Source organism: Actinospica sp. (assembly GCF_035552695.1).
Taxonomy (GTDB): Bacteria; Actinomycetota; Actinomycetes; order Streptomycetales; family Catenulisporaceae; genus Actinospica.
The window spans coordinates 1-56,915 of the sequence record NZ_DASZKT010000012.1; the positions used below are offsets into that span (position 1 = coordinate 1).

At 70.0% G+C, this 56,915-nt stretch carries 52 protein-coding genes and 1 pseudogene; 20 read left to right on the forward strand and 33 right to left on the reverse strand.

Annotation, left to right across the window (positions count from 1 at the left end; all coding sequences use genetic code 11):
• Positions 1–65: 65 nt before the first annotated feature.
• From VG296_RS02620 to VG296_RS02645, 6 genes are all read right to left on the reverse strand, one after another.
• Positions 66–1,052, reverse strand: a complete 987-nt coding sequence (locus tag VG296_RS02620; protein WP_325562635.1) for a TerC family protein — start codon at positions 1,050–1,052, stop codon at positions 66–68.
• Positions 1,053–1,231: 179 nt separating this feature from the next.
• On the reverse strand, positions 1,232–1,468 hold the full coding sequence (locus VG296_RS02625) for a hypothetical protein (protein ID WP_325562637.1): 237 nt from the start codon (positions 1,466–1,468) through the stop codon (positions 1,232–1,234).
• 6 nt (positions 1,469–1,474) lie between these two features.
• A complete protein-coding gene (locus VG296_RS02630; RefSeq protein ID WP_325562639.1) occupies positions 1,475–2,374 on the reverse strand; it encodes an SPFH domain-containing protein in 900 nt (299 codons plus the stop codon).
• 77 nt (positions 2,375–2,451) lie between these two features.
• Complete coding sequence (locus VG296_RS02635; protein ID WP_349259432.1) at positions 2,452–3,369, reverse strand: GlxA family transcriptional regulator; 918 nt, start codon at positions 3,367–3,369, stop codon at positions 2,452–2,454.
• A gap of 4 nt (positions 3,370–3,373) precedes the next feature.
• A complete protein-coding gene (locus VG296_RS02640) occupies positions 3,374–4,003 on the reverse strand; it encodes a cysteine hydrolase family protein (protein ID WP_325562643.1) in 630 nt (209 codons plus the stop codon).
• Positions 4,004–4,072: 69 nt separating this feature from the next.
• Positions 4,073–5,089 (reverse strand): aminoglycoside phosphotransferase family protein, encoded by a 1,017-nt coding sequence (locus tag VG296_RS02645; protein ID WP_325562645.1) that lies wholly within the window; start codon positions 5,087–5,089, stop codon positions 4,073–4,075.
• A 172-nt stretch (positions 5,090–5,261) separates the two neighbouring features.
• Between VG296_RS02645 and VG296_RS02650 the strand changes: the two genes are divergently transcribed.
• The 3 genes from VG296_RS02650 (at position 5,262) to VG296_RS02660 (ending at position 7,590) form a co-directional block, all read left to right on the forward strand.
• Positions 5,262–6,017 (forward strand): SDR family NAD(P)-dependent oxidoreductase, encoded by a 756-nt coding sequence (locus VG296_RS02650; RefSeq protein WP_325562647.1) that lies wholly within the window; start codon positions 5,262–5,264, stop codon positions 6,015–6,017.
• Between the two features lie 119 nt (positions 6,018–6,136).
• On the forward strand, positions 6,137–6,781 hold the full coding sequence (locus VG296_RS02655; protein WP_325562649.1) for a response regulator transcription factor: 645 nt from the start codon (positions 6,137–6,139) through the stop codon (positions 6,779–6,781).
• A gap of 104 nt (positions 6,782–6,885) precedes the next feature.
• Complete coding sequence (locus VG296_RS02660) at positions 6,886–7,590, forward strand: class F sortase (RefSeq protein WP_325562651.1); 705 nt, start codon at positions 6,886–6,888, stop codon at positions 7,588–7,590.
• A 35-nt stretch (positions 7,591–7,625) separates the two neighbouring features.
• Here VG296_RS02660 and VG296_RS02665 read toward each other — a convergent pair whose 3' ends face one another.
• The 3 genes from VG296_RS02665 to VG296_RS02675 all read right to left on the reverse strand — a co-directional run bounded on the left by VG296_RS02665 (position 7,626) and on the right by VG296_RS02675 (position 10,982).
• Positions 7,626–8,522: an oxidoreductase gene (locus VG296_RS02665; protein ID WP_325562653.1), complete on the reverse strand. Its 897-nt coding sequence runs from the start codon at positions 8,520–8,522 to the stop codon at positions 7,626–7,628.
• A complete protein-coding gene (locus tag VG296_RS02670) occupies positions 8,519–9,601 on the reverse strand; it encodes a Gfo/Idh/MocA family oxidoreductase (protein ID WP_325562655.1) in 1,083 nt (360 codons plus the stop codon). Before VG296_RS02670 ends, VG296_RS02665 begins: the two co-directional genes overlap by 4 nt.
• A gap of 97 nt (positions 9,602–9,698) precedes the next feature.
• A complete protein-coding gene (locus VG296_RS02675) occupies positions 9,699–10,982 on the reverse strand; it encodes a ricin-type beta-trefoil lectin domain protein (RefSeq protein ID WP_325562657.1) in 1,284 nt (427 codons plus the stop codon).
• A 270-nt stretch (positions 10,983–11,252) separates the two neighbouring features.
• Here VG296_RS02675 and VG296_RS02680 point away from each other — a divergent pair, with 270 nt between their 5' ends.
• The gene (locus VG296_RS02680; RefSeq protein ID WP_325562658.1) at positions 11,253–14,540 is read left to right on the forward strand and encodes a lectin; all 3,288 of its coding nucleotides are present in this window, start codon (positions 11,253–11,255) and stop codon (positions 14,538–14,540) included.
• 138 nt (positions 14,541–14,678) lie between these two features.
• Here the strand turns inward: VG296_RS02680 and VG296_RS02685 are convergent, their stop codons facing one another.
• The 4 genes from VG296_RS02685 to VG296_RS02700 form a co-directional block, all read right to left on the reverse strand.
• Positions 14,679–14,786, reverse strand: coding sequence for a class III lanthipeptide (locus VG296_RS02685; protein ID WP_325562659.1), 108 nt, complete (start codon positions 14,784–14,786; stop codon positions 14,679–14,681).
• Complete coding sequence (gene lanKC / locus VG296_RS02690) at positions 14,783–17,440, reverse strand: class III lanthionine synthetase LanKC (RefSeq protein WP_325562661.1); 2,658 nt, start codon at positions 17,438–17,440, stop codon at positions 14,783–14,785. Before lanKC ends, VG296_RS02685 begins: the two co-directional genes overlap by 4 nt.
• 79 nt (positions 17,441–17,519) lie before the next feature.
• Entirely contained in the window at positions 17,520–18,455 is a 936-nt protein-coding gene (locus VG296_RS02695; protein WP_325562663.1) for an alpha/beta fold hydrolase, read from the reverse strand.
• A 169-nt stretch (positions 18,456–18,624) separates the two neighbouring features.
• A complete protein-coding gene (locus tag VG296_RS02700) occupies positions 18,625–19,212 on the reverse strand; it encodes a TetR/AcrR family transcriptional regulator (protein WP_325562665.1) in 588 nt (195 codons plus the stop codon).
• A 115-nt stretch (positions 19,213–19,327) separates the two neighbouring features.
• Between VG296_RS02700 and VG296_RS02705 the strand changes: the two genes are divergently transcribed.
• From VG296_RS02705 to VG296_RS02720, 4 genes are all read left to right on the forward strand, one after another.
• Complete coding sequence (locus VG296_RS02705; RefSeq protein WP_325562667.1) at positions 19,328–19,972, forward strand: HAD family phosphatase; 645 nt, start codon at positions 19,328–19,330, stop codon at positions 19,970–19,972.
• Entirely contained in the window at positions 19,969–21,804 is a 1,836-nt protein-coding gene (locus VG296_RS02710; RefSeq protein WP_325562669.1) for an acyl-CoA dehydrogenase, read from the forward strand. The genes VG296_RS02705 and VG296_RS02710 overlap by 4 nt, the downstream gene beginning before the upstream one ends.
• Before the next feature lie 47 nt (positions 21,805–21,851).
• Complete coding sequence (locus tag VG296_RS02715) at positions 21,852–22,835, forward strand: NADPH:quinone oxidoreductase family protein (RefSeq protein ID WP_325562671.1); 984 nt, start codon at positions 21,852–21,854, stop codon at positions 22,833–22,835.
• Between the two features lie 325 nt (positions 22,836–23,160).
• Positions 23,161–23,667, forward strand: a complete 507-nt coding sequence (locus VG296_RS02720) for a hypothetical protein (protein WP_325562673.1) — start codon at positions 23,161–23,163, stop codon at positions 23,665–23,667.
• Positions 23,668–23,740: 73 nt separating this feature from the next.
• Here the strand turns inward: VG296_RS02720 and VG296_RS02725 are convergent, their stop codons facing one another.
• The 3 genes from VG296_RS02725 to VG296_RS02735 all read right to left on the reverse strand — a co-directional run bounded on the left by VG296_RS02725 (position 23,741) and on the right by VG296_RS02735 (position 25,858).
• Positions 23,741–24,502 (reverse strand): hypothetical protein, encoded by a 762-nt coding sequence (locus tag VG296_RS02725; RefSeq protein ID WP_325562675.1) that lies wholly within the window; start codon positions 24,500–24,502, stop codon positions 23,741–23,743.
• Positions 24,503–24,648: 146 nt separating this feature from the next.
• On the reverse strand, positions 24,649–25,029 hold the full coding sequence (locus VG296_RS02730; RefSeq protein ID WP_325562677.1) for a VOC family protein: 381 nt from the start codon (positions 25,027–25,029) through the stop codon (positions 24,649–24,651).
• 22 nt (positions 25,030–25,051) lie between these two features.
• Complete coding sequence (locus VG296_RS02735) at positions 25,052–25,858, reverse strand: aminoglycoside 3'-phosphotransferase (RefSeq protein ID WP_325562679.1); 807 nt, start codon at positions 25,856–25,858, stop codon at positions 25,052–25,054.
• 23 nt (positions 25,859–25,881) lie between these two features.
• On the opposite strand from VG296_RS02735, the gene VG296_RS02740 reads away from it, so the two are divergent.
• Entirely contained in the window at positions 25,882–26,592 is a 711-nt protein-coding gene (locus VG296_RS02740; protein WP_325562681.1) for a DsbA family protein, read from the forward strand.
• Here the strand turns inward: VG296_RS02740 and VG296_RS02745 are convergent.
• From VG296_RS02745 to VG296_RS02755, 3 genes are read right to left on the reverse strand one after another with little or no spacing between them, the layout of a single operon-like run.
• Positions 26,553–27,137, reverse strand: a complete 585-nt coding sequence (locus VG296_RS02745; RefSeq protein WP_325562683.1) for a phosphonate degradation HD-domain oxygenase — start codon at positions 27,135–27,137, stop codon at positions 26,553–26,555. The genes VG296_RS02740 and VG296_RS02745 overlap by 40 nt on opposite strands.
• A complete protein-coding gene (gene tmpA, locus VG296_RS02750) occupies positions 27,137–28,243 on the reverse strand; it encodes a 2-trimethylaminoethylphosphonate dioxygenase (protein WP_325562688.1) in 1,107 nt (368 codons plus the stop codon). The genes VG296_RS02745 and tmpA overlap by 1 nt, the downstream gene beginning before the upstream one ends.
• Positions 28,244–28,249: 6 nt before the next feature.
• The gene (locus tag VG296_RS02755; RefSeq protein ID WP_325562690.1) at positions 28,250–29,008 is read right to left on the reverse strand and encodes a GntR family transcriptional regulator; all 759 of its coding nucleotides are present in this window, start codon (positions 29,006–29,008) and stop codon (positions 28,250–28,252) included.
• Positions 29,009–29,131: 123 nt separating this feature from the next.
• Between VG296_RS02755 and mraY the strand changes: the two genes are divergently transcribed.
• Positions 29,132–30,196: a phospho-N-acetylmuramoyl-pentapeptide-transferase gene (mraY, locus tag VG296_RS02760; RefSeq protein WP_349259433.1), complete on the forward strand. Its 1,065-nt coding sequence runs from the start codon at positions 29,132–29,134 to the stop codon at positions 30,194–30,196.
• A 15-nt stretch (positions 30,197–30,211) separates the two neighbouring features.
• On the opposite strand, the gene VG296_RS02765 is transcribed toward mraY, so the two are convergent.
• Positions 30,212–30,847 (reverse strand): substrate-binding domain-containing protein, encoded by a 636-nt coding sequence (locus VG296_RS02765; protein ID WP_325562694.1) that lies wholly within the window; start codon positions 30,845–30,847, stop codon positions 30,212–30,214.
• A 44-nt stretch (positions 30,848–30,891) separates the two neighbouring features.
• Between VG296_RS02765 and VG296_RS02770 the strand changes: the two genes are divergently transcribed.
• Both VG296_RS02770 and VG296_RS02775 read left to right on the forward strand, forming a co-directional pair.
• Entirely contained in the window at positions 30,892–31,704 is an 813-nt protein-coding gene (locus VG296_RS02770; protein WP_325562696.1) for an NRDE family protein, read from the forward strand.
• Positions 31,701–32,936, forward strand: a complete 1,236-nt coding sequence (locus tag VG296_RS02775; RefSeq protein WP_325562698.1) for an amidohydrolase family protein — start codon at positions 31,701–31,703, stop codon at positions 32,934–32,936. The genes VG296_RS02770 and VG296_RS02775 overlap by 4 nt, the downstream gene beginning before the upstream one ends.
• Before the next feature lie 4 nt (positions 32,937–32,940).
• On the opposite strand, the gene VG296_RS02780 is transcribed toward VG296_RS02775, so the two are convergent.
• A complete protein-coding gene (locus VG296_RS02780; protein WP_325562700.1) occupies positions 32,941–34,149 on the reverse strand; it encodes a winged helix DNA-binding domain-containing protein in 1,209 nt (402 codons plus the stop codon).
• Positions 34,150–34,220: 71 nt separating this feature from the next.
• Entirely contained in the window at positions 34,221–34,481 is a 261-nt protein-coding gene (locus VG296_RS02785; protein ID WP_325562702.1) for a hypothetical protein, read from the reverse strand.
• 264 nt (positions 34,482–34,745) lie between these two features.
• Between VG296_RS02785 and VG296_RS02790 the strand changes: the two genes are divergently transcribed.
• From VG296_RS02790 to VG296_RS02800, 3 genes are all read left to right on the forward strand, one after another.
• Positions 34,746–35,582: a helix-turn-helix transcriptional regulator gene (locus tag VG296_RS02790; protein WP_325562703.1), complete on the forward strand. Its 837-nt coding sequence runs from the start codon at positions 34,746–34,748 to the stop codon at positions 35,580–35,582.
• Entirely contained in the window at positions 35,582–35,791 is a 210-nt protein-coding gene (locus VG296_RS02795; RefSeq protein WP_325562705.1) for a DUF397 domain-containing protein, read from the forward strand. The genes VG296_RS02790 and VG296_RS02795 overlap by 1 nt, the downstream gene beginning before the upstream one ends.
• 124 nt (positions 35,792–35,915) lie before the next feature.
• Complete coding sequence (locus VG296_RS02800) at positions 35,916–36,275, forward strand: hypothetical protein (RefSeq protein WP_325562707.1); 360 nt, start codon at positions 35,916–35,918, stop codon at positions 36,273–36,275.
• Here VG296_RS02800 and VG296_RS02805 read toward each other — a convergent pair.
• Genes VG296_RS02805 through VG296_RS02815 form a run of 3 tightly spaced genes read right to left on the reverse strand, consistent with a single transcriptional unit; the run spans position 36,272 to position 41,016 of the window.
• The gene (locus tag VG296_RS02805) at positions 36,272–37,420 is read right to left on the reverse strand and encodes a tetratricopeptide repeat protein (RefSeq protein WP_325562709.1); all 1,149 of its coding nucleotides are present in this window, start codon (positions 37,418–37,420) and stop codon (positions 36,272–36,274) included. The two genes, VG296_RS02800 and VG296_RS02805, sit on opposite strands and share 4 nt — an antisense overlap.
• Before the next feature lie 2 nt (positions 37,421–37,422).
• The gene (locus tag VG296_RS02810; RefSeq protein WP_325562711.1) at positions 37,423–40,047 is read right to left on the reverse strand and encodes an ATP-binding protein; all 2,625 of its coding nucleotides are present in this window, start codon (positions 40,045–40,047) and stop codon (positions 37,423–37,425) included.
• Positions 40,048–40,104: 57 nt separating this feature from the next.
• Complete coding sequence (locus tag VG296_RS02815; RefSeq protein WP_325562713.1) at positions 40,105–41,016, reverse strand: hypothetical protein; 912 nt, start codon at positions 41,014–41,016, stop codon at positions 40,105–40,107.
• A gap of 97 nt (positions 41,017–41,113) precedes the next feature.
• Between VG296_RS02815 and VG296_RS02820 the strand changes: the two genes are divergently transcribed.
• Positions 41,114–44,038: a glycoside hydrolase family 2 TIM barrel-domain containing protein gene (locus tag VG296_RS02820; protein ID WP_325562715.1), complete on the forward strand. Its 2,925-nt coding sequence runs from the start codon at positions 41,114–41,116 to the stop codon at positions 44,036–44,038.
• Between the two features lie 80 nt (positions 44,039–44,118).
• On the opposite strand, the gene VG296_RS02825 is transcribed toward VG296_RS02820, so the two are convergent.
• Positions 44,119–45,777: a beta-N-acetylhexosaminidase gene (locus tag VG296_RS02825; protein ID WP_325562717.1), complete on the reverse strand. Its 1,659-nt coding sequence runs from the start codon at positions 45,775–45,777 to the stop codon at positions 44,119–44,121.
• A gap of 107 nt (positions 45,778–45,884) precedes the next feature.
• Positions 45,885–47,495: an AMP-binding protein gene (locus tag VG296_RS02830; RefSeq protein ID WP_325562719.1), complete on the reverse strand. Its 1,611-nt coding sequence runs from the start codon at positions 47,493–47,495 to the stop codon at positions 45,885–45,887.
• A 133-nt stretch (positions 47,496–47,628) separates the two neighbouring features.
• Between VG296_RS02830 and VG296_RS02835 the strand changes: the two genes are divergently transcribed.
• The 3 genes and pseudogenes from VG296_RS02835 to VG296_RS02845 all read left to right on the forward strand — a co-directional run bounded on the left by VG296_RS02835 (position 47,629) and on the right by VG296_RS02845 (position 49,559).
• Positions 47,629–47,973, forward strand: a complete 345-nt coding sequence (locus VG296_RS02835) for a hypothetical protein (RefSeq protein WP_325562721.1) — start codon at positions 47,629–47,631, stop codon at positions 47,971–47,973.
• A gap of 67 nt (positions 47,974–48,040) precedes the next feature.
• Positions 48,041–48,421 (forward strand): annotated as a pseudogene (locus tag VG296_RS02840) (RNA ligase family protein); the annotation flags it as partial.
• Positions 48,422–48,929: 508 nt separating this feature from the next.
• Entirely contained in the window at positions 48,930–49,559 is a 630-nt protein-coding gene (locus tag VG296_RS02845) for a dihydrofolate reductase family protein (protein WP_325562725.1), read from the forward strand.
• A 55-nt stretch (positions 49,560–49,614) separates the two neighbouring features.
• Here VG296_RS02845 and VG296_RS02850 read toward each other — a convergent pair whose 3' ends face one another.
• The 5 genes from VG296_RS02850 to VG296_RS02870 form a co-directional block, all read right to left on the reverse strand.
• Positions 49,615–50,439 carry a metallophosphoesterase gene (locus tag VG296_RS02850; RefSeq protein ID WP_325562727.1) on the reverse strand — a complete coding sequence of 275 codons (825 nt, stop codon included), beginning with the start codon at positions 50,437–50,439 and terminating at the stop codon, positions 49,615–49,617.
• Between the two features lie 155 nt (positions 50,440–50,594).
• Positions 50,595–51,695 (reverse strand): Gfo/Idh/MocA family oxidoreductase, encoded by a 1,101-nt coding sequence (locus tag VG296_RS02855; RefSeq protein WP_325562729.1) that lies wholly within the window; start codon positions 51,693–51,695, stop codon positions 50,595–50,597.
• On the reverse strand, positions 51,692–52,444 hold the full coding sequence (locus tag VG296_RS02860) for a sugar phosphate isomerase/epimerase (RefSeq protein WP_325562731.1): 753 nt from the start codon (positions 52,442–52,444) through the stop codon (positions 51,692–51,694). Before VG296_RS02860 ends, VG296_RS02855 begins: the two co-directional genes overlap by 4 nt.
• Before the next feature lie 79 nt (positions 52,445–52,523).
• A complete protein-coding gene (locus tag VG296_RS02865; protein ID WP_325562732.1) occupies positions 52,524–53,444 on the reverse strand; it encodes a sugar phosphate isomerase/epimerase in 921 nt (306 codons plus the stop codon).
• A complete protein-coding gene (locus tag VG296_RS02870) occupies positions 53,441–54,541 on the reverse strand; it encodes a Gfo/Idh/MocA family oxidoreductase (protein ID WP_325562734.1) in 1,101 nt (366 codons plus the stop codon). The genes VG296_RS02865 and VG296_RS02870 overlap by 4 nt, the downstream gene beginning before the upstream one ends.
• Positions 54,542–54,670: 129 nt before the next feature.
• Between VG296_RS02870 and VG296_RS02875 the strand changes: the two genes are divergently transcribed.
• The gene (locus VG296_RS02875) at positions 54,671–55,873 is read left to right on the forward strand and encodes an ROK family protein (protein WP_325562736.1); all 1,203 of its coding nucleotides are present in this window, start codon (positions 54,671–54,673) and stop codon (positions 55,871–55,873) included.
• Here VG296_RS02875 and VG296_RS02880 read toward each other — a convergent pair whose 3' ends face one another.
• Positions 55,874–56,905, reverse strand: coding sequence for an NAD-dependent epimerase/dehydratase family protein (locus VG296_RS02880; RefSeq protein ID WP_325562738.1), 1,032 nt, complete (start codon positions 56,903–56,905; stop codon positions 55,874–55,876).
• Positions 56,906–56,915: the final 10 nt, after the last annotated feature.

Consider the following 56,915-nt stretch of genomic DNA (forward strand, 5'->3'; position numbering starts at 1 on the left):
GGAACGGAATGGTGGCGAAAGCGCAAGGAGCGCCTGGCCATCGCGAACGATGATCAGGGCTATGGTCACGATGAGCACGAGGGTGAGGGCTGAGGCTCTTCGACCTCGATCCGCGTCGACCGCCGCCGCGCCACGATGAGGCTCGCGGCGGCGGTCACGGCGAGGACGCCGCCGATGACGGCCAGGGACAGCGTCGTCGAGATGTGCGGCGGGCGCAGGCCCACCGAGGGGAGCGCCTCGAGGACCAGCTTCACTCCGATGAACCCCAGGATCGCCGCCAGCCCGTACGACAGATAGATCAAACGGTCGAGCAGCCCGCCGATGAGGAAGTACAGCTGCCGCAGTCCCATCAGGGCGAAGGCGTTGGCGGTGAAGACGATGTACGGGTCCTTCGTCAGGCCGAAGATCGCCGGGATCGAGTCCAGCGCGAACAGCAGGTCCGTGGTGCCGATCGCGACGATCACCACCAGCAGCGGCGTGACCAGGCGCCGACCGCCGGCCCGCACCCAGAGCCGCGTGCCGCGGTAGTCCGTCGTGCTCGGCAGCGTCCGGCGCACGCGGCGCAGCAGGGCGTTCTCGTGGTACTCCTCCTCGGCCGCGCCCCCGCCGCTGACCAGCTTCCAGGCCGTCCACACGAGCACGGCGCCGAAGATGAAGAAGACCCAGGTGAACGAGGCGACGACGGCGGCGCCGAGAGCGATGAACGCCGTCCGCAGCACGAGCGCGAGCAGCACGCCCACCAGCAGCACCCGCTGCCGTAGCTCGGCGGGCACCGCGAAGCGCGTCATGATCAGCACGAAGACGAAGAGGTTGTCGACCGAGAGGGACTTCTCGGTCACGTAGCCGGCGAGGAACTCGCCCGCCGCCCGCGAGCCGCCGAGCCACCACAGCCCCGCGCAGAACGCGCCGGCGGCCGCGACCCAGAAGACGCCCCAGAGCGCGGCCTCGCGCAGGCCGACGCGATGCGGCTTGCGTCCCACCAGGAAGTCGGCGGCGATCAGCACGAGCAGGCCGGCGACGGTGGCCGCCCAGACCCAGAAGGGGATGTGCATGGTATTCCTCCGGCGTTCGAGACATCGCCGGAGGTCTCTTCCACCCGCTGTCAGAGAGCGGGCCGACCGGCCGGGACCGGCCATGAGGCCGATCCGTGGTGACGACCGGATCGTCGGGGGAATACTCCCCTCCGCTCACTATTCTGGCAGCAGAGTGACCGGCTGTCGAACACCGCAGGTCATGCGGGTGTCGGGGGATCCTCGTCGGCCGCGGGCGGCTCCGCCGGCTTCGGCGGACGCCCGCGCCGCGGCATTCCGCCGACCTCCCGGGGCAGCCGCCCCGCCTGGGCCAGACCCTGCCGCAGCAGGAACTCGATCTGGGCGGTGGTGCTGCGCAGCTCGTCGGCGGCCCAGCGCGCGAGGGCGTCGTGGACCGCCGGGTCGAGCCGCAGCAGGATGTTCTTGCGCTCGGGCATAACAGCTCACTGATAAAGCGTGCCGGTGTTCACCACCGGAGCCACCGGTTGGTCGCTGCACAGCACCACCAGCAGGTTGCTCACCATCGAAGCCTTCCGCTCCTCGTCCAGCTCCACCAGGTGCTCCTCGTCGATCTGCCGCAGCGCGCTGCGCACCATGCCCACCGCGCCCTCCACCAGCCGCTCGCGCGCGGCGACGATCGCGTCGGCCTGCTGGCGGCGCAGCATCGCCTGGGCGATCTCCGTAGCGTAGGACAGCCGCGTGATGCGTGATTCGATGATGGCCACTCCGGCCGCCATGACCCGCTGCGAGAGCTCCGTCGACAGCTGCGAGGTGACCTCGTCGGCGCTGTCCCGCAAGGAGATCCGGTCCATGCCGCGCGAGTCGTACGGGTAGTGCCCGGCGATGTGCCGCACCGCGGTCTCGGCCTGTGTGGTCACGAAGTCGCGCGCGTCCTCGACCGAGTAGACGGACTTCGCGGTGTCCTCGACCTGCCAGACCACGACCGCGGCCATCTCGATCGGGTTGCCGTCCGCGTCGTTGACCTTCAGCGTCTGCGTCTCGTGGTTGCGGATCCGGGTGGACACGCGCTGGCGCGTCGTGAACGGGTTCACCCAGCGCAGCCCGGTGGTGCGGACGGTGCCGAGGTAGCGGCCGAACAGTGCGACCACCCGCGCCTGGCCCGGCGAGACCGGGGTCAGGCCCTTGAGGACGAGCACGGCGGCCACGAGCACGACGAGCCCGGGCGCGACCGTGGCCGTCTTGTGGAGGACCAGCAGCGCGATGCCGCCGCCGAGCAGCACGATGCCGAGGACCAGCATCGGGATGCCGGCGAGGCTGGACTGCTCGCGCTCGCTGACCGGGACCACCGGCACTCGGCCGGTCGTGGTGATGGGTGTGCTCATGGCAGCTCGCCGCCCTCGTTCGAGAACCCCGGGGCGTCCTGCACGTCCCGTAGATAGCTAGCATAGTGATATCACTTTTATGTGCGCAAGGGGGCGCGCGCCCGGAGCCGGCGGAGCATCCGGGCGTCCGCGAAGCCCACGGCGTGAGCCGCGGCTTCGACGGTCTCGCCGTGGCTGATCAGATGCTCGGCGCGTTCGACCCGGAGCGTCTGCTGGTACCGCAGCGGCGTGAGGCCGGTGCTCTCCGCGAACTGCCGGGTCAGGGTGCGCTCGCTCACGCCGGTCACCGCGGCCAGTTCGGTCAGCCGCAGCGGCTCGGCGTAATGGGCGTCGATCTGGTCCTGTGCGCGGTGCACGGCGTCGCGCAGGTGCCAGCGGTGCCTGAGCATCGCGCTGTTCTGCGACTCGTCGCCGGTACGCCGCGCGTAGACGACCATGTCGCGGGCCACGCGCGCGGCGGCGGCGGGTCCGTGCCGCGTCGCCAGCAGGTGCAGCGCGAGGTCGATGCCGCTCGCGATTCCGGCCGACGTGACGACGCGGTCTTCGAGCACGTACAGCACATCCCGTTCGACGCGGGCGCTCGGGTAGCGTCGGGCGAGTTCGTCCTGCAGTTCGTGGTGGGTCGTGCAGCGGCGGCCGTCGAGCAGACAGGCCTGGCCGAGGATGTCCGCGCCCGAACACACACTGGCGACGGAGCCCCCGGCGGCGTGGTGCGCGACGAGCCGATCCAGCGTCGCACGCTGCGGACGCGGTCCGGTGGCGAGCGTGGGCAGGCCGCTGCCCGGCACCAGGATCAGGTCCTCGGCGGTGAGCTCGGGCCAGGTGGTCTCGGCGCGCAGTCGGAGGCCCTGCGCGGTCGCGACCTCCTCCTGCTCGGCCACGTACAACAGTTCGTACGGATAGCCGAAATCGGCAGCCGTCGAGAACACCTGGGCCGGACCGGCGAGGTCCAGCAGGTGCAGCCGCGGCACGAGCAGGAAGACGACCTTCACGATCCGGTCAGCGTACTCCGGCCTCGGCGACTGCGCCGGACAGCACCTCGTCAACCGTCGCGATCCGGGCGAAGCGGCCCGCCAGCGCGTATTCGACCCGCTCGATCACGTCCTCGACGGACAGGGTGCGCGGATCGGCGGACAGCTGCTCGGCCGTCAGTTCGTCGGGGTCGTCGAGGGATTCGAGCAACTCACGATGCGGGATCGGATTCGTGGCCGTCGCGTCGGTGACGAAGGCGACCGCGTACCCGAGATCGGACGCGAGCCGGGCGGTGGTCTCGCAGCACTGCTCGGTCCGGATGCCGCAGATCGCGACCTCGCGCACGCCGTGCTCGGTCAGGATCTGCGCGAGATTCGTCGTGGTGAACGCGTTGTGCGAGGTCTTACGGATCTCCGGCTCACCGGGCTCGGGCGCGAGGCCGTCCTGGTAGCGCACGAACCCGGAAGCCGGGTCGAACACTCCGCCGCTGCCCGGCTCGGAGTGCAGCACCCACACGACCAGGTCTCCCGCCGCACGCGCGTGCGCCACGAGACGGTTCACGTCGTGCACGATGTCGGGGTTGGAGATCGTGGCCCAGATCGGCCGCTGCCGAAAGGACTCCTGGACGTCGATGACGATCAAAGCTTTGGAGGACATGCAGCGATTGTCTCCGTCGGCCCGCGCCGCGCGGTAGATCGAATCCGGTCCGAGAGCGGAACGATCCAGTCATCCCGCCGACTGCCCGACCGCCGAGACCAGGCTGTGCACCACACTCTGCACGGCCACCCACGCCTTCGCGGTGTTGGCGTCGTCGCCGTGCTCGCGGCGGAACTCCGCGGCGAAAAGTGCGAGGTCGGTGAGGTCCCAGCGCAGCGAATACAGCTCGATCAGCTCGTGCCGCGGCACGTAGCCGGTGGCCTCGGCGTATCGCCGCAGCACCGAGCCGTCGCCGGGGTCGAGGTTCCACAGGTCGCGCTCGGGCGGGGCGATCTCGGCCGTGTCCCAGTCGATGAGCCTCCAGCCGTCCGCGGTGAACATCGTGTTCCCGGCATGCGGCTCGCCGTGCGTGAGCACGCGGTGGGTCCCGGCCTCGACCTCGGAGACCAGATGATCGTATTTCCGCACGGCTGCGACCAGCGCCCGTTCGTGGTGCGTGATCAGGGCGCCGAGCGGGACCGAATACGGACCGTGATCCGTCACGTCGGTGCCCTCCGAGACGGCCTCGTCGAGCTCGCCGCGCATCCGGATCCCGAAATCGTCCACCGTCGCTCCGGAAACCAGCCCAGGCGGAGCGCTGTGCACATCGATCACCATCGCGACGACGGCGGGCAGCTGGTCCTCGTAGCGGAACCCGCCCCAGCGGAAGCTCTCGCCCTCGAGCAGCGGATAGACCGCGACGCAGAATCCCTCGCGTGCCGGAATCAGCACCGCGCCGTCCAACGACGGGATCGGCGCGACCACGAAGTCGTAGCGCTCACCGATGTTCCGCAGCGCCCGCGCGGCCCCGATCCCGGCCGCCAGCCGCGCCTGGACCTGCGCGTTCGTCTCATTCGGCGCGCCGCGCCGCCGCGCCAGCTCGTCCACCGTGACGAACCAGCGCGCCCCGCCGGCCTCCACGACCTCCCAGTGGTGGCTGCCGAATCCGACGGCCCGGTACTCGAGGCCGGCGACCTCGATCCCCCAACCGCGCGAGAGCGTCGCGGCCAGCGCGTCCTCAGTCAGGCCCTTAGGCGGAGCGAGCATGTCAGCACGATAACGCGCGATCCGCCGCTTCGCCTGCAATTGCGTCCCGGCCGAACCACGGTTCGGCGGAGCCCGGCCCGCCCTGGGAACGCGGAGTGCCGCTATGGTGACGGGACGGAACCCACTACTCATTCCGGTCCGGGGCGCGGTGCGGACCGGGGAGGACGAGTACATGCGCTTGAGCAACAGAGTTGCCGTGATCACCGGGGCGAAGGGCGGGATAGGGCTGGCGATGGCCGGACGGTTCGCGGCGGAGGGCGCCGGGGTCGTGCTGGCCGACGTGCACGATGCGTCGACGGAGGCGCGGATGCTGGTCGAGTCGGGCGCGTCGGCGCGGTACATCCACGCGGACGTGGCGGACGAGGCGGATGTGATGGCCCTGTTCGCGGAGGTCGAGGCCGAGTTCGGGCGGGTGGACGTGCTGGTGAACAACGCCACCTTCGCGTTCGCGGGCAGCGTCCTGGACGGCGGGGGAACCGTATGGGACGAACTGATGAGCGTGAATCTGCGCGGCGCGTTCCTGTGCGCGAAGGCCGCGATCCCGGCGATGGAGCGCGGCGGAGGCGGCTCGATCGTCAACATGTCCTCGGAACTCGCGCTCATCGGCTCGCCGGGTCCGGCCGCGTACAGCACGTCGAAGGCGGCGCTCGTGCAGCTCACACGGGTGCTCGCGGCGGACCACGCCAAGGCCGGGATACGCGTCAACGCCCTGTGCCCCGGGCCGATCTCGACGCAACTGCTGCAGGAAGTGATCACTTCGGCCTCCGACCCCGACCGGCTGCGCCGGACCTTCGAGGAGCGCACGCTGCTCGGCCGCCTCGGCCGGCCCGAGGAGGTGGCGTCGGCGTGCGCGTACCTGGCCTCTGACGACTCGTCTTATATGACCGGCGCGATGCTGGTGCTCGACGGCGGCTGGACCGCGCACTGACTCCATGTATTGACCCGTGCGCCGACTCCTGCGCTGACTCCCCGCGTGTCAGCTTGACGATATCCGTGTCCGTATTGCAGGGTCGAAGGCTGACGGCTGCGACGAGCACAGGAGGCGGCATGGCGATCGGTGTGTTCGTCGTCGACGACGAGGAGTTGCTCCGTCGCGGCGTCTCGGCGGTGCTCGAGCCGGAGGGCGATATGGAGCTCGTCGGCGAGGCGGCGCGCGCGGTCGACGCGCTCGCCAGGATCCAGGCGACGCGACCCGACGTCGTGCTCCTCGACACCCGTCTTCCGGACGGCGACGGCGTGACCCTGTGCCGCGAGATCCGCGCCGAGCCGAGGCCCGCCGCGTGCCTGATGCTCACGTCGTCCAACGACGATCCGGCACTGTTGTACGCGCTGGAAGCGGGCGCCGCCGGCTACGTCCTGAAGTCGGTGCACGGCACGGAGCTCGTGGACGCCGTGCGCAAGATCGCCGCCGGCGCGTCGTTGCTCGACGCCTCCGGACCCAACGGCCTGGTCGAGCGCATGCGCAGCGAGGCGGCCAAGGCCGATCCGCTCAAAGACCTCGGCGCGACCGACCGGGAGATCGTCCACCTGATCGGCGAGGGCCTGACGAACCGCCAGGTCGGCGACCGGCTAGGCCTGTCCGAGCGCACGATCAAGAACCACGTCTCGCACGTGCTCACCGTGCTCCGCATGGAGCGCCGCACCCAGATCGCCGTCCTCGCGGCCTCGCTCAAGGCCGCGGGAGCACACTGATGGCCGACGCGCTCGTCGAGATCTTGGCCCATGCGAGGGACGTGGAGTTCATCGAGCTCATCCGCCGGTGATAAGGCCCCTTGGCGAAGGCTTGAGGAGCGCACATGGCGAACGACGCCCAGAACGCACCGCGGGGCAACAGGCTGCTGATCCTGGCCGCGGTGGTGCTGGCGTCGGCCGGAGTCGCCGAGCTCTGCCGGGCGGACGGGCCGAGCGGGCCGCCGCGTCCCGCGGCGAACGTGCTCGGCAAGCTGCCGCCGACGACGGGGAGCAGCGCGAACAGCCCCGCCGCGAAGCACGCCGCACCCGCGCCGATGCCGTACTCCGTGCCGACGCACATCGCCATCCCGGCCGTGAACCTGGACGCGGACGTGATCGTCGTCGACCTCAACGACGACGGGTCGATCGCCACTCCCTCGCTCGCGAACGCCAAGGTCGCCGGCTGGTACGACCGTGGCCCGGCACCCGGACAGCCGGGTGCGGCGGTCCTCGACGCGCACGTGGACTCGTCGCTGATGTCCGACTACCGCGGCGCGTTCTTCTACCTCGGCCTCGCCAAGCCGGGCATGCGGATCGACGTCACCCGCGCCGACCACAGCGTCGCGCTGTTCACGATCGACGAGGTCCAGGTCGCGTCGAAATCGGACTTCCCGACCACCGAGGTCTACGCGCCCACGCCCTATCCGTCGCTGCGCCTGATCACCTGCGGCGGCGACTACGACAAGAAGGCGCACGAATATCTCGGCAACACGATCGTCTACGCGCACCTGACGGGGGAGAAGGCCGGACGCAAGGCCCTCGGCGAGTAGCCGGGCGTCCCTACCGGGTCAGGGGTTCCGCGAGGTCAGGGGTTCTGCGCGGTGAGCGGGAACGCGACGCCGGTGAGCTCCTCGGACAGGTCCCAGAGCCTCGCCGCGGTCTCAACGTTCTCCGCCGCGGCCGAGCGGTCGACCAGCTTCGGTGCGCCGCGCATCTCGCGGAGACCGTCCGGGCCGACGAAGCTGTCACCCGGCAGATCCTGCGTCGCCGCGTAGAGCGTCGGCAGCGCGCCCGACTCCGCGCTCTGCGCGAAGACCGCGTTGCCCACCTGCATCAGCGCCCCCATCACCCGGCTGCCGGAGTGCGACTGCAGCGAGGTGGCCGCGTAGCCGGGATGCGCGGCGTACGCACGCACCGGCGAGCCGGCTCGCGTCAGCCGACGCTGCAACTCGCTCGTGAACAGCAGGTTCGAGAGCTTCGACTGGGCATACGCTCGGGCCGGCGTGTACTGGCCGGTCAGGTTCGGGTTGTCGAGGTACATCCGGCCTTGATCCCACTTGTGCGCCTGCGACGAGACCGTGACCACGCGGTCGGTGATCCGCGGCAGCAGCAGATTGGTCAGGGCGAAGTGGCCCAGGTGGTTGGTGCCGAACTGCCGCTCGAAGCCGTCCGCGGTCCTGCCCTCGGGGACGATCATGATCCCGGCGTTGTTGATCAGGATGCTGACCTCGTCGCCCCAGCCCGCGGCGAACTCGCGCACGCTCGACAGGTCGGCCAGATCCAGTCGGCGCACTTCACTGCTGCCGGGTACGGTCACGGCGGCGGCGCGCCCGCGGTCGAGATCGCGTACCGCCAGCACGACGTGCGCGCCGACCCCGGCCAGCGCGCGGCAGGTGGCCAGGCCGATTCCGCTGTTGGCGCCGGTGACGATCACCGTGCGGCCGGTCAGGTCCGGAAGATCGTTCGCAGTCCATTTGCTCATGAGAGTTTCACCACCTGATCCTCTGAAAGTTTCACCACCCGAGCCTCGTCAGCCGAGATCCGGGCGGCCTCGATGACCTCCAACGCGGCGACTGCGTCGTTCGGATTCACGGGCACCGGGCCTTCGCCGCGCAGTGCACTCTCGATCCCCGCGTAGTAGTCGGTGTACCGACCGTCCAGCGTCGGGCACGTCTCGAACGCACCCTCCGCACCGAGCTTGCCGTAACGCTCGGGCGGCGTCACGCCGAAGCCCTCGTCACGCGGCGTCCGCCCGGCCCGCAGTTCGTCCTCCTGGCCGTCGAGGCCGTACGTCACGTACGCACCCTGCGATCCCAGCACACGGAAGCGCGGGCCGAGCGAGGCGGCGGTGGCGCTGGCCCACAGATGCGAGCGCACCCCGGAAGCGTGCGTGAGCGCGATGAACGTGTCGTCGTCCGCCTGCGCGCCCTCTCGACGCACGTCGGCCTGCGCGTAGACGCTGACCGCCGGGCCGAAGAGCGTGAGCGCCTGGTCGACGAGGTGGCTGCCGAGGTCGTACAGCAGACCGCTGCCCTCGGAGCGTCCGCCGAGCTCGCGCCAGCCGCCCTTGAGCTTGGGCCGCCAGCGCTCGAACCGCGACTCGAAGCGCTGGACCTCGCCGAGTCGGCCGTCCGCGACCAGTCGCGCGACCGTGCGGAAATCCCCGTCCCAGCGGCGGTTCTGAAACACGCTCAGCTGCCGTCCCCGCGCCTGCGCGGCCTCCACCAGCGCACGCCCGTCCGCCGAGGTGATGGCGAGCGGCTTGTCGACGACCACCGCGGAACCCGCGTCGAGCGCGGCGGTGGCGAGCGGGACGTGCGTCTTGTTGGGCGAGGCGACCACGACCAGATCCAGCTCAAGCGGCCACAGTTCCTCGGCCTTCGCGACGACCTGGACGTCCGGATACGTGGCCAGGATGTCGTCGCGGCGTGCCGGGTCTGAGGTGACGATCGCGGCGAGCCGGAGGCCGGGCGTGCTGGAGAGCAGCGGGGCGTGGAAGAAGCGGCCCGCCGTGCCGAATCCGATGAGCCCGACGCGCAGCGGGGCGCGGGAGGTGGACATGGAAACAGTCAATCACGAGGCTGGTGCCCCGGCGGGGAGCCGGGGCACCAGGGTGTTCGGGACGAGCGTGTTCAGGGACGACCCTGTTCAGGGACGGCTAGGGGACCTTCCAGACCTGGGCGGCGTCGTTGGCCGTGCAGTCCCAGATCTGCGACTGCGTGCCCGAGCCTCCGTAGTTCGTATCGTCAAGGCATTTATTCGATTGTGGATTGTAGAGCTGCCCGTTCGATTGTGGTTCCCAGACCTGCGCTCCGGTGCCGTTGCACGTGTAGAGATCCACGGTCGTGCCGTCGGCAGTGCCGCCTCCGTTGATGTCGAGGCACAATCCGTAGACGCGGAGCGTGCTGCCCGACGAGACCACCGTCCACTGCTGGGCGGCGGTGCCGTTGCAGGTGTAGACCTGGACCGGGTTGAACAGCGCGGTGCTCGCGCCACGGTCGTCCAGGCACAGGCCGTTGTAGCCGGTGATCTGGCCGGTGCCCTGGCCGCCGCCACCGCCGCTGGAGGAGCCGGTGGTCGTGTACGCCGCGACGTACTGGACGCTCATCGTGCCGCCGGAGGCCGTGCTGCCGGACGGCGAGGTGCAACCGCACACGCCGTTCGGGAAGGCGCCGCCCATCGCCAGGTCCATGATGATCGACAGGTTGTGGTCGAACGCCGCCTGCCACGTGCTCGTGCCGACCTGGCCCTCGGTGACGGTGAAGTACGCGTTGCCGTCGAGGTAGAAGGTGATCGACTCGGCCGAGGTGTTCGTCCGGTTCAGGATCATCGTGTACGTGTGGTAGCCCGACTGACAGCCGCCGCAGCCGGTCAGGCCGCTGCCGATGCCGTTCGGCTCGTTGCACGCGCCGCCCGGGTCGACGCCGCAGTGCACGGTCCCGGCGACCTCCGACAGGGAGTTGACGTCCTCCATGATGTCGATATCGCCGTTCTCGGGCCACTGGCCGGGGCCGAGCATCCAGAACGCGGGCCAGTAGCCGAGGCCGCCGCTGGGCTGCTGGATGGACGCGGTGACCTCGAGCTGTCCGCCGGCCGGGGCGCCGACGTTCGCGCTGGTGGTCTGGACGCGGCCGGAGGTCCAGTTGCTGCCGCTGCCGAGCGCGGTGATGTCCAGGTTGCCGTTGCCGTCCTGGTGCACGTTCGAGGTCGAGTTCGTCATGTTCTCGATCTCGCCGGTGCCCCAGTTGCCCTGGCCGGTGTCGTACATCCACTGCGAGTCGATGCCGCTGCCCGCCGAGCCGGAGAAGTCGTCGCTGAAGACGGTCGACCAGCCGGACGGCGGGCCGGGCACCGCGGCCGACGCGGAGGAGACGACGACCGCGTCGGTCAGCGCGACGATCATGGCGGGGATCGCTATCCAGGCCAGAACGCGGCGCAGCATGGGTGTTCGGGTACTTCTGTCGCGCGATATGCGCATGCGCACTCTCGCCTTCTCGATGGATTGTGGGTAACGCGCGGGGTCTCGGATCCCGAGGCTCCGTAAGCGTTTACGGCGCATGGTGCGGCGCAAAATTGGTCTAGTCAACTAGTTCGGCAGGTTCCGGAACCGGGCGCGCGCCGAACCTTAAGAATCCCTTGACAGGCGCTCGGTTCTGCGGGATCGTCACACGCGAGCATGACAACGTTGTCAGATCCCTGAGGAGACACCCTCGTGTCAACGCTGCGACCCACGCATCAGTCGACCCTCAACCGCAGGACCCGAATACGCGCCGCGCTGCCCGTCGTGGCCGCGCTCACCCTCGGCCTCGGCACCCTCGCCCCGGCCGCCTCGGCCGTCACCCGGGCCCCGATATCCAAGAGCGCCCTCGTCACCGACCCCGCCTCGTATGTCAATCCCCTCATCGGGACGACGAACTCGGCGGACGACTTCCCGGGCGCGGACATGCCGTACGGCATGGTCCAGTGGAGCCCGGACACCCCGAGCCGCCCCGACGGCGGCGGCTACGAGTACACCGATTCCTCGATCACCGGATTCAGCCTGACGCACATGTCCGGGCCGGGCTGCCCGGCCGAGGGCGACGTGCCGATCCTGCCGACCGTCGGCGCCGTGGACACCGGTGCGACGGACGCCTTCTCGCACACCGGCGAGAGCGCGTCGCCCGGCTACTACTCGGCGCAGACGTCGAACGGCGTCACCACCGAGCTGACCACCACGACCCGCACCGGCATGGCCCGCTTCACCTTCCCGGCCACGACGCAGGCCAACCTGATCTTCAAGCTCAACGGCAGCGCCAACGGCGACGCGAACACCCAGTTCAACGTCGTCAGCGACACCGAGGTCACCGGACAGGTCACCAGCGGCGCCTTCTGCGGCGCGGCGAACACGTACACGGTCTACTTCGACATGGTCTTCGACCACCCGTTCACCACGGACGGGACCGACGCCGTCGCCGCGACCCTCAAGGCGCCCGCGACCGGCGGGGCGTCGAAGAACTCCGCGGAGCCGAAGAACAAGCCGACGCTGCACGGCGCCGTTCCCAAGACAACGCTGTCAAAGGCGGCCACGAGCTCCACGGTCAACGACGGCTACGTCACCTTCGACACCTCGAACAGCCAGGTGGTCCAGGCGAAGGTCGGCGTGTCCTACGTCTCCACGTCGAACGCGACCGCCAACCTCAAGGCCGAGAACTCTGCCTGGAACTTCAACTCGACGAAGGCCGCGGCGGCGAGCGCGTGGAACAAGCAGCTCGACCAGATCCGGATCGAGGGCGGCACGGCGGATCAGGACACGGTGTTCTACACCGCGCTCTACCACGCCTCGCTGCACCCGAACGTGGTCAGCGACGTCAACGGCCAGTACCCCGGCTTCGACGGCAAGCTGCAAACCGTCGACTCGGGCCATTCAGCCGAATACGGCAACTACTCGGGCTGGGACATCTACCGATCCCAGGCGCAGCTCGAAGCGCTGATCGATCCGCAGATCGCTTCCGACACGGCCCAGTCCATGCTCGACGACTACGCGCAGACCGGCCTGTTCCCCAAGTGGTCCAACAACAGCGGCGAGACCTACGTCATGGTCGGCGACCCGTCCGATGAGATCCTCGCGGACTACTACGCCTTCGGCGCACGCAACTGGAGCACGTCGACCGCGCTCAAGGACATGGTCGCCGAGGCCACGGCCAAGAACAACGACCGGCCGGGCCTGAACTACATCAGCGGTTCCGGCGCGCCGGGCTATCTGCCGGCTGACGGAACGTACGCCTGCTGCAACTTCTACGGACCGGTGTCCACGCAGCTGGAGTACGACTCGGCCGACTACGCCATCGCCTCGCTCGCCAAGGCGACCGGTGACACCGGCGACTACACGACCTTCGCGAGCCGCGCGAACAACTGGACGAACGTCTACAACCCGGCGTCCGGCTTCATGGAGCCGCGGATGGCCAACGGCGCCTGGCTGACGGGCTTCAACCCGTCCAGCGGCACCGACTTCGTCGAGGGCTCGTCCTGGCAGTACACCGGCATGGTGAACTTCAACATCGCCGGGCTCGCCGCGGCGGCCGGCGGAGCGGCCAACTATTCGAGCACGTACCTCGACAAGACGCTCTCGTCCCTCGACGGCTCCAACGGCTACGCCGACTTCAGCAACGAGCCGAGCCTCGAACTGCCGTGGGAGTACGACTACACCGGCCAGCCGTACAAGACACAGGCGATCATTCGCCAGGTCCAGGACCAGATCTGGACCAACTCGCCCGCGGGCCTCGCCGGCAACGACGACCTCGGCGAGATGAGCGCCTGGTACGTCTGGTCCGCGCTGGGCATGTACCCGGAGACCCCGGGGACCTCGACCCTCGCGCTGGGCAGCCCGCTGTTCCCGAAGGCGGTCATCAAGCTGCCGAGCGGCAAGAGCCTGACGATAAACGGCACCGGCGCCGCGGCCGCGGCCCCGTACGTGCAGTCGGCGACCTGGAACAGCGGATCGTGGACTGACGCGTACACGCCGACCGCCGCGCTCACCAAGGGCGGCACGCTCTCGTTCACGCTGGGCACCACCCCGAACACCAGCTGGGCGAGCCTGCCGACCGACGCGCCGCCGTCCGACTCCACGGGTGAGGCCTCCGTCGTCGCCGCGGCCGCGCCGGGTTCCGGGCTGATCCTGGCCCCGGGCGCCGGTGGCAGCGCGAAGCTGGTCGCGTCCAACCTGACCGGGACCGCTGCCTCGGTGAAGTGGTCGGAGAGCGGGAGCGGAGTCACGGTCAGCCCGTCGTCCGGCACGCTGAGCATCGCCGCGCACTCGACGGCGAGCGTCGCGCTCACCGTGACGGCCGGTCAGACCGAGGGCGCGTATCCGGTGACGTTCGCGTTGTCGTCCGGCAGCACCAGCCTGCTGCCGAGCACTCTCAACGTTGACGTCGCCACGCCGGGCGAGCTCTGGCCGTACTACACCAACATCGGCATCTCGACCGACGGCGGTTCCAGCGCGGCCGACTACGACGGCGACGGCTACAGCTACTCGGCCAACGCCCTCGCCGCCCAGGGCGTGACACCCGGCGGGACGATCACCTCGGACGGCGTCACGTATCCGTGGCCGAACGTCCAGGCCGGACAACTCGACAACATCGAGGCGAACGGCCAGACGATCCCGCTCGCGCCGACCACCGCGACGAAGATCGGCCTGGTGGGCAGCGCGACCAACGCCCCGAGCACCGGCACCACCGGCACGCTCACGGTGAACTACACCGACGGCAGCACGCAGCAGATCCCGGTCAACTTCGGCGACTGGACGCTGGGCGCGGGCAGCGAGAAGCCCCCGACCGGCGACCAGACGGTCGCGCAGACCACGTATCGCAACGCCAACGGCGGGTCGTCGAACCAGACGGTCGACACGTATCTGTTCGCCTTCGACGGCACGCTCACGGCGGGCAAGACGGTCGCGAGCGTGACCCTGCCGAGCCCGAGCAACGGAGACTTCCACGTCTTCGCGATCGGCTTCGCGCAGTAGGAACGCGGTAGGAACGCAGTGGGAACACAGCGGTAGGAACAAACGAAAGCACTTCGGCTCCGGTCCGATCCCTCGCGGGAACGGCCGGAGCCGAAGCTTTCCGAGCCCCGTCGTATTAGGGCCGAGAACGGCGGGTGCTCAGCACTCCAGACCGCTGAGCTGGCTAAACACCGTGGTGGTGGGCTCCGCTTCCGGGCTCTCCACGTCGGTGGGCGTCAGGGTCTGCAGCTTGAGGATGGTCTTCAAGGCGCAGCACCTCCTTTCTCATTTCGGGTGTGGGGTAACCCGGCGTGGCCCCGTGGCCGCCGGGAGTCGAGGAGCGGCAGTGCGCCGCGTTCTGTGCTGGCGGCCGTGACGGCGAGCAGTACGCCCGCTGCGCCGGTGCCGAGGTCCATGGACAGCCGCAGCAGTTGGCGGCCCGGCACGGCGAGGCGGCCGCGATAGGGGAGCAACTGCCAGCCGAGGCGTTCCATGTGTCGGGTGACCCGGATTCGATTGTCAACGCCCGTGTCGGCCAGCGCGCTGATCAGGCCGGCGCGTCCGTCCAGCAGCCCCGGCAGCACCACGAACGGCGCCGCAGAGGCCCGGTCGATCATCGCGAGATCGCGTGCGAGCTCGTCGCTCGGCCGGTGTCGGGCCAGCGCGCGCATCGCATAGCCGATGCCCGCGCTTCCAGTCTCAAGGTACAACGAGATGCGACTTGTGCGCCGATAATAAAGTCCGCCGTCCCTGACCTGCGCCTGCGTCGCCTCGCGGGCCAGCGCCAGCTCGGCCAGGTCCAGCCAGCGCTGCTCGCCGCTCAGCTCGAAGAGCTCGACGAAGTAGACGGCCATGCCGGCCGGGCCGTTGAACAGCCCGCCTCGGCTGACGGGAGCCGGAGGAGTCAGACCGGGCCGCGCGCACAGCGCCGGATCGAGCACCAGCGCCAGGCGCTCACCGGTCGTGCGGGCCTGCTCGATCAGCGAGTCCTCGCCCCACGCGCGTCCGAAATGCAGCTGCGTCAGGCCCATCCCGGCGAGCCCGTCCGCGTATCCGGCGGTCGTCTGGCCGCGCTCGTCCTGGACCAGCGCGCGTTCCTGCGCCGCCGCGAAGACCGTGCGCGCCTGAGCGTCGTGGCCGAGCCGATCGAACGCGAGCGCGGTTCCGTGCAGGCCGGACCAGAGGCCCGGCTGCGGGTCGTGAGCTTGCGCGACGGCTTTCTCCAGCCATTCCACGTGCTGGTCGGGCACGTCGTACCCGCACTCGGCCAGCGCCCAGAGAACTCCGGCCGCGCCGTGCGCCAGGTCGATTCCGCCGGTCTGGAACTGCCGCGGATCGCCCGGGTAGAGGCGGTCCGCGCGGTCCGGTGTCGCGGATTCGAGGATCAGCTCGGCGAGATCGTCCGTGACCCGCCGCCAGCCGTCCGAGTCTCCGGGACCCGGCAGCGCGGGCTGGAAGGCCTTGGGCACCTGTTCGCCCAGCGCCTCCTCGAACAGGTCGACGACGTGCGCGGCGTAATCCGAGGGCAGCGCCGGGAACTGCGCGGCGGCCGCGTCGGCCAACTGCCGTATCTTCCCGCCGTTCAGCGCGGCGAGCTGGGTCAACGGCAGGAACAGGAACAGCCAGACGCAGGCCAGGCCGTAGATGTCCGGCGCCGTGCCGACGCGCGCCTTTGCGTGCACGTAGCCCGCTGCGCCGCCGCGACCAGCGTGCGCGGGCTTCTCGCTCAAGTCGTAGGAGAACTCGAAGTCGACCAGGCAGAGCCGATCGTCCGGCCGCACGATGATGTTCGACGGATGGACGTCGCCGAACACGACTCCGCGTGTATGCAGGGTCCTGACGATCCGCTCCAGCTCACGAGCGTGCCCCAACGCGCGCTCGACATGCGCGGCGAGTTCCTCGTCGGTCGGATCCTCGTGCGCGAGCGGATAGTTGCCCTCGTCCTCACCCTCGCCGAACAGCCAGCGATGCATCGGTGTGCCGGAGACGTACTCCTCGACGAGGAAGTGGTGCTCCCATACCTCAAGGTGCTCATACACCTCGGGCACGAAATCGCAGCCGGCGAGCTTCGCGAGCACACGCTCCTCGTCGCGCAGCCGGTCGACCGCGTCACGTCCGTCCGGATCGACCCCGGCGTACGGCCGGGCCTCGCGCAGGATGACGGTCTGTCCGTCGCGGCGGTCCGTGGCCAGGTATACGCCGCCGCCGTTCGAGTAGTGCAGGCTGCGTTCGACGTCGAAGGGGAACGCGTCCGGGTCATCGTCCTGGTCGGCGGCCTCGATCTGGCGCGCGACGAACGGCGGTGGAGTGACCCAGGCCGGAAGTTCGAAGCCGGGCCGGCGGCGGTCCGGCGCGAGCGCGCCGTCCGGCGACCGCAGCGCCGCGACGCGGTTCTCCTTCTCGTCCAGGCAGGTCAGCCGCACGAACGAGCCGTAACGCAGGTACAGCGGCCCTTCCTGCCAACGAAGATCGCTCAGGATGTACGGCCCGCGACGGCCCTTCAGCATCTCGCCGAGACCGTCCAGGATCGCGGCGAGTTCGGCCTCGTCCACCGGATAGACCGTCAGGAGTTTGCCGCTTGATCCGCGAGACGCGTACTTCGCGTTCTGCTGCGCCGCCGTCGCCGGGCCGCGCAGGAACTTGAAGTGCACGTCGTTCGCGAAGCAGTACTCCGCGACCATGCCCACGGTCTCGTCGTACTCGCCGTACGCGGCCGAGACGTGAATCTTCCAGCCCTGCTCGGGAAGCAGCTTGTCCGCGGGCAGGCACTGCACCCAGATGCCCGACTCGTGGCGCCGCCAGCCGATCGGCAGCTCCGCGTCGGCCGGCGGAAAGCGGTCCCGCGCATCCGGCGCATGACCCGGATCCTCGAAAAAGGCGCGGTCGAGCACGCAATACCGCGCATAGTCCGGTGCCCGCAAGACGCACATCCCCGATCCCCTGGCTCCCCGTCGAAACCATTCGCGAGTCTTGCCGCGAGATCGGCCACCGAACCAGGGACTAGGGCTGGCAAGAAGCTGTCTGGCAGGGAACTGACAGTGATGCGGCGTGTGTTTCCGTCGTGCCCGCAATGAACTCGGTGACCAGTGTGACCACATCCTCGTCACGCAGGATCTTGTTGTGCCCGAGCCGCGTGGTCTCGACGATGCGCGCGTCCGGCCAGGCCTCGGCGAGGATCCGTCCGCTGACGACAGGCACCACCGGGTCGTCCGTGTCGTGCACGACGAGCGCGGGCGGCAGGTCGGTGCGGCGGTTGGCGAGCCCGGTCGGCAGCACGAAATCGGCGAGCCTGGTCCCGGTGCGCCGCTCGCCGATGCCGACCATCCGGGTCCTGATCCGCTCGCCGAAGCCCAGCATCCCGGCCAGCATCCTGGTGAACGCGACGGGGTCGACCGGCGGCGCGATGAACGCGGCCTTCTCCGCCGGCACGCCGTCGAGCAGCACGGTCGCCGAGCACGCTGCGCCGAGCGAGTGACCGACCACCGCGTACGCGGGTCCGAACCGGTGAATCACCTCGGCGAGCACCCGGCTGAAGTCCGGCAGCAGGCTCTGCTTGCCGCCCAGCGCGCCGGAGCCGGAGTCGCCGTGGTTCGGCGCGTCGATCAGCACGACGCGGAATCCGCGGTCCGCGAGCCCGCGGCCGAGCGGCGCGAACTGCCCGCGCCAACCGCCCCAGCCGTGCAGCAGGTAGACGACCGGTCCGTCCTGCGGGCCGAGGAGTTCGACCGCGATATCGGAGATCCGCGGGGGCTTCGGCGCGCCGTCGCGCGTCGGACGACGTCCGCTCCAGTCCGGCAGTCGAACGCGGATCCGCCGCACCTCGCCCATCCCGCCCTCCCGCGAGCGGGCCACGGCCTGCGGGTTCGGCCGCGTCGGCGTGGCCCACAGCTTCCAGGCGACGCGAGCGCCGAGCCACGGCGCCGTGCGCTCCAACACGCCGAACACGGGACGCAGCCGGCCGACCCGGCCGCTCGCCCCGCGCGACGCGCGGCCGGGGTCCGCCGGACCGCGGTTCCCATCGGGGTTCGCTGAACCGTGGCTATCCGCACGAACGATCGTGCTTTTTTCCCTCGGCAAGACCACCGTGTGCTCCAAGTCTCTGCGGTCAGTTCCGGCGGGCGGCCGCGAGCAGCGCCTCGAAGGAGCGCCTGGCCCGCTCCGGGGCGCGCGGGTCGCCGAGCAGCCGATGCGAATGGAAGAAGCCGAGCATGATGCTGTGCAGGTCGTAGCCGAACTGCTCGGGGTCCGCGTCCTCGCGGAAATCACCCTCGGAGATGCCGGTCCTGAACATCTGCATGATGGAGTCGTTGCAGTCCCGGTGGTCGCGCACCAGCTGGTCGCGCACGGGTCCCGGCTGGTCGTCGAATTCCGCGGAGGCGGAGACGAACAGGCACTCGGCGTTCGAGTGCTGACTCACCTCGAGCCAGTGCTCGAACAGGGCGCGCACCCGGGTCTCGCCGCGCGGGGTCCGGGTCGCCGGGCGCAGCACCTCGTCGGTGAACTTGTCCCGCGCGTACGCGAGCACCGCGAGCTGCAGCGCCTCCTTCGACTGGAAGTGCGCGAACAGCCCGCTCTTCGACAGCCGGGTGCGGGCGGCGAGGTCCCCGATGGTCAGCGTGGACAGACCCTGCCGGGCGGCCACGTCCGCGGCCTGCTCCAGCACCGCCAGTCTGGTCTGCTCGCCCTTGCCCATGCTCGCCATTAAAGCACGGCCGTGCTATTTTTTCCACGCCGCCCGCGCGTCACCCTTGACGCGCCCCGCGCGGGCCGGAAATACTAAGCGGGCGCTTAGCTGAGGGAGTCTGCCAGTGTCGCACGAGGAACGCGGGCGCCCCGGCCTGCTGGTCGACTGGGGCGGGGTCATGACGAGTGACGTCTTCACGTCCTTCGCGGCCTTCTGTGCCCGCGAAGGACTGGCCGAGGACGCCGTGGCGCAGCTCTTCCGCTCCGATCTCACCGCGCGAGGCCTGCTCGCCGGGCTCGAGACCGGCTCCGTCACGGAGGACGAGTTCGAGCAGGGCATCGCGGAACTGCTGCATGTGCCCGCGGCCGGCTTCATCGGTCGGCTGATGCGCGACGTACGCGTCGAGCCCCGGATGACCGAGGCCGTGCGCATGGCCCGCCGCGCCGGCGTCGTCACCGGCCTGGTCTCGAACTCCTGGGGTTCCGGCGGATATCCGCGCGAGCAGTTCGCCGAACTGTTCGCCGGCGTCGTCATCTCCGGCGAGGCCAAGGTGCGCAAGCCCTCTCGCGAGATCTACGAACTCGGCGCCCGGGCCATCGGGCTGCCGCCGGGCCGATGCGTTTTCGTCGACGATCTGCGCGGCAATCTCAAGCCCGCGCTGGAACTCGGTATGGCCGTCGTGCACCACACCTCGGTGCATTCGACGCTCAGCCAGCTCAGCGACCTGCTCGCCGTTGACCTGTCCGTCCTGTCGAAGGGAATCCGATGAGCCACTACCGCAGCAATCTGCGCGACCTCCAGTTCAATCTCTTCGAGGTCTTCGACACCGCGAAAGCGCTGGGCCGCGGACCGTTCGCCGACCACGACGTCGAGGGCGCCCGCGACATCCTCGCGCAGGTCGAGAAGCTGGCCGTCGGGCCGATCGCCGAGTCCTACACCGATTCGGACCGCACGCCGCCGGTATACGACCGCGAGGCCAGGACCGTCGCCATGCCCGAGGGCTTCAAACGCTCGTACCGCGCGTACATGGACTCGGAGTTCTGGCGCCTCGAAGTGCCGAGCGAGCTCGGCGGCAGCCCGGCGCCGCGCGCGCTGTGGTGGTCGCTGATCGAGATGGTGCAGGGCGCGCAGGCGCCGGTGTTCATGTACGGCGGCGGCCCCGCGTTCGCCGGACTGCTCTACCGCTTCGGCACGCGCGAGCAGCAGCGCGAGGCCGAGCTGATGGTCGAGCGCGGCTGGTCGGCCACCATGGTGCTCACCGAGCCGGACGCCGGCTCCGACGTGGGCGCGGGCGTGACCCGGGCGATCCCGCAGCCGGACGGCAGCTGGCACATCGAGGGGGTCAAGCGGTTCATCACCTCCGCCGAGCACGACCTCGAGGACAACATCATCCATTTCGTGCTCGCCAGGCCGGAGGGCGCCGGCCCCGGCACGAAGGGCCTGTCGCTGTTCGTCGTCCCGAAGTACCACTTCGACCCGGCCACCGGCGAACTCGGCGAGCGCAACGGCGTCTACGCGACGAACGTCGAGAAGAAGATGGGCCTGAAGGTCTCCACCACCTGCGAGCTGACCTTCGGTCAGGACAAGCCCGCGATCGGCTGGCTGTTCGGCGGCGTGCACGACGGCATCGCGCAGATGTTCCGGGTCATCGAGTCGGCACGCATGCAGGTCGGCGTCAAGGCGATCGCGGCCCTGTCGACCGGCTATCTCAACGCGCTGGACTACGCCCGCACCCGCGTCCAGGGCCCCGACCTGACGCGCGCGTCCGACAAGAGCGCGCCGCGGGTGACGATCAATCAGCACCCTGACGTGCGCGCGATGCTGATGCAGCAGAAGGCGTACGCCGAGGGCCTGCGCTCGCTCTACATCTACACGGCCGGGTGGCTGGACCGTGCGATGCTCGCCGAGGACGCGGGCGACGCCGAGGCGGCTGCACTCGCGCACAGCGTCAACGACCTGCTGCTGCCAGTGGTGAAGGGCTTCGGCTCCGAGCGCTCGTACGCGCTGCTCGCCACCAGCCTCCAGGTCTTCGGCGGCTCCGGCTTCCTGCAGGATTACCCGATCGAGCAGTACATCCGCGACACGAAGATCGACACCCTGTATGAAGGTACGACCGGCATCCAGGGCCAGGACTTCTTCTTCCGCAAGATCGCGCGGGACCGGCAGGTCGCGTGGACGGCGCTGAGCGGCGAGGTCGAGGCCTTCCTCACCGAGATCGAGGGCGAGGACCGCCTCGAGCCCGAGCGTGCCAGGCTCGCCGCCGCCCTCGCCGACGTGCGCGCGATGGTCGCGACGCTGCTCGACTGGAGCAAGGCCTCGCGGGACCAGGCCGAGGAGGTGTACAAGGTCGGGCAGAACACGACGCGGCTGCTGATGAGCGTCGGCGACCTGCTGATCGGCTGGCTGCTCACCCGGCAGGCCGCCGTCGCGCTCAAGGCCCTCGACGCGGGCGCCGCCCCCGCCGACACGGACTTCTACCGCGGCAAGCTGGCGGTGGCGAAGTTCTTCAACGGCACCGTCCTGCCCGAGCTGAGCGCGCGTCGCGCGGTGCTGGAGCGGACCGACAACGCGCTGATGGACGTCGCCGACGGCTCGTTCTGAGATACGACCAGGACTCGTTCTGAGGCATCACCAGGAAAGGGATCATCGTGTACGCATGGCAGGCCACCGTCCTCGGCGAGCCGGAGCAGGCCCTCAGCCTGACCGACGTGCCGACGCCCGAGCCGGGTCCGGGCCAGGCGCTGGTCCGGGTGAAGGCGACGGCGCTGAACTTCCCGGACGTGCTGCTCTGCCGCGGCCAGTACCAGATCCGGCTCGAACCGCCGTTCATCCCCGGCGTGGAGCTGTGCGGCGAGGTCGTCGGCCTCGGCGAGGGAGTGGCGGAGGGGCTGCTGGGCACCCGCGTCGTCGGCAACCCGCTGCTGCCGCAGGGCGGCCTGGCCGAGTACACGCTGATGGCCGCGGCCGACGCGTACCCCGCACCCGAATCCCTCGACGACGCCGAGGCCTCCGCGCTGCACATCGCGTACCAGACCGGATGGTTCGCCCTGCACCGCCGCGCCCACCTGCAGGCAGGCGAGACAGTGCTCGTACACGCGGCGGCCGGCGGTGTCGGCAGCGCGGCCGTGCAACTCGCGAAGGCGGCCGGCGCCAAGGTGATCGGCGTAGTCGGCGGAGCGGCGAAGGCCGAGGTCGCCCGCGAGCTCGGCGCCGACCTCGTGATCGACCGCAAGTCCGGGGACTTCATCGCGGCGGTCAAGCAGTACACCCAGGGTCGCGGCGCCGACGTCATCTTCGACCCCGTCGGCGGCGACGCCTACACCGGCTCGGCCAAGTGCGTAGCCTTCGAGGGCCGCATCGTCGTCGTCGGATTCGCCAGCGGCACCGTCCCGTCCCCCGGCCTCAACCACGCGCTCATCAAGAACTACTCGATCCTCGGCCTGCACTGGGGCCTCTACAAGCAGAAGGACCCCGCCTCCGTCCGGGCCGCCCACGAGGCCCTCGTGCAGCTCGCCGACGAGGGCGCGATCAAGCCCCTGATCAGCCAGCGTCTCCCGGTCAAGCAGGCCGTCGAGGGACTCACCGCACTAGGCCGCGGCGAGACGACGGGCCGGGTCGTGGTGCTGCCGTAGCGTTCTCCGGCTGCGGTTGGTGTTCGGCCCTGCCTACGGCCCGATTACTTATCCCGCCCGCCCGTCCCTTCTCACGCGTTGCCCTACGTCGCTTCGCTCCTCGGGCGGCCGCTACGCTTCGGGCCTGCGGCGTTACGCGCGGCGTGACAGGGGGCTGGCTTCGCGTCGGCGGATTGCGGGGGAGGGTGCAACGGCACATATACCGACGTTGCCTGGAGCGTCGAAAACAGCGCGACCGGGGGCTACACCGCGACGCCGGCACAGGCCGAAACCCTCGAGGGGATCGCCGCGCTGCGGTCGTAAATGCGCTCGAACGCTCGCGTGTATGTTACTGATCGTGAACAACCAGGCCAATCCCGAGCGGTTGGCAGCCATGCCGGTCACGGCGTCGGACCAGGATCGCGTCCTGGTCCGACACCGTGACGTCGGCGTTGCGGTTGTGGGCGTTCGCGCCTTCCCGCAGGCGGTCATGTTCCAGCTCTTAGTCAAGGCCTGGTTCGCCGGTGACGAGCAGCCCAACCTCGCGTTCGGAATGCCGCACCTGCTCCGGCCGGGCAACTTCGAGTTCGGAGCTGAACACCGCGACGCCACTGGGCAATGGCAGCCGACCGTGGCGCACTTCGCCGGTGGAGGAGGCGGCGGGGGCGCGGAACCGGAAGGCATCTGGAGCTACGAGTTCAAGTGGTGGGTGGCACTCGCCGGAGACGACCTAGGCCTGAGGCTCTGGTGCGTCTGGGAAGAGCGAGGCGTCGTACCCAGGAGCATCGCAGAGTTCGACATGGATCGCCTCCTGGCCGCATCACGCGCATCCCAACCGATGTGGACGGTGTAGCTTCGTCGCCGCCGGGGCGTAGGCAGGGCCGGACGCGTACTGCGGCCCGGAAGCGTACTGTGGCCCGCAAGCCCTAAGCCTGCTCGGCCTTGGTGTCGGGCTCAGCCTCAGTTGCAGCCTCGGGCTCTGCCTTGGTCTCAGCTTCAGCTTCAGCAGTCTCAGCCTCGGCCTTAGTCTCGGCCCCGGCCTCGGTCTCAGCTGCGGCCTCGGGCTCGGGCGTGACCTCGGCCTCGGTCTCAGCCTCGGTGGCGGTCTGGGCTTCCGCGGCCTCTGCCGTGGTCTCGCCCTCAGCTTCTGCGCCAGCCGCGGTCTCGGCGGCCTCGGCTTCTGTCCCAGCCGCGGCCTTCTCGCCGAAGAGTGCGAAGAGGTTCCAGGCGTAGCAGGCCACTGCGACCATGGTGAGCAGTGCCATGGCGAAGGACGCGTCGTTGGCGGAGCTCGAGGAAGCGGTGGCGTTGACGAACGAGGCGCCGGACACGGCTGCGCCGGCGATTGCCAGCCAGCCGAGGACGGAGGCCAGCTTGATCGAGATGCCTCGCACGGTGAGGGAGAAGACGACGAGCAGGCACGCGTTGATGAACACGAGCAGTCCGAAGCCCGAGTGGGCGGCGATTTCGGCGGGGCCCTTGCTCATCGCGTTGCCGAATGAGGACAGCAGTCCCTTGCCTTGGTCGCCGGCGGGAACCTGGACGAACAGGTTCACGCGCATGCCGAGCACGGTCTGCAGGACGAGCAGGATCACCTGCGCGAAGCTGAAGTCCCGCAGCCGCCGCGCGGCCAGCGCCTGATCGTCGTCCTTGGCGGCGACAGAGGCAGCGGGGGTGGATTCACTCAAGGTCTTGCCTCTCGGTGAGTGGGGAGTGGGGAGTAGAGAGTCGGGAGTGGGATGTCGGGCACTCGGAGTCGGGAGTCGGGAGTCGGGAGTCGGGCTTGCGGCGCGGCCGCCTGCGGCTCGAAGGCATGCGGCTGACGGATCGCGGCTCAAAGACAGGTGCTGATCTCGATCAGGTTCAGGTCGGGGTCGCGCAGGTAGACGCTGCGGATCGGGCCGGTGGCGCCGGTGCGCTCGATCGGCCCCTCCTCGATGGGGACGCCGTGCGCGGCGAGTTCGTCGACCACCTGGTCCAGCGGGTCGGTCGTGATCAGGCACAGGTCGGCGCTGCCCGGCGTCGGGCGATGGGACTTGGGTTCGAACTCGTGGCCCGTCAGGTGCAGATTGATCTTGCTGGTGCCGAAGGTGAGCGCCTTGCGGCCGGCTCCGAACGTCACCTGGTCCATGCCGAGGACGCGGGTGTAGAAGTCCACGGTCGTCGCGATATCGGCGACGGTGAGCACCAGATGGTCGAGCCGGTCGATGCGCATGGCCCATATCCTAGGGGCCGCCCTAGTAACACAAATCCCACAGGAGCCGGTAGTAGGCGATCCGCTCCCAGTCGGGTTCGATGCCGTACGCGGCGAGCAGCGGTTCGGTCCAGCCGGGGCCGTAGTTCCACTCGGTGGCCAGCGTGGCGACGGCGAGGTCGGCCCAGCGGTCGGCGACGCCGAGGGTGTCGAGGTCGACGTGCGCGCACCAGTCGCCGTTGTCGTCCAGCAGCGTGTTGGGGGAGCAGGCGTCGCCGTGGCAGACGACGAGCTTGTCCACGGGCGGGATGTCGGCGAGCAGGTCGAGGCCGCGCTCGACGGTGAGGTGCCGGTGGCTTTCGTCCCACTTGCTCGGGTCCAGCGTCCCGGCCGCCGCGTGCTCCTTCGTGCGCGCGACGCGGTCCTCGGCCGACCACTCGAAGGGGCATTCGGCGACGGGCAGCGTGTCGTGCAGCGCCCGCAGGCCGACGCCGATCGCGCGTACGGCCTTTGCCGGCTCCCGCCTCCAGCGCTCGTCGACGGCCGACGTACCCGCCAGCCCGGCGGTGACGAACCAGGATCCTTCGTCGTCCGCGCCCTGCTTGATCACGCGCGGTACGACGATGTACTCGACCGCCCATCGCAGCCGCTTGATCTCCCGACTCAAGTCCACGCCGTTGCCGTGCGGCGTCCACTTGAGGAACTCGCGCGTCTCGCCCTCGCCCTCGCCGAGTTGGAACACGACGCCGCCGATCTCGTTGCACCAGACGGCGTGCGCCGCGCGTCCGGCGCCCAGTTCGGACACGATGCGGGGAGTCGCGTGGCCTCCCTCGAAGTCTGCGGGGAACATGCCGCCAGACTAATGTGATCGCCGTGACGACCGGCAGTGATTTTCCCGCGACCGAGCAGGCTGCCCCGGCAACCGCGACAGCAACCGCGACCGGGACCGCAACCGCGCCCGCGTCTCCGTTCGCGTACGGCGCCGATGACGTACCGCATGTCCTCGACGTATACGAGGACATGCGCTGCTCGTACTGCGCGACGGTCGAGCACGAGCTGGGCGGCACGATCACGGGCTTGGCCGACCGTGGCACGTACCGGATCGGCTACCACGTGGCCAACTTCCTCGACCGCGGCAACGTGCGAGGCGGCTCGACGAACTCACTGGCGGCGCTGGCCGCGGCGGCTGAGCAGGGCGTGGATCAGTTCATGGCGCTGCGTGCGGCGCTCTTCAGCTACCGGCGCACGTACGGTAGCGAGGGCCTGGCGGACCTCGACGTGATCCGCGGAGTCGTCGCACAGACCTCGGGCATCGACTTCCTGGCCGTGAGCAAGACGATCAACGAGGACCGCTTCCGCCTCTGGGCGCTGGAGGCGGGACCGGCGGCGCTCGCGTCCCTGCATGCGGCGTGGGAGGCGGCCGGTCTGCCCGGACCCGCGGGAACTCCGGCCGCGTTCCTGGACGGCAAGGCGGTGGAGGTACTCACCGAGGACGGCGTCCCGATCAGCCCTGACGAGTTCGAGGCGAACGTGCTCGCCGCTCTTCAGTCGGACTCGGCCAGCCGTTCGAGCAGCACCCGGTAGTGTTCGAACCCTGGCACGTCTGCGTCAGGGTCCTTGGCCGCCTCGTCCCAGCGCCGCAGCGTCACCGCGTCGGCCGCGTATCCGCCGCGCTCGAACTCGGCGACCTCCTCGCGGCTCATCGGCCCGCCCTGCACGCCGAGCGTGTGGACGGACGCCTCGGAGAGCTTGTCGTAGTAGCCCGGCTCGACGGCGCACAGGTAGCGCTTCGCCGCGACGTGCAGCCGAACCGGCTCCGCCACCGCCTCGGGAAACCAGGCCGCCAGCCAGTCCGCGCCCGTATGGCTGTGCCGGTTGTCGGTGCTCGCCGACATAAGCTCGTGGCCGCTGATCTCGCCACTGCTGCTCTGCCGGGTGAAGTGGCCGACGTCGTGCAGCAGAGCGGCCGCGATCAGTGCGTCAGGAGCGCCGGCCGCCTCCGCGCACGCCGCCGCCCGCAGCATGTGCTCAGCCTGTGTCACCGCCTCGCCGAGGTACTCGTTGCCGCCCTGCTCCGCGAAGAGCGTGGCCAGCTCATCGACAACATAGACAATATCTTGATTAGTCATCACAGGTCCCCGGGGTACGTACGGCGCAGAACGGCGAGCGCGCTGGCGGCGGAGTCGAGGTCGGCGTAGCAGCCCTGCAGGTGGCGACGGCCGCTCGCGGTGAACCCGGTGCGTGCGTGCAGGGTACGGGTGTTGTCGAATACGACGCAGTCGCCGGGCTCCAGCCGGAAGTCGAGGCGCGCCTCGTCGCGGTAGAGCAATTCGGCGAACGCACGGTACGCCGCGTAGAAGGGCACGATCTCGTCCGGCGGCAGCGCTACCGGGCGCATCGAGCGGTTGTTGAACCGGATCTGCGTAATCCGTCCGAGGGCGTCCAGGCCGATCAGCGAGTCTGTCGCGGTGAGCTCGGCCTCGGCGTCTAGGTAGCGGAAGGCGACCGGCGTGCGGGTGATCAGGTCAAAGGCGTCCGGCTGCTCGCGACGCAGCGTGGCTGCCGCGTGGAAGCCGTCCACGAGCCCTGAGTCGCCACCCTCGGCCGCGTTCGTCAGGCAGTGCAGAAGCTGGATCGTCGGCACCGGGTCGCGGTACGGGTTGTCCGTGTGCGGTGTGATCGGCAGCGAACTGAACGCGAGGTTCGCCGGATTCTCTTCGACCCGCACCTCGAACAGTTCGCCGTAGTTCGTCCTGCGCACGAAGCCGAAGGCCTGCGCGACCGAAAGCACCGCGCGGTCCTCGACGGCAACACCGTGTAGCAGGAAGAACCCCTTGACCAGGAGGGATTCCAGGCAGTCGGCACGTGTGGCCGGATCTTGGGCGAACGCGTCCCTCGTCGCGGATGGAAGCCCGTCGGCGAAGTCAGCGGCCTGCCACAGAATCTTCGCGTCCTCGGCGCGATCGGAATACGGCGGCGAACGGCCGGGCCGGTGCTCCGCAAGCCAGGCCGCGTCGAAGCGCGACTTGTGCCCGTCCGGCGCGAAGACGACCTCGACGCAGCCGTCAGGGGTCTGATCAAAGCGCTCGATCCGCACCTCATCCGGCAGTGGAATATCCGTGATGCCGAACAGCTTCTGGCCGCTTCCGGGCAACGCGCAGTCGCCGCACGGGCAGTTGTCGCGCAGCCAGACGGCCGGATAGCGCTCACCGTCCCCGAGTATGAGCTCCCGCACCCGTCGTCAGCTCCCTGTCTTCATCATCGGTACGGCCCGGTCACGCACGAGCGGCGAGAGGGCGATGGAATTGCGGATGGTGAACGCGACCGCGTCGCCGACGTAGCGGTCCTCGGACCACTCGAGGGCCAGCCCGCGCGGATCGGTGGCCCGCCGCCGCTCGCGCAGCAGTGCGATCCCCGGCTCGATACTCAGCAGGCGCGCGTCGTCCGGCGTGGCGTTGACGGCGTCGATCGTGTGCTCGGCCTGCGCGAAGACGATGCCGCGCTCCTCCAGCCGCTCGCTGATGGACTCGCGCTCGAGGTCGACGAACGAAAGCGGCAACCCCGCCCGCTCCACGTACGCTGTGCGCTCGATCATCACCGGCGTGCCGTCGAGCAGCCGCACCCGCACGACGTAGACCACCGGATCGCCCGGCGCCAGGCCCAACTCCTGCGCCTGGATCTCCGTCGCCGCACGCCGTTCCATCAGGTCGACCCGTCCGCTCGGCTCCGCGCCGATCGAGCGTGCCCAGCGGGAGAACGACCGCAGTTCGCCGAAGTTCTGCAACCGCGGCTCGGCCAGCACCGTCCGCCGCGCTCCCTGGTGCGAGGCCACGACCCCGTCCTCGCCGAGCACGGCCAGCGCGTGCCGGATCGTGCTCCGCGCGACGCCGAACTGCTGCGCGAGTTCGTGCTCTGACGGGAGCCGCGACCCCGGCGGATACGTGCCGTCGCTGATCGCCCGGCGCAGCCGCAGCGCCACATCCTGATACCGCGTCGTCATCCTCACCCCTGCCTACTTGTAGGCACAAGCTACAAGTTGTTCCTACAAGTTGTCCAGGCACAGTCGCGCGGCCGTCCGTACGATGACGCAGACCCGCCGAGCCGCAGGAGGACCCACACCATGATGCGAGCGGTCTTATTCGCCGCCATCTTCGCCCTGATCCTTTCCCTGGTCGGCACGCCGATCGCGATCCGCTTCTTCACGCGGCGCGGCTACGGGCAGGAGATCCGCGAGGACGGACCGAAGAGCCACCTGGTCAAGCGCGGCACGCCCACGATGGGCGGCATGGTGATCGTGCTGTCCACGATCGTCGCGTACTTCCTGGCGAAGCTGGTGACCCTGAAGGCGCCGACGCCCTCCGCGCTGCTGGTGCTGCTGCTGATGGCGGGCATGGGGGCGGTCGGCTTCGTCGACGACTACATCAAGATCCGCAATCGCCGGTCGCTCGGGCTGCGCGCCAAGGCGAAGCTCATCGGCCAGTGGACCGTGACGATCGTGTTCGCGCTGCTGGCCCTGCATTTCCGCAACGCCATGGGCCTGGCGCCGGCGAGTGATCACATCTCGTTCCTGCACGACATCAGCTGGCTCAGCCTCGGCCCGATCGTGTTCGTGCTCTGGAGCTACCTGCTCACGGCCGGATGGTCCAACGCGGTCAACCTCACCGACGGCCAGGACGGCCTGGCCAGCGGGGCCTCCGCGATGGCCTTCGCCGCGTATGTCGTGATCGGCGTCTGGCAGTACGGCCAGACCTGCGGCACGTCCGCGGCCGCCGGCTGCTATCAGGTCCGCGACCCGCTCGACCTCGCGATCGTCGCCGCGTCCGTGATGGGCGCGTGCTTCGGCTTCCTCTGGTACAACGCCGCACCCGCGAAGATCATCATGGGCGACACGGGTTCCCTCGCCCTCGGCGGTGCCTTCGCCGGTCTGTCCATCTGCACCCGCACCGAGGCGCTCGCCGCCATCATCGGCGGCCTGTTCCTGATGGAGCTTTTCTCCGTCGTGATCCAGGTGGGCTCATTCAAGCTGCGCAAGGGCAAGCGCGTGTTCAAGATGGCCCCGATCCACCACACCTTCGAGCTGATGGACTGGCCGGAGGTCAACATCACCATCCGGTTCTGGATCATCGCAGGCCTCTGCGTCATGACCGGCATCGGCCTGTTCTACGGCGGCTTCGAAGCGCATTGGTGACTTGGTGACGGCTCCTCACGCCATCCGCACCCGGCAGTTGCGGCTCACGGTGTCGGCGAACGAGCGGGCGGCGGGCGGGAGCGCGTCCCAGGAGGGGGCGGCCCAGCCGACGGGGAGCGGCGGCAGGCCTCGCAGGGGCACGAGGCGGACGGCGCCGTCGGCGGTGTGTGGCTGGTCGGGGAGCCGGGGGACGATCGTGTGGCCGAGGCCGAGTTCCGCGAGCAGAAGTGCCGTGTCCCAGTCGGCCGCGCCCGAGTCTTCGGCGAGGGTGACATTCGTCAGGGACTCCGCGAGCCGAGCGCCGGAGCTCGAATCCTCGGGCAGCCTGATCAGCCGCAGGCCGGACAGCTCCGGCACCTCGACCCACGCGCGGTCCGAATAGATCTCGCCGGCGCGCATCGCGAGCGCCCACGGCAGTAGCATGACCGGCCGCTGCTCGATGCCGTCCACCGGGTCCGACATCGTGACCCAGGCCAGGTCCGCGTCGTCCTCGAGTAGTGCGGCGAGGCAGTCTCCGCTTGACGGCGCGGTCCGGAACTCGAGGCTCACCTGCGGGTTGCGGAAGCGGAACTCGACGATGGCTTCGGACATGAAGTGCCGTATCGTCGCCGCCCCGGTCATGATCCGGATCGAGCCCTTGGCGGATGACATGGGCCTAAGGTAGGGCTTAGGACCGACGGAAGGGCGAGGCTCGCGTGTGTACCGCATTGATCAGCGTGGATCCCGGCGGCCGCGTTCCCGTGCTGCTGCTCTTCGCCCGCGATGAGCTCGTCGAACGCACCTGGAAGCTCCCCGGTCGGTACTGGCCGGACCGTCCGCGGCTGGTCGGGGGCATGGACCTGCGCGAGGGCGGCACGTGGCTCGCGGTGCGGCCGGGTGACGACGCCGCGGGGCCGCGCGTCGCGTGCCTGCTGAACGGGTTCGGCACGTTCGCGAGCCCGGACCGGCGGCTCACCCGCGGACAGCTCCCGCTCATCGCGGCGTCCGGCGAGTTCATCAGCGACCTGGACCTGACCCGCTACGACCCGTTCCACCTGCTCGTCGGCGACGTGACCGGTATGAGCATGCTGACGTGGGACGGCAGCACCCTTGCGGACCGCAAGCTCGCCCCCGGCACCCACCTCGTCTCGAACCGCGGGCTCGAGGTCGAGGACGACCAGTTGCCGACAGCGCCGGACCGCGCCGTCACGCTGATCGAGGCGCGGATCAAGCATTTCAGGCCTCTGTTGCAGTCCGCGCCGCGACCAGAACCCGAGCCCGGCCACGGCCGCTCCACGCAGCAGGCGTGGGGCGCGTGGATGCGGCTCGCGGACGGCGACGGCCTGGACACCGGCGACGTTCGAGCCCTGATCGGCAAGCACGACTGGGGCGAGGGCCAGGCGTGGATGACGTCGTCCGTGGCGCTGGTCGCGCTGGGATCCGGTGGCGTACGGTACGACATGAACCCGGCACCGGGCGAAGGCAGCGAGGCCGACGAAGGCAACTGGTACGAGGTGGTGACCGCGTGACCCGCACCGTGTTCGCCGGTGGAATGGTCTTCGACGGAACCGGCGCGCCGCCCGCGAGGGCCGACGTGCTGGTCGAGGGCGACCGTATCCTCGACGTCGGCATCGGCCTGGACGGCGACGAGTCGGTCGACTGCACCGGGACCGTGCTGCTGCCCGGCCTGTTCGACTGCCACGTGCACGTCGCGTTCTCCGGCCCCGTCGGGAGCATCACGGATCGCGTCCAGAAGCCCTTCTCGTATCAGTTCTATGAGGCCGCGCAGAACCTCCGGCGCACCCTCGAACTCGGCATCACCACGGCCCGGGACGCGGGCGGCGCCGACCTGGGCATCAAGCGCGCCGTGCAGGACGGGCTGATCCCGGGACCGCGCCTGCAGATCTCGGTCGCGGCGATCTCGCAGACCGGCGGCCACGGCGACGGCTGGATGCCGTCGAGCCACTGCCTGCCGCTGTTCGTCGAGCACCCGGGCCGTCCGGCGACCATCGCGGACGGCAACGACGAGGTGCGCAAGATCTCCCGGCAGTTGCTACGCGCGGGCGCCGAGGTGCTGAAGGTCTGCGCGACCGGCGGCGTGCTCTCGCCGGCCGACGACCCGCGGCACAGCCAGTTCACCGAGGAAGAGCTGCGGGTCATCGTCACCGAGGCGGCGATGCAGGGCCGGTACGTGATGGCGCACGCGCAGGGCACCGAGGGCATCAAGAACGCGCTGCGTGCCGGAGTGCGGTCGATCGAGCACGGCATCTACCTCGACGACGAAGCCATCGAACTGATGCTGGCGAAGGACGCGTGGCTCGTGCCGACGCTCATCGCGCCGGTGGCGGTGCTGCGGCAGATCGAGGCCGGGACTGACATGCCGGAGTTCATCGTGCGCAAGGTCAACGAGGTGGCCGCGGCGCACGTGGAATCGATGCGCCGCGCCGTAGACGCCGGCGTGCGGATCGCGATGGGCACCGACTCGGGCGTGGGCGCGCACGGCACGAACCTCGAGGAGCTGCCGCTTATGGAGGCCACCGGCATGACCCCGAGCCAGGTTCTCGCGGCGACCACCTCGTCCGCGGCCGAACTGCTCGGCTACGGCGACGCGCTCGGCAAGCTCGCGCCGGGCTATCGGGCGGACGTCGTCGTCGTGGACGGAGATCCGCTCGGTCAGCTGTCCGAGCTGCCGAAGCTCGTGCGCGAGGTCTGGCAGGACGGCCGCCGCGTCTCCACACCCCAGCAGGCCTCAGTCGCCTGACGACTCAGCTGCCCAAGCTGATCTCGACCGACGCCTCCAGGCCCTCCCCGGCGATGAAGCGCGCCAGATCAGAGCCCTCACGCTCGATCGCCTCGCGCTCGGCGGCGTTGACCTTATGGAACAGCGAGATCGCCAGGACCGTGCGTTCGGAGCTGCCGGAGCTGCCGGAGCTGCCGGGGCTGCCGGAGCTGCCGGAGCCGCCGGGCTTGCCCGAGCCGCCGGAGCCCGCGCTCGACTTCGTCTTGCGCGGCAGGGCGATCTTCCAGGTCCCGCGCCATTCTCCGTCCACGAACAGCGTCCCGGTGCGTGCGCCGTTGCCCGGCGGGATCGGCGGCTTGCGCAGGTCCGGAATGAAGCGGGTGCGGTCCGCATATCCGAAGAACACGTTGTCGTATTCGGGTAGGAAGCGCACCGGCGCGGACACGAACTCGGAGGGCCGCGGCGCGTCCCGCAGATCGTAGAGCAGCCGGCCGTCCGGGTCGCGGAACGTGGTCAGCTTCGGCGAGAGACGGTCCGCGACCTCCGACAGGCGCGTCAGGCCCGACCATGCCTGGGCGTCCTGGACGGACGCGGGCCCGAAGGCCGCGAGGTAGCGCAGGAGAATCCCGTCGGGCGACGGCGCGGCCTCCGGTTCGCGCCCGAGGAACGCGGCGAACGTCGTCTGCCGTGTGGGCGCGCTCGCGTTCCACTTTCCGCGCGGCGGCACGTGAATCAGCGCGAGCCGCCCGCGTGCGCCGTACGCCAGGGCGTCCGCGTCGTAGCCGGGAAACCGCTGAGCGAGCTGCTGACCGAGCTCGGCCGTGCTCAGTTCCGCTGCGACGAGCAGATCGAGGGCCGTCGACGTCAGAGCATCGAGGTCGATGCCGGTCAGGCGTCTGCCGAATGCGGACTGCACGGTCCGCGCGCTGATCGGGCCGGTGAGGCCCTGCCAGGCCAGAGCGTCATCGGTGGTGACGAGATGGACCGTGGCGCGCATCAGATTCGAGCGCACGACGCGGCGCGCGTCGTAGAGCTCGTCGAGCGCCGCGGGGGAGTAGTGGGCGAGGCGTGTCCACAGGCCTACGTGTGGGGCCAGCGGAGCCTGCGCCTGCATCCCGGCGAGCGCGTGGATCGCGTCGTACGGGCGGCAGGAGCCGCGCTCGAGCAGCAGTTGGCGGGAGAGGGTCGCCCGGTTGAGCGCTCTCCGGCTCAGGGTCGGTGGCGTGGTCGGCACGCCTCGATTATCGGCCCCGCCCCTGACGAACCCGTGTCGGCGACCCCGTGGTCTGTCGACCGGGTGGGGCACTAGGGGGATACGCGCCGGTAATCGTCGTCGCCCGGCCCCTTGATCCAGGCGGCGACGGCACGCGGGTCGGCCGACTCGGTCGCGTTGCGCAACAGCATCTGCGCTGTTCGGAGTGCGTTCGACTCCGTCTCGGCGCGACCGGTCGAATAGGCGGGATAGGGCGTCTCGCCCCGGCGCGCCCACTCGACGCGGTATTCCCAGGGCAGCTCGCGGGAGCGCGCGGCGAAGATCTCGCGGCGCACTTCCGCGACGAGTTGCACTGAGGTGAGTCTCTCGTTCACTGCTATCAGCCCTTGATGCGTATACCTATGCATGGGTTTCGTGATGCATCCGGTGAGGTGCTAACGTGGCGTCAGATCCGATACACATCCTCACGGAGGGTAGCGGATCCAGCATGCTTAGTTACATGGAACGTTACAAGTGACGTTCCGTTAATTTACCCGAGCTTTGCTTGATCACACACCTCGGCGCGCGATCGGGCAGGCAGACTTTCCGGGAGCCGGACGGGAAGGGAGTGATGCGCGGTGCCGTTCACGGCCAGTTGGACGCAGAAGGCCCTCGCCGAAGAACTCTCCCGGCTGCGCAAGGAGCGCGGCTACTCGGTGCGCGACGTGGCCGAGCACACCGGCTGGAGCATCGCCAAGATCTCCCGCGGCGAGAACGGGGTGAGCAAGCTGAACCCGCTCGACGTGCGGCGGCTGGCCGCGCTCTACGAGCTGGCCGACGCGGACGCGGACCGGCTGTGCGAGATGGCGAGGGACAGCATCGCGGACGCCTGGTGGCGGCGCTACGAGCGCTGGCTGAGCCCCACCTTCCTGGAGTTCCTCGGCTACGAGGCCGACGCCGCGCGCGCCTGGTCGGTGCAGACGATGTTCGTCCCCGGGCTGCTGCAGACCAGCGACTACGTCAAGGCGATCCTCGGCATCGGCCCGGTGCGCGACCCGGACCGCAACGACGCCGACTACGAGGTCAGGCTGCGTCGCCAGCGCCGCCTCGAGGAGCCGGAACCGATCGAGCTGACCGCCCTGATGGCCGAGTCCGTGCTGCACTGGCAGTTCGGCGGCGCCGAGGTGATGCGCGGCCAGCTCACCCACCTGTGCACGATGGCCGAGCGGCCGAACGTGAGCGTCCGGGTGATCCCGTTCGCCCACCCGATCCCGATCTACCCGATCGACCTGTTCGAGTCGGGCGGCTCCGCTCCCGCCGTCGTGTTCTCCGAGACCCAGTGGGGCACCCCGTTCACCGAGGATCCCATTGAGCTGCGCCAGGCCCGCCGCGAGATCGAACGCCTCGAGGCGGCCGCCCTGTCGGAGCAGGAAAGCAGCAAGATGATCGAGCGCCGAATCAGAGAGTTGGATTGATGCGCATCAACGAGTGGCACAAGGCCGCCGCCTCAAACGGCGGGACCAACTGCGTCGAAGTGATGGAGACCGCGGACGGCTTCCGGGTACGGGACACGAAGGACGACGGCGGCGGCGCCGTCCTGTCCTTCACCCACGCCGAGTGGGCCGCGTTCCTCGACGGCGTGAACAACGGCGAGTTCGACCCCGTCGACGCTTCGGCGGTCTGATCGCCCGATCCGGCTTTCCCCTGCTGTATCTCCCCGCGGCAGCGACCCCGTGCGAGCACCGGCTCCCGGGGTTGTTTGCTTTTTCCGGGGGAATTTCCCCGCTCCGAAGGCGGCTCCGCCCATCATGACCACCTCGAACATCCTCGGCGTCCTCGCCCGCGTGCTCGTCGACGACCTCGACGCCGCGCTCCCCGTCTACCGCGCCCTCGCCGAAGGCGCAGAGCCGCAACTCTTCGACTTCCGCGACGTCCGCCTCGCCCGCGTCGGTCCGTTCTTGCTGCTGAGCGGCGACACCGCGGCGTACCGGGATCGCGTCGCCACCCTCCGCGTCCGCTCGCTCGAACCCGTCCTCGCCACGCTGTCGACCCACGGCGGCGATGTCATCGACGGTCCGTCCGCCGCCCCGAACGGCAGAAGGCTGATCGCGCGGCACCCTGACGGCTCAGTGTTCGAGTACGTCGAGTCGGGCGCGGATTCGAGCTAGGAGTCGCCTGCGCGCAATGAGTCGAGCGCGTCGCCTGTCAGCTGCCGGTGCTCCGCGGCCCACGTGTCGCTCGGGTCCAACTCGAGCGCGCGGTCGAAGTCGGTGAGCGCGTCAGCGTGCCGGCCTAGGGCGAGCAGCGCCGCACCGCGCTCGGCGTGTACCCACGCGACGGTCGGGTTGAGCTTGATGGCGGCGTCGTAGTCGGCAACCGCCCGGTCGTAGTTCTCCGCGAGACGGTGGGCGATGCCGCGCTGCGCGACTGCCCACATATACGACGGAGCGTAGGCCACGGCCCGGTCCAGGTCGGCGAGCGCGTCCGGGAAACGATTGCGGGCACGGAGCAGCTTGCCTCGGCGGGCGAGCGCCATGGCCTGGGCGTAGCGGCCTTCGCAGTACTCGGACAGCCGAACCGCGTCATCCATGTAGCGCAGCGCGAGCTCTGCGCGGTTCGCCCGTTCGTGGTAGTCGCTGAGATAGAAATTGCTCAACATGCGATCATACGGAGCGCTTGTCGGTGCCTCGATCACGGTCTGGAAGTGTTCCGCCGCTTCGTCGCCCCGATCGGCCGCGAGCAGCGCGCGTCCCAGGCAGTTGTGGTGGTAGGCCATGGTGTATCCGGGGGCTGACGGGTTGTACGTCTCGTACGCGGCTCGTGCGTGTTCCAGTGCCGGCTCGGCTTCGCCGTGGTCGAGATGCACCTCGGCGCGTTGCAGCAGCAGCCCGGCGCGCCAGTGCGGATGGCCGGTCTGGACGAACCAGTCGTCCGCCTCCGCGATCAACGCCAGCAGTTGCTCCTTGGTCGACGCGCCACGCAGCCGGACTACGAGTACGAAGCTCATGTGCGCCGACCCGATCGCGCGCACCGCCGCCGGATGCGCGAGCGGCTGCTCGTTCTTCGGATCCTCGGCGAGCCTGAACACCTCGACGTAGCTGACCATCGCCGCGGAGTTCTCGCCGAGCAGCCGCTGCGCGGACGCCTGCGTGGTCAGTGCCCTGACGAGCAGGCCGGCGTCACCGAACCGTCGTGCCGCCAAGACCGCGCGCTCGGCGGTCGCCAGCGCCTGGAGCGAGCGGTCCGCCGTGTTCAGCTCCCAGGACTCGTCGACGAGCAGCTCGATCGCGCGACGCGCGGAATCCCGCGGCACGGTCAGTCCTCCTCGGCCAGCAGGCGCAATCCCGACTTCGCGGCCTCCACCAGCGAGACGTCGATCCCGACCCCGCGCGCGACCTCGGCCGAATCCGCCTTGAGGAACTCCGGCCACGTAGGGTAGCGCGTGCTGATCGCCGAGCCGACGGACTCGTCGAGGTCCGCGCACCACGCGAGGACCGACGGGCTCAGATACCGCTCATGCTCGCGGTCCCGGCCCACCTCGGGGTGCCGGGCGAGCGCGATCAGCACTTCCCCGCGCAGCACGGCGCCGAGTCCGCGTACCGTACGCCGCGGCACGTCCGCGAAGCTCGACGGCAGCTCGGGATGCCCTTCGTCGCACAGGATCAGCTGCGGCAGGCCGAGGATCTGGCCGATGGAGATCTCGTTGATCAATCCCTGATTCAGCAGCGGGCCCGCGAACACGGCCACGTTCAGCACGGCCGGGACCGGCGGCTCGTCGAGGTCCAGCGGCAGGTCCGAGTCCGCGGGCGGCGAGTCGGCGCGGCGCACCTGCCAGTAGTACGGCCCGGCCTCCAGCACCGAGCGGACCGCGGCGAAGATCTCCTCGGACCGCGGCTCGCCCTCGGGCAGGGTGACCGAGCAGGACAGGTACGCGGGCGGCGGTTCGGGGGCGGCGTCGATCGGCGTCGGGTCCACGTCCATGCCGACGTCAAGGTCCGGGTCCGCGTCCGCGGGCCCGGACCCCCGCGCGACCTGCTCGGCCAGGCTCAGCATCAGGTCGATCACCTGGTTGAACTGCGTGAACATCGTCTGTACGGCGTCCGCGGGCAGCGTGCGCGCCAGCAGCATCAGGGCATTGTTGTAGAGCGACTGCAGCGCGTTGCGGCCGACTTCGTCGTCCAGGCTCGGCCGTGCCGCGAGCTTGCCGATGATCGGATTGGCCGCGTTCAGGTGCAGCGTCAGCGGATCGTCGGCCTCGGCCAGGAAGTCCTGCACGATGTCCCGGATCGCCGCCGGCATCGCGACGTCGCCCGCCAGCACGTCCATCTCCCGCCGACGCCGGCTCTCCCGCGTCTCGGTGAGCACGGCCGGTAGCGCGGCCGGCTCGAACCTGCTGGCCCGCGCCGTCACCCCGCGGTCCTCGAACAGTGTCGCGTACGCCTGCTCGAGCGGGGCATATCGCTGCGCCTCGCTCCTGTCTAAGGGTTCGAACAGCGCCTCGGCACCGGCCTGATCGAGGCGGTTGAGCCGTACCCGCTCCGGCCACGTCTCCGCGTACTTCTTCAGGAACCGTTCGGCGAACGCCTCCGTGCAGTCGAACACGCGCACCCCGCGCGCCGCGCCCAACAGCATGTACTGCTTCGCCGACTCCTCCTCGGTGATGTAGTGCACGACGGTCGCGCCGTCGGGCCGCCGCTCGGCACTCGCGAGGTAGTCGGCGACCGTCATCGGGCCCTGATCCGTGGCCAGAAGCGCGAGATCCGCGACGGCCCGGAAGAAGCGCCCGTGCTCGGGCTGCACCGACATCGCGAGGATGTGGTACGAGTGCCAGCGCATGATCTCGGTGAAACCGCGTCGGCTGGCCGTGGACAGCCGCGTCAGTTCCCTGACAACGAGGTCCCCGAGCGTGCGCTGGACTGCCGCCAAAGCCGCGTTGTGCCGCACATTGTCCCGCGCGGCGTTCGGCGTCAGCTCGTTGCACTCCAGCACGCCCTGCATGAACTTCGCCCAGGGCGGCAGCACGTCCCGATTCGCCGCGCCGATGAACATCCGGTCGACATACACGTCCACGGTGCCGCGCGCGTTCACGTCCGGGGTGTGGCGGTCGGTGACGGCCAGCACACCGCGTATTCGGCCGGTCCGCTCGCCGCCTGGGGAACCGGCATCGGGCCAGTGGAAGGGCTCGTCCACGGCCAGGACGTGCAGCGAGTCCTCCTCGGTGAAACGCCGGTCCCAGAAATCCCGGTGTGCAGTGAACCGCTCGCGTTCGTCGGCAAACGCCCGATGCCACGGCGCGGTGACCGAGTTCGCGGGCTGAGCGTCGTCGTTCACGTAGACGGGCACGCCGATGAAGTCCGCGTAGGTGCGGATGATCTGCTTGATCCGCACTGTCTCGAGGTAGCGCGTGTGCTGCGGGCTGACGTGCAGAACAACAGTCGTGCCGACGAACTCGCGCTGCCCGGGCCGCACCGAGTAGTTCCGGCCGCCGAGGCTCTCCCAGTGCAGCGCCTCGTGCCCGGCCGCCTTCGTCTCCACGCTCACCCGGTCGGCGACGATGAACGCGCTCAGCAGGCCGATGCCGAACTGCCCGATCAGCTCGACGGTCCGGCCCCGATCCGCCGCCACGATCCGCTCGCGCAGCTCGTTCGTCCCGGAGCGCCCGATCGTCGAGAGGTACGCGTCGATCTCGGCGTCGGTCAGTCCGCAGCCGTTGTCCGCGATCCGGATCTGCTGGGCGTCCCGGTCCACCTCGACCGAGATCCGCGGCGCCGGCGGGACGGGCTCCGCGCGCTCGTTCGCCAGCTCGGCCCGGCGGGTGATCGAGTCGTGCGCGTTCTGGATCATCTCGCGCAGAAAGACGTCCGGATCCGCGTACAGGTTCTGCGCGAGGAGCTGGATCAACCCCTCCAGCTGGATCTGGAACACGCGTTGTTCGGACAAGATACCTGTTCCTCCCGCTCGGCCGCCGCGCGAGCGCCCTTCTCGACGCAGCCGATGCTATCCGACGAGCCGGTCCACGCCGTAGCCACTGATCAACAGTCTTTCCTTTCTGTTGCCGAGCAGTCGCGCGGTCCAGTCGGTGAACCCGCCGTCGCCGACCTCCCGGCCGTCCGCATGCACCTTGAAGCAGAGGCCGCAGTAGTAGCCGCGCCCGGACTCCCGGTCCGGATCCGGGACCACGCGCACGCCCGGGACCTCGGCGAACACCGTCGTCACCTGATCGAGGACGGCCTCGAACGCGGGAGCCAGCACCGTCACGCGGATCTCGGTCTCCGCGCCGAGGCTGCCGACGGCCTGGGCGGCGAAGCGCAGGTGAAGCGTGAGCGCGGCGTTCTCGAAGGCGAGTCCGCCGCCGTCGCGGCCCGCGCTGACCAGCCCGAAGAGTTGGAAATGCGGTGAAAACCCCGGAGTGTCGAAATGCTGGGCGCGCACGACGCGCTGGCTCGCGGCCAGGTGGACCGGCGAGGCCGAGCGCGGTGAAACGGCCAGCAGGTCGGACCGCCGCGCGGCGGCCTCGAGGGCGAGCGCGTTCGTCGGATCGGCGGCGACCTCGCTGCCCCGGACCGTGGCGATGACCTTGCGCGGATCCACGGTCGCGACAGCGGAGTGCGTGGCCAGAGTGGTCACCGGTGCGAGCGCCGGCATCTCGAAGTCCGGCGGCAGCGCGGCGATCAGCGCGTCCTCCGCTCGGCGTATTTGTGTGAATGGGATCGGCGACGGGGCCACGAAGCGGTCCGTGCGGTAGCGGCGCATGACCTCGGCCGGCGTAACGTTCAGCGCGCGTCGCCGGTAGACCTCGAGCAGCAGCGTGGTCAGGTCGGCGCCCGAGAGCCGTTCGGACAGCAGTTCAAGAAGCGGCGCGTCGTGCTCGGCCGCCTGCTCCAGGATGCGTCGAAGTGCCGGGTTCATCGTCGGGTCATTCTAGGGAGGTCTTGTCCTGAGGGCCGCTGAATTACTAAGCTTCAAACGTAATCGCACATGAGTAAACAGGAGGGGACGGATCCCCATGTCCAACGACGTCGATGTCGCCTACGTCGAGTCCTATTCGCCCGGGCGTGACCGACTCCGTCCCCGCGCCTACTTCGCCTCCGACGCGCCAGCCGTGGAGCTCGACGGGACCTGGCGTTTCCGCCTGGCCGCCGGGTCCGGCGACCTCACGCCCGGCTTCGAGGAGCCCGAGTTCTCGGACGGCGGGTGGGACGAGCTGCCGGTTCCGTCGCTCTGGCAGCTGCACGGCTACGGCGCCCCCGCGTACACCAACGTCAGGTACCCCTTCCCGATCGACCCGCCGCGCGTGCCCGACGCGAACCCGACCGGCGAGTACCGGCGCGAGTTCGAGCTGCCCGAGGACTTCCCGCTGGACCGCGCCGTGCTCCGATTCGAGGGCGTGGATTCCTGCTTCGCCGTGTGGATCAACGGAGTCCGGCTCGGCGACGGCAAGGGCAGCCGGCTGCCGACCGAGTTCGACGCTGCCCGGGCAGCGCTGCGGTGCGGCCGGAACGTGATCGCGGTGCGCGTGCACCAGTGGTCCGGCGGCAGCTACCTCGAAGACCAGGACATGTGGTGGATGTCCGGGATCTTCCGCTCCGTGCGGCTGCTGGCCCGAGGGCTCGAGGACTACTTCGTGCACGCCGACTACGACCACGAGACCGGCACGGGCACGCTGCGCGTTGAGACCTCGCAACCGGCGCGGCTGAACGTCCCCGAACTCGGCATCGAGGACGCCGACCCGGCCGGTCCGTCTACCCTCCCGGTAGAGCCGTGGTCCGACGAGACGCCGCGACTGTACGCGGGCGAGCTCGTCGTGGACGGCGAGCGCGTGCCGCTGCGCATCGGCTTCCGGCGCGTGGCCGTGCAGGACGGTCGCATCGTCGTCAACGGGCAGCCAATCCTCTTCCGCGGCGTCAACCGGCACGAATGGCACCCGCGCACCGGCCGCGCGCTTGACCACGAGACGATGCTCGCGGACGTGCTGCTGATGAAGCGGCACAACATCAACGCCGTCCGCACCAGCCACTACCCGCCGCACCCCGAGTTCCTCGCACTCTGCGACGAGTACGGGCTGTGGGTGATCGACGAGTGCGACTACGAGACGCACGGCTTCGACGCCCTCGGCTGGGCCGGCAATCCGAGCGCCGAACCGGTCTGGCGCGAGGCGCTGCTCGACCGCGCGGCCCGCATGGTCGAGCGCGACAAGAACCACCCCTCGATCATCATCTGGTCGCTCGGCAACGAGGCGGGCGTCGGCGAGAACCTGGCCGCGATGGCTGAAACCATTCGCGGTCGTGATGGCAGCAGGCTGATCCACTACGAGGGCGACCGGGCCAGCGCGTATGTCGACGTGTACTCGCGGATGTACGCGGGCTACGAGGAGGTCGACGAGATCGGTCGCGGAGTCGAGCCCGCGACCGCCGACCCGGCCGACGACGCGCACCGCCGCTCGATCCCCTTCATGCAGTGCGAATACGGGCACGCGATGGGCAACGGCCCGGGCGGCCTGCGCGACTACCAGGACATGTTCGAGAAGTACCCGCGACTCGCGGGCGGGTTCATCTGGGAGTGGATCGACCACGGCATCGAGCAGACCGACGCTGACGGTGTCACGTACTACGCGTACGGCGGCGACTTCGGCGAGGAACTGCACGACGGCAACTTCGTCGCCGACGGCCTGATCTTCCCGGACCGCACCCCGTCGCCCGGCCTGATCGACTTCAAGAAGGTCATCGAGCCGGTGCGCGTGACGGTCGACGCGGTGTCGCGGACCCTTGAGATCGGCAACCTGCATCACTCGCGCGACACCGGCTACCTGCGCTGGGAGTGGACTGTCGAGGCCGAGGGCGTCGAGGTCGTCGGCGGCACGGTTGAGATCGAGCCGGTCGCGGCGGGTCAGAGCGGTAGTGCGGCGTGGCCGAAGGAGGCTGACGACTCGGCGGGAGACGGCGAGCTCTGGCTGACCGTGCGCGGCGTGCTCGCGGAAGATGAGCTGTGGGCCGAGGCGGGGCATGAGATCGCTTGGGGGCAGGGGAGAATCGATGCTCCGCAGCCTGCGGAGGTTCCGGCTCCCGCCGTTTCACCCAGCTCCCGCGACGGATCGATCCAACTCGGCACCGCAATCTTCGACGCGCAAACCGGTGTCCTGCGCAGCGTCGGCGGCATCGACGTCGAGGGGCCGCGCTTGGACGTGTGGCGCGCGCCGATCGACAACGAGGTCTGGGGCGAGCACGGGCCTCGGCACGAGCCGCTGGCGTCACGCTGGCACGACGCGGGCCTGCATCGGATGCACCACAAGACGCTCGGGGTCGAGGCGACCGCGACCGGCATTGAGGTTCGCACGCGGCTCGGCGCGGCGGCCGTCGGCTTCGGGCTGGACGTGCTCTACCGCTGGACCACCGACGCGGCCGACGTACTGTGGCTCGACGTCGTCGTCGACCCGTACGGCACGTGGACCGTCCCGCTGCCGCGCCTCGGCGTCGCGCTGACCCTGCCCGGCGAATACGACCACGTCGAATGGTTCGGTCTCGGCCCCTGCGAGGCCTACCGGGACGCGGCCAACGCCGTGCGCGTCGGCAGGTACCACCGTGAAGTCACCGCGATGCAGACCCCGTATGTGCGCCCGCAGGAGAACGGCAACCGCCGCGACGTGCGCTGGGCCCGCCTCAGCGACGCCTCCGGCGACCGCGGTCTGCTGCTGATCGGCTCGCCGGTCATCGATCTGACCGTCAAGCCGTGGTCGACGCGGACCCTCGAAGCCGCGAAGCACGGCAGCGACCTGCGCCCCGATGACGGGGCCCGGATCCACGTCAACCTCGACCACGCGCACCAGGGCGTCGGCAGCGCCGCCTGCGGCCCGGAGCTTCCGGAGAAGGACACCCTGCACGCCACGCACGCGGAGTTCCGTATCGGCTTCGCCGAGATCGTCGGCGAGTCGTAGGCGTCCCGCGCGGGCCCTAGAGCCGGGGGCGGCGGCAGTCGCGGACGATTGCCGCCGCCCCCGAACCATGCATCGTTACATCATTCCTTGATATCCGCCGTGACCTGTGCGAAGTGCTCCTCGCGCTCGGCCCGCGTGGACGGCCGCCCGGCAACGCCCGGACGCTTCTGCCAGGGCAGCGGGCCCTCATCGTGCCGGTACTCGACGCCGAGCGCGTCGAGGCGGGCCAGGTGCTCGTCGAGACGGACCCGGAACTCGGCGAAGTCGCGCTTGCCTTCGGTCCACAGCGCCTCGGCGATCGCGCACAGCCGCGGGAAGACGTAGAAGTCGAGCATGCGGGGCGAGTCGATGTGCTCGGTCCACACGTTCGCCTGTCCGCCGAGAATCCGAGCGCCCTGTTCCTCGCTGAGACCGTCGGGCACCGGCTCGAAGCCGTACATGTCCTCCAGGGTCAGCGAGATGGCGACCGGGATCGGTTCGTCCGGCGACTCCGACTGGCGGTAGTCGAGGTAGACGGTGTGGTCCGGGCAGGCCACGACGTCGAAGCCGCGACTGGCCGCCGTGACCGCGCCGGTCATGCCACGCCAGGACGCGATGACCGTGCCCTCGGGGAGGTTTCTACCCTCCAGCATCTCGTCCCAGCCGTACACACGCCGTCCGCGCGCCGCGACGTGCTCGGAGAGCTCACTGATGAACCAGGTCTGCAGCCCCTTCTCGTCGCCGAGCCCGCGCTCCCGAATGAGCTCCTGCGTGCGCTCGTCGGCCGCCCACTCGTCCTTCGGGCACTCGTCGCCGCCGAGCCCGATCAGCTCGCTCGGGAACAGGTCCATCAGCTCGTCGAGCACGCCCTTGTAGAACTCGATCGTCGTGGTCTCGGCGCCGAGCACGTTGTGGTTGATGCCCCAGCGCGTCCACACCTCGAGCCGTAGGTCCGGGTGGACGCCGAGTTCGGGATACGCGGCGATCGCGGCCTGCGAGTGGCCGGGGATGTCGATCTCGGGCACGACGGTGATGTGCCGTTCGGCGGCGTACGCCACGATTTCCCGAACGTCGGCGCCCGTGTAGTAGCCGCCGTGCGGACGGCCGTCGCCCGGCGCGTCCCGGGCGGCGCCGAGCTGCGACTCGTGCCGCCAGCCGCCGACCGAGGTGAGCCGCGGGTAGCGCCGGATCTCGACCCGCCAGCCCTGGTCGTCGGACAGGTGCAGATGCAGGGTGTTGAGACGGTGCGCGGCCATCAGGTCGAGGAAGCGCAGCACCTCGCGCTTGGCCACGAAGTGCCGCGCGACGTCCAGCATCGTCCCGCGCCAGCGGAACCGCGGCGCGTCCGCGATGCTCACGGCCGGCACCGACCAGCGCACTCCGTACGCGAACGCGTGCCGGTACACGGCCGGCGGCAGCAGTTGGAACAGGGCCTGGCAGCCGTAGAAGACGCCCGCCGCGTCGCCCCCGGCGATCCGTGCACCCGACGAGTCCACACTCAGCTCATAGGCCTCCGCCCCGAGTTCGGGGCGGAGCGCGAGCGAGATCGCCGATTCTCGCGGGCCCTCGGCGGCCGCGCGGGTCGTCGCCGCGCCGGATTCCTCGGCGGGCAGGGGCAATCCCGTCGGCGGCCGCAGCGCCGACTGCAGCCAGCGCGCCGTGCCGGCGAGCGAGCTGTCGCCGAAGCGGATCACGGTTGCCTCGGTGAGCGAGAACTCGCCCTCCTCGGCCCGGTACGTCGTGGGGCGGGGCAGCAGCATGAAGCCGGTACTTCCTTTCCCGGAAAAGCTAAAAGGTATGGACCAATGTCCACGCTCCATACTGGCGAAGGACCGCGCCCGCTGTCACCTCCAAATATATGTTCGCCCTAGTGAGACCGTTCCCTGTCACGCAGCTCCCGGCGCAGGATCTTGCCCGAAGCCGACTTCGGCACGACGTCGATGAACTCGACGCGGCGCACCTTCTTGTACGGGGCGACGTGCCCGGCGACGAAGTCCATCACCTGCTGCCCGGTGAGCGCCTCCGCGCCGCGCTGGACGACGAAGGCCTTGGGCACCTCCTCGCCCTCCTCGTCGTGCACGCCGATCACCGCCGCGTCGGCGATGCCGGGGTGCGTGAGCAGCAGCGCCTCGAGTTCGGCGGGGGCGACCTGGTAGCCCTTGTACTTGATCAGTTCCTTGATGCGGTCGACGATGGTGACGACGCCGCGCGCGTCCACGGTCGCCACGTCGCCGGTGTGCAGGAAGCCGTCGGCGTCGAGCATCGCGTCGGTCGCGTCCGCGTCGTCGAGGTAGCCGAGCATGACGTTCGGGCCGCGGACGCACAGTTCGCCGCGCGCGCTCACGCCCGAGTCCGGCTTCGGGATCTGCTCGCCGGTGGCCGGATCGAGCAGCTTGTTCTCCGAGTTCGGCACCGCGAAGCCGACGCTCTCGCAGGACACCTCGCCGCTCATGCTCTCCGGCGTCAGGTGCGAGACCGGGCTCAGCTCGCTCATGCCGTAGCCCTGCACCACGGTCACGCCGAGCCGCTCGGTCAGCGCCCGGCCGAGTTCGCCGTCGAGCGGGGCCGCGCCGGAGAACACGACGCGCAGGCTGCTCAGGTCGTAGTCCTCGACGGCCGGATGCTTGGCCAGCGCGACGGCGATCGGCGGCGCGATGAACGCGAAGGTCACCCGGTGCCGGGCGATCGCGCCGAGGAAGTCGGCGAGGTCGAAGCGCGGCAGCGTGACGAGCGTGGACCGGCGGCGCAGCGAGAGGTTCAGCAGCACGGTCATGCCGTAGATGTGGAAGAACGGCAGCACGGCCATGACCACGTCGTCCCGCCGCACGCCGATCCGGTCCTCGATCTGCGCGATGTTGGCGACGAGGTTTCGGTGGCTCAGCCGGACGCCCTTGGGGCGCCCCGTCGTGCCGGAGGAGTACGGCAGCGCGGCCAGCTGGGTCGCAGGATCCACGCTCACCTCGGGAGCTGCGAGCGCCTGCTCGATCAGGGCGCTGAGGACCGGATGGTGCGCGTGCGACGCGTCGCCGGTCTCGCGCAGCAGGACGACCCGGTCCGGCGGCAGCCCGGCGGCCCCGGCTCCGGCGAGCGCGCTCTCCGCGACGGCCGGGCCGGCCAGCATCGCGACCGCGTGGCTCGCCTTCAGCTGCTTGGCGATGTCCTCGGGGGTGGCCAGCACCGGCATCGTCGTCACGGAGGCGCCGGTGCGCAGCACGCCGTGGAACGCGACGGCGTAGTCGGGGCTGTTCGGCGCGATGAGTGCCACGACGTCGCCCGGGCCTACTCCGCGCGCGCTGAGGGCCCCGGCCGTCGCCGTCACCCGATCCCGCAGTTGGCGGAAGGTGACGACCGTCCCCGTCGGCGCGTCGATGAACGCCGCGCGGTCCAGGTCGGCCGAGGGATCCAGGGTCGCGAACAGATAGTCGTAAAGGGAGACGTCCGGGATGGTCACCGGCGGAAAGGGACTCGCGAAGCTCATGACCGACCCGATCTTCGTTGATCCAGCTGGGCAGGGGAGTTGACGACAAGCGCAGAGTATCCGACGGCACCCGACTGTAGCCATTGCGCGCCGTTCATGTCGGATGCCAATGGGGCGTGGAAGACTTCAGGCCATGGACTTCGACATGGTGTTCGCGGGCATGCCGGTGACCAACCTCGCCGGCGCCGTCGACTGGTACACGCGGCTCATCGGCCGACCGGCGGACGTGCCGGTGAACGACACCGAGGTCATGTGGCAGTTCACGGAGACGGCGTTCCTCTACGTCGTCCTCGATCCCGAGCACGCGGGCAGCTCACTGGTCTCGCTGTCCGTAGTCGACCTGGACGTGGCCGTCGCCGAGGCGGCCGGACGCGGCGTGCTCGGCGCGGCGATCCAGTCGATCGGCAGCGCCGGACGGCGGGCGAGCTGGAACGATCCCGACGGTAATCGCGTAGCCCTGATCCAGATCACTCACTAGCCTCGGGCGAGTGCGTGTCCACTATCCGCGCACCGCGCTCCTTCCGTGGTCCCCGGAGGCCACACCGCGGCACTCGATCGCGTACGACGACCTCGACTCAGGGTTCTACGGATTCTCGGTCTGGGACGACACTGACCGCTGCCTGGACTGGGACGTGACCGTCCGCTTCCCACACGGCCTCGGCATCCCGACACCGCCGGTGCTGTGGCGCGGCACGTTCGATGAGAAGGCGATCAGAGCTCTGCGGCTCGACCTCGGCACGCAGGAGGGCTACGTCGTTCGCACGGCCGCGGGATTCGGCCGCGACGAGTTCGGCGCGCGGATAGCGAAGTGGGGCCGGCCGAATCACGTGCAGACCGACACGCACTGGATGCAGGCTGAGGTCGTGCCGAACCGGCTCGGGCCTGGCAGCACATTCTGGTCACTTCGCTCGGGAGCCAACATCGACGCATCCACCCCCCTATGAGCGCTCAACCTCGAACAAGAGGTCGACGATGCGCACGATCCGGTCACTCTTAGTCTGGTCATCACGAACTCGCCACTGCGGAGACCTTGAGTCGCATCGATGCCGCGCACCGATTCGGCCGAAGCGGTGCTGGCCGGCCGCGTCGAAGGCGACGTGAAGGCCGCGCGTGAACAGGTTCAGTGGTCCGCGCTGTACGCCGAGGATTCGGGCCTCATGGTCCCCGAACCCCGGGCTCCGCCGACGCGTACGTCACCCAAGCTGTCTTCCTCGTTGACGAGCGCCGACTCCGCGCCCGCAACGCCGCGAGGCCCCACCCCGTCCCCGAAAACGTCCTGATCAGCCAGCTCCGCCGCTTCCAGCCGCCGTATCCCGCCGAGGCCCACCGCATCTGGTACCTCGACGAAGAAGGGGTGTCGCGGATGCCGACGGCGAGCTATAGTGGCCTCACCGACAAAAAAAGTTGTCGGTGAATCGAGAGGAAGCACCAGCCATGAAGAAGATCACTGCGGGCCTGTTCACCTCGGTCGACGGAGTCGTCGGCGAGCCGGCGGCCTGGCACTTCCCCTACTTCTGCGAGGAGCTCGGCGCGGCGGTGACCGAGGTGCTCGGCGGCGCCGACACGATCCTGTTCGGCCGGGTCACCTACGACAGCTTCGCCGGGGCCTGGCCGGCCCGCGAGGAGGCGGGCGAGGCGGACGCGCCGATGGCCAAGTCGATCGGCGACGCGCGCAAGATCGTCGCCTCCCGCTCCCCGCTGGAGTTCACCTGGCGCAACTCGGAGCAGCTGAAGGGCGAGCTCGTCGAGGGCGTCAGGGCCCTGAAGAACGAGCCGGGTGACGGTGTGATCGGGCTGAGCGGCTCGGTCTCGGTCGTCCGCCAGCTGCTCGCCGAGAAGCTGATCGACGAACTGCACCTGTTCGTGCACCCGGTCGCGGTCCGCGAGGGCCTGCGCCTGTTCGCGGACGCCGACTCGCCCCTCCCGCTGGCCCTGCTGTCCTGCACCCCGTTCAAGAGCGGCACCGTGCATCTGGTCTACGGCCCGAGCGACGGCCCGGCGGTGGACAACCAGGACCCGATGGCCGCGAAGATCGAGCAGGACTACGCGGACTCGGCCGAATGAGGGATCCGAACCGGCTCGCGTCGCCTGTTCGGGGGCGCGTGCCGTGGCGGCTCGGCTATCCGGGGAGGATCCTGCGCAGCCCGCTCGGGCCGCCGCGCGGCTGCCATTCCCTCGGATAGCCGAGTGAGACCTCCTCGAAGCGCACGCCGTCCTCCCAGGTCGTCCGCGGGATGTGCAGGTGCCCGTACACGACGGCCTTCGCGTCGAAGCGCCGATGCCAGTCCGCCGTGCGCGTCGTGCCGCACCACTGCGCGAACTCCTGATAGCGCAACTTCCTGGTCGGCTCCCGCGTCAGCGGAAAGTGGTTGACGAGGACCGTCGGCAGGCCGTCCGGCCGCTCGGCGAGCCGCCGCTCGGAAAGCTGGACGCGCGCCGCGCACCACTCCTCGCGCGTCTTGTACGGATCCGGATGCAGCAGCACCTCGTCCGCGCAGACGATGCCCGTCTCATACGCGTACGCGAGGCCCGCTTCCTTCGTCGTGGTCCCCGGCGGATGGAAGGAGTAGTCGTACAAGAGGAACAGCGGCGCGATCGCGACCGGTCCGCCCTCGCCCTCCCAGACGGCGTACGGATCCTCGGGCGTGAGCACGTCGAGGCGCCGGCACAGCTCGACGAGCTGCTGGTAACGCTCCTCGCCGCGCGACTGGACCGGATCCGTCTTCGGCGTCCAGAGCTCGTGGTTGCCCGGGACCCAGATGACCTTCTCGAAGCGCGAGCGCAGCGTGTGCAGGGCCCGAGCGATGTCCGTGAAGCGTTCGGCCACGTCACCGGCGACGATCAGCCAGTCCTCGGCCGACTCGGGCCGCAGCGACTCGACGTGGTCGCGGTTCTCCGCGTAGCCCACGTGCACGTCGCTGACCGCGAACAGGGTTCCCGGCATGCTGAGGCCCGCCTTCCTCGCCGTGGACAGAGATCCGCAGATCATCGTAGTCGGCCCGCACGGCGCGGCGGCGGGCTCCCCACCCCGAGCACTTCGTCACGAGGCGCTCGCGCTATGGCTCGGGTGGGAAGCCCGTTCGGTCTTGCTCAGGCAGATCAGAGCGTTGCCTCGTGGGGATCCCACGAGACGGGCAGCGGGTCGGGCTGCACGACGTCGCTGGTCACCTTCTGGAAGGAGCCCTCAACCGCCGAACGCGAGATCGCCGACATGACTTCGAGGACGTGCATGCCGAGTTCGCCCGATGCACGATGCTGCGCACCCGAGCGCAGTGCGCGGGCCATGTCGACGACGCCGATGCCGCGGCCGGCCTCCGTGCCCTCGATCGGCAGGTCGCGCCACTCCTCGTCCCGCGGGCTGCGCACGAGCAGCGGGCCGCCGAAGGTGTTCGGGTCCGGCAGCGTGAGCGTCGCCTCGGTGCCGCCGATTTCGAGCACGCGCTTCCCGGCGGGCGAGTCGAAGCTGAACGTGGAGTTCGCGCCGTAGCCCTCGGTGAACTCGAGCAGCGCCGTGATGTGCGTCGGGACCTCGACCGGGAACTCCTTGCCCGCCTTCGGACCCGAGCCGACGACCCGGGCGGCCCGCGCCTTGCGACCGGTCGCCGCCACCGACGTGACCGGACCGAGCAGGGCGATCAGCGCGGTCAGATAGTACGGGCCCATGTCGAACAGCGGGCCCGCGCCGTCCACGTAGAAGAACTCGGGGTTCGGATGCCAGCTCTCCGGTCCCATGCTCTCCAGGGCCGAGTACGCGGCGACCGGCTCGCCGATCACCCCCGCGGCGACCGCGCGCAGCGCCGACTGGATACCCGCGCCGAGGAACGTGTCCGGCGCGTTGCCCACCTTCAGGCCCCGCTCCGCCGCCTCCGCCAGCACGGACCGACCGCTGCCCACGTCCAAGGCCAGCGGCTTCTCGCCGTACACGTGCTTGCCCGCGCGCAGGGCGGCGAGCGCCACCTCGGCGTGCGCCGCCGGGATCGTGAGGTTGACGACGATCTCCACCTCGGGGATCGAGAGAGCGTCCTCCGGCGATCCCGAGACCTCGATCCCGTACTCGGCGGCGACCTGCGCGGCCCGCGCCTCGTCGATGTCGGCGAGCGCCAGCACCCGCACGTCCGGGAACTTCGTGAGGTTGCCGAGATACTGCCCGCTGATGTTGCCGGCGCCGACAATCGCGACGCCGACCGGCCCCGTGCTCAATTCCCGTCCCCTTCCAGTCCCGCGACGTACGCGCGGCTCTCCCCGATCGCGGCGAACAGATCCGTCGCGCACTCGTCGAACTCGACGATGCGCCACGCGTCCGCCGGGGCCGCCGCGAGCACCTCGGCGACCGGCATGGCGCCGGCGCCGACGGCCACGTTCGGCTCGCCCTTGCGCAGCGGCCCGTCCTTGACGTGCAGCGCCTCGACCCGCGGGCCGAGATTGCGCAGCACGCCCGGCACGTCCGCGCCGCCGACCGCCGCCCAGTACGTGTCGACCTCCAGGAACACCTCGGGCGCGAGCAGTTCGGCGAGCACCTCGAGGCCGTGCTTGCCGTCGAGTACGGGCTCGAACTCCCACCAGTGGTTGTGGTATCCGAGGCGCAGCCCGTGCGCGGTGGCCTTCTCGGAGAGCGCGTTCAGCAGGTCCGCCGCGCGGGCCAGGCCGTCGCGGGTGCCGAAGTCCTCCTGCGCGATCCCGGCGGGCACGATCGCAAGATCGGTGCCGAGCGTCGCGATCGCCTCGAACACCGGGCCCGGATCCGCGTCCAGCAGGCTCATCGCGTGCGCGCTTGACACGACGAGCCCCAGGTCGTCGGCCACCTTGCGGAAGCCGATCGGATCCTCGGTCGGCTGGAACGGTTCGACCGCGCCGAACCCGAGGTCCGCGAGCTGCCGCAGCACCCCGTCGCGGTCCCCGGCGATCTGCGAGCGGACGGTGTAGAGCTGGACGCTCAGTGGACGGGTCATGATGGGGAGCCTCCTTGCTGCTTAAGTCGTCGCGGCCTAAGCCAGAGTCCTGATTGTTGGTCTGCGGTGGTGCGTGCCGTCATCCGGTGATCAGCGGCCGCAGCGTGCGGTGCGCGATCTCCAGGCCCTGCTTCACCTTCTGCTCGGTGCCGCTCCACACCGGGTCCTCGTGCTCGACCGAGAGGGTTCCCTGGAAGCCGCCCTCGTACAGCGCGTCGACCACGCCGCTCCAGTCCACCTGGCCGCGCCCGGGCACCCGGTAGCGCCACCAGCCCTCGTCCCAGGGGTGCTCGCGGCTGATCGTCTTTCCGAAGAACCCGTAGCGGTCGCGCGCGGACGGGTCGAGCTGGGCGTCCTTGGCCTGCGCGTGCGGGATCCGGTGCACGTAGGGCTTGAGAGCGGTCACCGGGTCGATGCCGAGCCAGAGCAGGTGCGAGGGGTCGTAGTTGAGGTAGAGGCCGAGGGAGAACATCCACTCCCACAGTTCGGGGGAGTAGGCGATGTTGCCCGGGTAGCCGTCCGGGTGCCAGCCCTCCATGACGCAGTTCTCGATGATGATCTTGACGCCGCGTTCTCCGGCGTAGTCCACCAGCGGCGGCAGCACGCGCTCGGCGAGGGCGACGTTCTCCTTCACCGACAGCCCAGGGTGACGCCCGATGAACGTGCCGACGGTCTCGACGTCCAGCAGCGCCGCCGCGTCGATCGCCCGCTTGACGTGCGCGGCGATCTCGGCCCGGCGCGCCTCGTCGGGGTGCAGGTTGTTCTCGTAGTACGCGAGCGAGGACACCAGCAGCCTGTGCTTGGCGAACAGTTCGCCGACCTGCTCGGCCTCGCCGGCGCCGAAGTGCGCGACGTCGATGTGGCTGGCCTCGAAGTCCCGGCTGCCGGTGGACGGCCAGACTGCCACCTCGAGCGCCTCGTATCCGGCGCTCGAGGCCCACGAGGCGATGTCGGGCAACGAGAGTTCGGGCAGGCAGGCGGTGAGGAATCCGAGTTTCACAGGACCTCGATCCAGGTGCGGGAGTGGGCGGAGCGCAGCACGGCGTCGGTGATCCTGGCCGTGCGGGCGGCGTCCGCGAAGGTCGGGTAGAGGGCGCTTTCGCTGACGGCCTCACCGGCGGCGGCAGTGCGGACCGCGTCGTAGACGTCGGCGACGAAGCCGGCGAAGCAGTCGCGGTAGCCGAGCGGGTGGCCGGCCGGGACCGGGCTCAGCCGCGCGGCCTCGGCGGAGAGCGTGCCGGGGTCGCGGACCACGCTCTCGGTGCGCTCCCGGCCGCCGAACAGCAGCGTCTCCGGGTTCTCCTGGTCGAAGGACACGCTGTGCTCGGCGCCGTCCACCTCGAACCACAGCCGGTTCTTCCGGCCCGGCGAGACCTGCGAGACGACCAGGCTGCCGGTCGCGCCGAGGTCGGTGCGGAACACGACGTGCACGACGTCCTCGGTCGCCACTGATCCGCTCCGCGCGCGCTCGGGGTGCACGGTCTGCGTCACGGCCGACAGTTCGCTGATTCGGTGTCCGGTCACCCATTCGACCAGGTCGCACCAGTGCGAACCGATGTCCGCGAAGGCCCGCGAGGCGCCACCGGCGACCGCGTCAACCCGCCAGTTGTCGTCGGACTGCCGCATGAGCCAGTCCTGCAGATAGTGGCCGTGCAGCAGCCGGACCGGGCCGATCGCGCCGCTGCGTACCCGGTGCCGCGCCTCGGCGGCCATGGGGTGATAGCGGTAGACGAACGGAACGGCGTTGATCAGGCCGCTGTCTTCCGCCAGTTCGACGAGGGCGTCGGCGTCGGCGGCGTCCACCGAAAGCGGCTTCTCGCAGATCACGTGCTTACCCGCGGCCAGGGCGAGCCGGACGAGCGGACCGTGCAGATCGTTCGGCGTGCAGATGTGCACCACATCCACGTCGTCCGCTGCGGCCAGTTCCTCGGAGGAGTCGAAGGAGCGTTCCGCGCCGAGCCGCGCGGACGCGGCTTTCGCGCGCTCCGCCGTGGACGCCGACACGCCGAGCACGCGCGCGCCGGCCCGGCGCGCGGCGTCCGCGTGGACGGCACCGATCATGCCGGTGCCCGCGATCGCGATGCGCAGCGGCTGCATGCCGTTCCTCCCTCGGAACCCCGTTAACGTTTACGGGGATCGACGGTATGCCGCCCCTTTACGCCTGACAAGAGTCATGATTACGCTTACTTCTGTCATAAAGAAACCCGCATACGGACAGGGGCGCGCGTGCAGTCGTCCAAGCTTGCGAACTCCGCCGAGGAGCGCCGACTGGCCGGGCTGAGCGAACTGGCCTGCCTGGTCGCCGACGGCGTGGCCACCACCCGCAGCGCCCTGATCGCGGCGACCGGCCTGTCCCGCTCGGCCGTGGCGCAGCGCGTGGACCTGCTCATCGACCGCGGCCTGCTGGTCGAGTCCGAGCCGTTGACCACCGAGCGCGGCCGGCCGCCGTACGCGCTCGACCTCGCCTCGGACGCGGTGCTGGTCGGCGGCGTGGACCTCGGCGCCACGCACAGCCGGATCGCGCTCACCACGCTCGGCGGCCGGGTGCTCGCGGACGAGGCGCGCGAGATCGACATCAACGACGGTCCGGAACGGATCCTCGGCGGGGTCGCGGACCAGATCGGGAAACTCTGCGTGTCCACCGGCCGCGCGCCCGAGAGCCTGCGCGCCATCGGCATCGGCGTGCCGGGGCCGGTCGAGGCGGAGAGCGGCACGGTCGTCCGGCCGCCGATCATGCAGGGCTGGGACGGCTATCGGGTGCCCGCGTTCTTCGAGGACCGATACCCGGTGCCGGTGCTCGTGGACAACGACGTCAACATGATGGCCTTCGGCGAGTACGTGCACCGCCGCGAGGCAGAGCACTTGCTCTACGTCAAGGTCGGCACGGGCATCGGCTGCGGCATCGTGTCCGGCGGTGTGCTCCATCGCGGGGCCTCCGGCGCGGCCGGGGACATCGGGCACATCCGGCTGCCCGGACACGAGGACGTCCTGTGTCATTGCGGGAACGCGGGCTGCGTGGAGGCGGTGGCGTCCGGCTCCGCGATGGCGGCGGCGCTGCGGGCCGAAGGACTCGACGCGCGCCGGGCGCGGGACGTCGTGCGCCTGGTCTCCGAGGGGCATCCGGTCGCGCGGCGCCAGGTGCGGCTCGCGGGGCAACGGATCGGCGAGGTGTTGGCCTCACTGGTCTCCTTCCACAACCCGGACACGATCGTCGTCGGCGGAGTGCTCGCCCAGCTGCACGAGGACCTGCTCGCCGACATCCGCGGCGTCATCTACCGCAGGGCCCTGCCGCTGGCCACGCGCAGCCTCAAGATCGAGACGTCGACGCTCGGCGAGCAGGCCGGCGTGCTCGGCTCGGCCCGGCTCTCGGCCCGCCACCTGCTCTCCCCGCGCGGGATCGGCGAATTCCTGGCGGCCGGGCGGCGCTGACTAGCCGTTCGCGAGGTACGCGTCCTCCGCCGGGTAGTCGAGGAATCCCGCGAAGTACGGGTCGTCCGGCGCGGGCAGCAGGCCGTCCGGATCCCCGGCGCGGTAGACGTCGAACAGCCAGTCCACCTCTTCGGCCACGGTCGCCGCGTAGTCGCCGACCGGCTTGTATCCCAGCTCCAGCGACGCGGTGGTGTCCAGCACGACCGGATGCGGCGCGTCCCACGGCGTGCGGCCGAGGCCCGGATCGGCCGACTCGTCGAGCAGCACCTCGTCCCAGAAGTGCCCGAGCTGGCGCGCGATCGTCTTGGCGATCTCGCGCGCGGACGGCGCGTCCGGATCCGCGCTGTTCAGGACGCGCGCACCGGGTCGATGCGCCACGGTCTCGATGAGCGCGGCGATGTTGACCGCCGCGGTCGGATGCACGATCCCCTCGCCGCGCGCGGACAGCAGCACGGCCGGACGCCGGTCCAGCACACGCTTGACGAACACCCACTCGCGCGGCCGCGTCGAACCGATCCCGTGCACCCGCGAGGGACGCAGGACGCTGATCGGCAGGCCGCTGTCCAGCGCGACGTGCTCGGCCGCGACCTTGTTCGGCCCGTAGCCCTCCCGGCTCCGGTAGTCCATGTCGCCCGGCGCCATCGTCGGCTGCGATTCGAGGATCGGACCGCCGTAGTCGGGCGGCGTGTCGGAGTTCGCGTGGTTGCCGGCCGCGTCCGCGTAAACGGCCTTGCTGGAGACCAGCACCGTGGACGTGGCGCGCTCGGCGAGCGGCAGCAGCAGCCGCGCGTCGTCGGCGGTGAAGCAGATGCAGTCCACCAGCAGGTCGGCGCCCTCGCCCAGGACCTCGCGCAGCCGCGCCGCGTCCGCCCGATCGGCCGCGTGGAAGCGCACGCCCGCCTCGATCAGATCCGGCGGCAGACGCCCCGGCTCGCGACCGGTCACCTCCACCCGCCAGCCCACCGCGGCGAGCCGCCTGGCCGTCGCTCCGCCGATCATTCCGGTTCCGCCGAGAATCAGGGCTCGAAGCATCGGATCATCC

What these genes read in the sequence shown, in the direction of transcription:
- VG296_RS02620 (WP_325562635.1), bottom strand. Translation starts at nt 1,052, where the DNA reads ATGCACATCCCCTTCTGGGTCTGGGCGGCCACCGTCGCCGGCCTGCTC.
- VG296_RS02625 (WP_325562637.1), bottom strand. Translation starts at nt 1,468, where the DNA reads ATGCCCGAGCGCAAGAACATCCTGCTGCGGCTCGACCCGGCGGTCCAC.
- VG296_RS02630 (WP_325562639.1), bottom strand. Translation starts at nt 2,374, where the DNA reads ATGAGCACACCCATCACCACGACCGGCCGAGTGCCGGTGGTCCCGGTC.
- VG296_RS02640 (WP_325562643.1), bottom strand. Translation starts at nt 4,003, where the DNA reads ATGTCCTCCAAAGCTTTGATCGTCATCGACGTCCAGGAGTCCTTTCGG.
- VG296_RS02645 (WP_325562645.1), bottom strand. Translation starts at nt 5,089, where the DNA reads ATGCTCGCTCCGCCTAAGGGCCTGACTGAGGACGCGCTGGCCGCGACG.
- VG296_RS02650 (WP_325562647.1), top strand. Translation starts at nt 5,262, where the DNA reads ATGCGCTTGAGCAACAGAGTTGCCGTGATCACCGGGGCGAAGGGCGGG.
- VG296_RS02655 (WP_325562649.1), top strand. Translation starts at nt 6,137, where the DNA reads ATGGCGATCGGTGTGTTCGTCGTCGACGACGAGGAGTTGCTCCGTCGC.
- VG296_RS02660 (WP_325562651.1), top strand. Translation starts at nt 6,886, where the DNA reads ATGGCGAACGACGCCCAGAACGCACCGCGGGGCAACAGGCTGCTGATC.
- VG296_RS02665 (WP_325562653.1), bottom strand. Translation starts at nt 8,522, where the DNA reads ATGAGCAAATGGACTGCGAACGATCTTCCGGACCTGACCGGCCGCACG.
- VG296_RS02670 (WP_325562655.1), bottom strand. Translation starts at nt 9,601, where the DNA reads ATGTCCACCTCCCGCGCCCCGCTGCGCGTCGGGCTCATCGGATTCGGC.
- VG296_RS02675 (WP_325562657.1), bottom strand. Translation starts at nt 10,982, where the DNA reads ATGCTGCGCCGCGTTCTGGCCTGGATAGCGATCCCCGCCATGATCGTC.
- VG296_RS02700 (WP_325562665.1), bottom strand. Translation starts at nt 19,212, where the DNA reads ATGGGCAAGGGCGAGCAGACCAGACTGGCGGTGCTGGAGCAGGCCGCG.
- VG296_RS02710 (WP_325562669.1), top strand. Translation starts at nt 19,969, where the DNA reads ATGAGCCACTACCGCAGCAATCTGCGCGACCTCCAGTTCAATCTCTTC.
- VG296_RS02720 (WP_325562673.1), top strand. Translation starts at nt 23,161, where the DNA reads ATGTTACTGATCGTGAACAACCAGGCCAATCCCGAGCGGTTGGCAGCC.
- VG296_RS02730 (WP_325562677.1), bottom strand. Translation starts at nt 25,029, where the DNA reads ATGCGCATCGACCGGCTCGACCATCTGGTGCTCACCGTCGCCGATATC.
- VG296_RS02735 (WP_325562679.1), bottom strand. Translation starts at nt 25,858, where the DNA reads ATGTTCCCCGCAGACTTCGAGGGAGGCCACGCGACTCCCCGCATCGTG.
- VG296_RS02745 (WP_325562683.1), bottom strand. Translation starts at nt 27,137, where the DNA reads ATGACTAATCAAGATATTGTCTATGTTGTCGATGAGCTGGCCACGCTC.
- VG296_RS02755 (WP_325562690.1), bottom strand. Translation starts at nt 29,008, where the DNA reads ATGACGACGCGGTATCAGGATGTGGCGCTGCGGCTGCGCCGGGCGATC.
- mraY (WP_349259433.1), top strand. Translation starts at nt 29,132, where the DNA reads ATGCGAGCGGTCTTATTCGCCGCCATCTTCGCCCTGATCCTTTCCCTG.
- VG296_RS02765 (WP_325562694.1), bottom strand. Translation starts at nt 30,847, where the DNA reads ATGTCATCCGCCAAGGGCTCGATCCGGATCATGACCGGGGCGGCGACG.
- VG296_RS02795 (WP_325562705.1), top strand. Translation starts at nt 35,582, where the DNA reads ATGCGCATCAACGAGTGGCACAAGGCCGCCGCCTCAAACGGCGGGACC.
- VG296_RS02800 (WP_325562707.1), top strand. Translation starts at nt 35,916, where the DNA reads ATGACCACCTCGAACATCCTCGGCGTCCTCGCCCGCGTGCTCGTCGAC.
- VG296_RS02815 (WP_325562713.1), bottom strand. Translation starts at nt 41,016, where the DNA reads ATGAACCCGGCACTTCGACGCATCCTGGAGCAGGCGGCCGAGCACGAC.
- VG296_RS02820 (WP_325562715.1), top strand. Translation starts at nt 41,114, where the DNA reads ATGTCCAACGACGTCGATGTCGCCTACGTCGAGTCCTATTCGCCCGGG.
- VG296_RS02825 (WP_325562717.1), bottom strand. Translation starts at nt 45,777, where the DNA reads ATGCTGCTGCCCCGCCCCACGACGTACCGGGCCGAGGAGGGCGAGTTC.
- VG296_RS02830 (WP_325562719.1), bottom strand. Translation starts at nt 47,495, where the DNA reads ATGAGCTTCGCGAGTCCCTTTCCGCCGGTGACCATCCCGGACGTCTCC.
- VG296_RS02835 (WP_325562721.1), top strand. Translation starts at nt 47,629, where the DNA reads ATGGACTTCGACATGGTGTTCGCGGGCATGCCGGTGACCAACCTCGCC.
- VG296_RS02845 (WP_325562725.1), top strand. Translation starts at nt 48,930, where the DNA reads ATGAAGAAGATCACTGCGGGCCTGTTCACCTCGGTCGACGGAGTCGTC.
- VG296_RS02850 (WP_325562727.1), bottom strand. Translation starts at nt 50,439, where the DNA reads ATGCCGGGAACCCTGTTCGCGGTCAGCGACGTGCACGTGGGCTACGCG.
- VG296_RS02860 (WP_325562731.1), bottom strand. Translation starts at nt 52,444, where the DNA reads ATGACCCGTCCACTGAGCGTCCAGCTCTACACCGTCCGCTCGCAGATC.
- VG296_RS02870 (WP_325562734.1), bottom strand. Translation starts at nt 54,541, where the DNA reads ATGCAGCCGCTGCGCATCGCGATCGCGGGCACCGGCATGATCGGTGCC.
- VG296_RS02880 (WP_325562738.1), bottom strand. Translation starts at nt 56,905, where the DNA reads ATGCTTCGAGCCCTGATTCTCGGCGGAACCGGAATGATCGGCGGAGCG.